This window comes from Amycolatopsis sp. NPDC049688, from assembly GCF_040674975.1.
In the GTDB taxonomy this organism is placed as follows: domain Bacteria; phylum Actinomycetota; class Actinomycetes; order Mycobacteriales; family Pseudonocardiaceae; genus Amycolatopsis.
In genome coordinates this window covers 338,446-395,190 of the sequence record NZ_JBFANY010000006.1, presented here as the reverse complement: position 1 = coordinate 395,190, position 56,745 = coordinate 338,446, and the positions used below count along the sequence as shown (strand labels likewise).

Annotated in this window: 53 protein-coding genes and 1 riboswitch (2 of these 54 cut by a window edge); of the genes, 38 read left to right on the top strand and 15 right to left on the bottom strand. The window is 71.9% G+C overall.

The features are described from left to right. The 4 genes from AB0J55_RS23020 to AB0J55_RS23005 all read right to left on the bottom strand — a co-directional run. Positions 1–362, bottom strand: the 5' end (the start) of a protein-coding gene (locus AB0J55_RS23020; RefSeq protein WP_364251785.1) for an MCE family protein. 913 nt of this gene lie to the left of the window's left edge; 362 of the gene's 1,275 nt are visible here — the first part of the coding sequence; the start codon lies at positions 360–362; its stop codon lies off the left edge, out of view. Further along, positions 359–1,210: an ABC transporter permease gene (locus AB0J55_RS23015; protein ID WP_354808381.1), complete on the bottom strand. Its 852-nt coding sequence runs from the start codon at positions 1,208–1,210 to the stop codon at positions 359–361. The genes AB0J55_RS23020 and AB0J55_RS23015 overlap by 4 nt, the downstream gene beginning before the upstream one ends. A 1-nt stretch (position 1,211) precedes the next feature. Next, positions 1,212–2,006: an ABC transporter permease gene (locus tag AB0J55_RS23010; protein WP_364251782.1), complete on the bottom strand. Its 795-nt coding sequence runs from the start codon at positions 2,004–2,006 to the stop codon at positions 1,212–1,214. 452 nt (positions 2,007–2,458) lie between these two features. Then, positions 2,459–3,451 carry an LLM class flavin-dependent oxidoreductase gene (locus AB0J55_RS23005; RefSeq protein WP_200876256.1) on the bottom strand — a complete coding sequence of 331 codons (993 nt, stop codon included), beginning with the start codon at positions 3,449–3,451 and terminating at the stop codon, positions 2,459–2,461. Positions 3,452–3,614: 163 nt separating this feature from the next. On the opposite strand from AB0J55_RS23005, the gene AB0J55_RS23000 reads away from it, so the two are divergent. Next, on the top strand, positions 3,615–7,394 hold the full coding sequence (locus AB0J55_RS23000) for a hypothetical protein (RefSeq protein ID WP_364251963.1): 3,780 nt from the start codon (positions 3,615–3,617) through the stop codon (positions 7,392–7,394). A gap of 192 nt (positions 7,395–7,586) precedes the next feature. Here AB0J55_RS23000 and AB0J55_RS22995 read toward each other — a convergent pair whose 3' ends face one another. Further along, positions 7,587–9,701 carry an ATP-binding domain-containing protein gene (locus AB0J55_RS22995; RefSeq protein ID WP_364251779.1) on the bottom strand — a complete coding sequence of 705 codons (2,115 nt, stop codon included), beginning with the start codon at positions 9,699–9,701 and terminating at the stop codon, positions 7,587–7,589. 124 nt (positions 9,702–9,825) lie between these two features. Here AB0J55_RS22995 and rsmD point away from each other — a divergent pair, with 124 nt between their 5' ends. The 14 genes from rsmD (at position 9,826) to AB0J55_RS22925 (ending at position 20,459) form a co-directional block, all read left to right on the top strand. Beyond that, positions 9,826–10,386, top strand: a complete 561-nt coding sequence (gene rsmD, locus AB0J55_RS22990) for a 16S rRNA (guanine(966)-N(2))-methyltransferase RsmD (protein WP_364251776.1) — start codon at positions 9,826–9,828, stop codon at positions 10,384–10,386. A 43-nt stretch (positions 10,387–10,429) separates the two neighbouring features. Further along, positions 10,430–10,915, top strand: coding sequence for a pantetheine-phosphate adenylyltransferase (gene coaD, locus AB0J55_RS22985; RefSeq protein WP_364251773.1), 486 nt, complete (start codon positions 10,430–10,432; stop codon positions 10,913–10,915). Positions 10,916–11,055: 140 nt separating this feature from the next. Next, positions 11,056–11,739 carry a ribonuclease domain-containing protein gene (locus AB0J55_RS22980; protein WP_364251770.1) on the top strand — a complete coding sequence of 228 codons (684 nt, stop codon included), beginning with the start codon at positions 11,056–11,058 and terminating at the stop codon, positions 11,737–11,739. A gap of 64 nt (positions 11,740–11,803) precedes the next feature. Further along, positions 11,804–12,307 (top strand): SigE family RNA polymerase sigma factor, encoded by a 504-nt coding sequence (locus AB0J55_RS22975; RefSeq protein ID WP_364251768.1) that lies wholly within the window; start codon positions 11,804–11,806, stop codon positions 12,305–12,307. Further along, complete coding sequence (locus AB0J55_RS22970; protein ID WP_364251765.1) at positions 12,304–12,954, top strand: hypothetical protein; 651 nt, start codon at positions 12,304–12,306, stop codon at positions 12,952–12,954. The genes AB0J55_RS22975 and AB0J55_RS22970 overlap by 4 nt, the downstream gene beginning before the upstream one ends. A gap of 112 nt (positions 12,955–13,066) precedes the next feature. Further along, positions 13,067–13,795: a DivIVA domain-containing protein gene (locus AB0J55_RS22965; protein ID WP_191313740.1), complete on the top strand. Its 729-nt coding sequence runs from the start codon at positions 13,067–13,069 to the stop codon at positions 13,793–13,795. A gap of 298 nt (positions 13,796–14,093) precedes the next feature. Then, positions 14,094–14,696 carry a YceD family protein gene (locus tag AB0J55_RS22960; RefSeq protein ID WP_364251762.1) on the top strand — a complete coding sequence of 201 codons (603 nt, stop codon included), beginning with the start codon at positions 14,094–14,096 and terminating at the stop codon, positions 14,694–14,696. A gap of 72 nt (positions 14,697–14,768) precedes the next feature. Next, a complete protein-coding gene (rpmF, locus tag AB0J55_RS22955; RefSeq protein WP_003090635.1) occupies positions 14,769–14,951 on the top strand; it encodes a 50S ribosomal protein L32 in 183 nt (60 codons plus the stop codon). A 13-nt stretch (positions 14,952–14,964) separates the two neighbouring features. Next, a complete protein-coding gene (gene rnc, locus AB0J55_RS22950) occupies positions 14,965–15,714 on the top strand; it encodes a ribonuclease III (protein WP_364251758.1) in 750 nt (249 codons plus the stop codon). Positions 15,715–15,802: 88 nt separating this feature from the next. Then, positions 15,803–17,158 carry a polysaccharide lyase 6 family protein gene (locus AB0J55_RS22945; RefSeq protein ID WP_364251755.1) on the top strand — a complete coding sequence of 452 codons (1,356 nt, stop codon included), beginning with the start codon at positions 15,803–15,805 and terminating at the stop codon, positions 17,156–17,158. Between the two features lie 30 nt (positions 17,159–17,188). Continuing rightward, positions 17,189–18,058: a bifunctional DNA-formamidopyrimidine glycosylase/DNA-(apurinic or apyrimidinic site) lyase gene (gene mutM, locus AB0J55_RS22940; protein ID WP_364251752.1), complete on the top strand. Its 870-nt coding sequence runs from the start codon at positions 17,189–17,191 to the stop codon at positions 18,056–18,058. A gap of 58 nt (positions 18,059–18,116) precedes the next feature. Next, positions 18,117–18,551 carry an XRE family transcriptional regulator gene (locus AB0J55_RS22935; protein ID WP_364251750.1) on the top strand — a complete coding sequence of 145 codons (435 nt, stop codon included), beginning with the start codon at positions 18,117–18,119 and terminating at the stop codon, positions 18,549–18,551. A gap of 163 nt (positions 18,552–18,714) precedes the next feature. Then, entirely contained in the window at positions 18,715–19,272 is a 558-nt protein-coding gene (locus AB0J55_RS22930) for a hypothetical protein (protein WP_364251747.1), read from the top strand. After that, the gene (locus AB0J55_RS22925) at positions 19,269–20,459 is read left to right on the top strand and encodes an MAB_1171c family putative transporter (protein ID WP_364251744.1); all 1,191 of its coding nucleotides are present in this window, start codon (positions 19,269–19,271) and stop codon (positions 20,457–20,459) included. Before AB0J55_RS22930 ends, AB0J55_RS22925 begins: the two co-directional genes overlap by 4 nt. 45 nt (positions 20,460–20,504) lie before the next feature. On the opposite strand, the gene AB0J55_RS22920 is transcribed toward AB0J55_RS22925, so the two are convergent. Then, positions 20,505–21,404 carry an SMP-30/gluconolactonase/LRE family protein gene (locus tag AB0J55_RS22920; RefSeq protein ID WP_364251741.1) on the bottom strand — a complete coding sequence of 300 codons (900 nt, stop codon included), beginning with the start codon at positions 21,402–21,404 and terminating at the stop codon, positions 20,505–20,507. Positions 21,405–21,700: 296 nt separating this feature from the next. Between AB0J55_RS22920 and AB0J55_RS22915 the strand changes: the two genes are divergently transcribed. From AB0J55_RS22915 to AB0J55_RS22905, 3 genes are all read left to right on the top strand, one after another. Beyond that, on the top strand, positions 21,701–22,024 hold the full coding sequence (locus AB0J55_RS22915; protein ID WP_003090651.1) for a PadR family transcriptional regulator: 324 nt from the start codon (positions 21,701–21,703) through the stop codon (positions 22,022–22,024). Continuing rightward, complete coding sequence (locus AB0J55_RS22910) at positions 22,021–23,226, top strand: hypothetical protein (RefSeq protein WP_364251738.1); 1,206 nt, start codon at positions 22,021–22,023, stop codon at positions 23,224–23,226. The genes AB0J55_RS22915 and AB0J55_RS22910 overlap by 4 nt, the downstream gene beginning before the upstream one ends. 167 nt (positions 23,227–23,393) lie before the next feature. Next, positions 23,394–24,281, top strand: coding sequence for an alpha/beta hydrolase (locus tag AB0J55_RS22905; RefSeq protein ID WP_364251960.1), 888 nt, complete (start codon positions 23,394–23,396; stop codon positions 24,279–24,281). A gap of 560 nt (positions 24,282–24,841) precedes the next feature. Here AB0J55_RS22905 and AB0J55_RS22900 read toward each other — a convergent pair. Next, positions 24,842–25,363 carry a general stress protein gene (locus tag AB0J55_RS22900; RefSeq protein WP_364251735.1) on the bottom strand — a complete coding sequence of 174 codons (522 nt, stop codon included), beginning with the start codon at positions 25,361–25,363 and terminating at the stop codon, positions 24,842–24,844. A 229-nt stretch (positions 25,364–25,592) separates the two neighbouring features. Here AB0J55_RS22900 and AB0J55_RS22895 point away from each other — a divergent pair, with 229 nt between their 5' ends. Genes AB0J55_RS22895 through AB0J55_RS22875 form a run of 5 tightly spaced genes read left to right on the top strand, consistent with a single transcriptional unit; the run spans position 25,593 to position 30,718 of the window. After that, a complete protein-coding gene (locus AB0J55_RS22895) occupies positions 25,593–26,939 on the top strand; it encodes a glutamine synthetase family protein (RefSeq protein WP_364251957.1) in 1,347 nt (448 codons plus the stop codon). Next, a complete protein-coding gene (locus tag AB0J55_RS22890) occupies positions 26,920–27,627 on the top strand; it encodes a gamma-glutamyl-gamma-aminobutyrate hydrolase family protein (RefSeq protein ID WP_364251733.1) in 708 nt (235 codons plus the stop codon). Before AB0J55_RS22895 ends, AB0J55_RS22890 begins: the two co-directional genes overlap by 20 nt. Next, positions 27,624–28,988 carry an aldehyde dehydrogenase family protein gene (locus AB0J55_RS22885; protein ID WP_364251730.1) on the top strand — a complete coding sequence of 455 codons (1,365 nt, stop codon included), beginning with the start codon at positions 27,624–27,626 and terminating at the stop codon, positions 28,986–28,988. The genes AB0J55_RS22890 and AB0J55_RS22885 overlap by 4 nt, the downstream gene beginning before the upstream one ends. Then, positions 28,988–29,755, top strand: a complete 768-nt coding sequence (locus tag AB0J55_RS22880) for a 3-oxoacyl-ACP reductase (RefSeq protein WP_364251727.1) — start codon at positions 28,988–28,990, stop codon at positions 29,753–29,755. The genes AB0J55_RS22885 and AB0J55_RS22880 overlap by 1 nt, the downstream gene beginning before the upstream one ends. Positions 29,756–29,767: 12 nt before the next feature. Then, positions 29,768–30,718: a cyclase family protein gene (locus AB0J55_RS22875; RefSeq protein ID WP_364251724.1), complete on the top strand. Its 951-nt coding sequence runs from the start codon at positions 29,768–29,770 to the stop codon at positions 30,716–30,718. Here AB0J55_RS22875 and AB0J55_RS22870 read toward each other — a convergent pair. Next, positions 30,715–30,912 (bottom strand): hypothetical protein, encoded by a 198-nt coding sequence (locus AB0J55_RS22870; RefSeq protein ID WP_364251721.1) that lies wholly within the window; start codon positions 30,910–30,912, stop codon positions 30,715–30,717. The genes AB0J55_RS22875 and AB0J55_RS22870 overlap by 4 nt on opposite strands. Before the next feature lie 72 nt (positions 30,913–30,984). Between AB0J55_RS22870 and AB0J55_RS22865 the strand changes: the two genes are divergently transcribed. The 7 genes from AB0J55_RS22865 (at position 30,985) to AB0J55_RS22835 (ending at position 40,553) form a co-directional block, all read left to right on the top strand. Then, complete coding sequence (locus AB0J55_RS22865; RefSeq protein ID WP_364251718.1) at positions 30,985–32,277, top strand: helix-turn-helix transcriptional regulator; 1,293 nt, start codon at positions 30,985–30,987, stop codon at positions 32,275–32,277. Positions 32,278–32,446: 169 nt separating this feature from the next. After that, positions 32,447–32,545: riboswitch (glycine riboswitch) on the top strand. A gap of 38 nt (positions 32,546–32,583) precedes the next feature. Then, positions 32,584–35,415 (top strand): aminomethyl-transferring glycine dehydrogenase, encoded by a 2,832-nt coding sequence (gene gcvP, locus AB0J55_RS22860; RefSeq protein ID WP_364251954.1) that lies wholly within the window; start codon positions 32,584–32,586, stop codon positions 35,413–35,415. Between the two features lie 2 nt (positions 35,416–35,417). Continuing rightward, complete coding sequence (gene gcvT, locus AB0J55_RS22855; RefSeq protein ID WP_364251715.1) at positions 35,418–36,509, top strand: glycine cleavage system aminomethyltransferase GcvT; 1,092 nt, start codon at positions 35,418–35,420, stop codon at positions 36,507–36,509. Positions 36,510–36,521: 12 nt separating this feature from the next. Continuing rightward, entirely contained in the window at positions 36,522–36,899 is a 378-nt protein-coding gene (gene gcvH / locus AB0J55_RS22850; protein ID WP_364251712.1) for a glycine cleavage system protein GcvH, read from the top strand. Beyond that, complete coding sequence (gene glyA / locus AB0J55_RS22845) at positions 36,899–38,173, top strand: serine hydroxymethyltransferase (RefSeq protein WP_364251709.1); 1,275 nt, start codon at positions 36,899–36,901, stop codon at positions 38,171–38,173. The genes gcvH and glyA overlap by 1 nt, the downstream gene beginning before the upstream one ends. Next, a complete protein-coding gene (gene lipA / locus AB0J55_RS22840; RefSeq protein ID WP_364251706.1) occupies positions 38,170–39,171 on the top strand; it encodes a lipoyl synthase in 1,002 nt (333 codons plus the stop codon). Before glyA ends, lipA begins: the two co-directional genes overlap by 4 nt. Positions 39,172–39,185: 14 nt before the next feature. After that, positions 39,186–40,553 carry an L-serine ammonia-lyase gene (locus tag AB0J55_RS22835; RefSeq protein WP_364251703.1) on the top strand — a complete coding sequence of 456 codons (1,368 nt, stop codon included), beginning with the start codon at positions 39,186–39,188 and terminating at the stop codon, positions 40,551–40,553. An 85-nt stretch (positions 40,554–40,638) separates the two neighbouring features. On the opposite strand, the gene AB0J55_RS22830 is transcribed toward AB0J55_RS22835, so the two are convergent. Then, entirely contained in the window at positions 40,639–40,869 is a 231-nt protein-coding gene (locus AB0J55_RS22830) for a hypothetical protein (RefSeq protein ID WP_364251700.1), read from the bottom strand. Between the two features lie 170 nt (positions 40,870–41,039). Between AB0J55_RS22830 and AB0J55_RS22825 the strand changes: the two genes are divergently transcribed. Further along, positions 41,040–41,759, top strand: coding sequence for a GntR family transcriptional regulator (locus AB0J55_RS22825; RefSeq protein ID WP_364251698.1), 720 nt, complete (start codon positions 41,040–41,042; stop codon positions 41,757–41,759). Positions 41,760–41,861: 102 nt separating this feature from the next. Continuing rightward, entirely contained in the window at positions 41,862–43,703 is a 1,842-nt protein-coding gene (locus AB0J55_RS22820; RefSeq protein WP_364251695.1) for a transglycosylase domain-containing protein, read from the top strand. A gap of 1 nt (position 43,704) precedes the next feature. On the opposite strand, the gene AB0J55_RS22815 is transcribed toward AB0J55_RS22820, so the two are convergent. Next, a complete protein-coding gene (locus AB0J55_RS22815; protein ID WP_364251692.1) occupies positions 43,705–44,361 on the bottom strand; it encodes an O-methyltransferase in 657 nt (218 codons plus the stop codon). A gap of 75 nt (positions 44,362–44,436) precedes the next feature. Here AB0J55_RS22815 and AB0J55_RS22810 point away from each other — a divergent pair, with 75 nt between their 5' ends. Next, positions 44,437–45,759, top strand: a complete 1,323-nt coding sequence (locus AB0J55_RS22810) for a PLP-dependent aminotransferase family protein (RefSeq protein WP_364251689.1) — start codon at positions 44,437–44,439, stop codon at positions 45,757–45,759. Positions 45,760–45,853: 94 nt separating this feature from the next. After that, positions 45,854–46,987, top strand: a complete 1,134-nt coding sequence (locus AB0J55_RS22805) for an NAD(P)/FAD-dependent oxidoreductase (protein WP_364251686.1) — start codon at positions 45,854–45,856, stop codon at positions 46,985–46,987. 1 nt (position 46,988) lies between these two features. Here AB0J55_RS22805 and AB0J55_RS22800 read toward each other — a convergent pair whose 3' ends face one another. The 3 genes from AB0J55_RS22800 to AB0J55_RS22790 all read right to left on the bottom strand — a co-directional run bounded on the left by AB0J55_RS22800 (position 46,989) and on the right by AB0J55_RS22790 (position 51,323). Further along, positions 46,989–48,767 (bottom strand): hypothetical protein, encoded by a 1,779-nt coding sequence (locus tag AB0J55_RS22800; RefSeq protein WP_364251683.1) that lies wholly within the window; start codon positions 48,765–48,767, stop codon positions 46,989–46,991. 317 nt (positions 48,768–49,084) lie between these two features. Next, positions 49,085–51,064 carry an SDR family oxidoreductase gene (locus tag AB0J55_RS22795; protein WP_364251680.1) on the bottom strand — a complete coding sequence of 660 codons (1,980 nt, stop codon included), beginning with the start codon at positions 51,062–51,064 and terminating at the stop codon, positions 49,085–49,087. Positions 51,065–51,122: 58 nt separating this feature from the next. After that, positions 51,123–51,323, bottom strand: coding sequence for a hypothetical protein (locus AB0J55_RS22790; protein ID WP_013223722.1), 201 nt, complete (start codon positions 51,321–51,323; stop codon positions 51,123–51,125). A gap of 206 nt (positions 51,324–51,529) precedes the next feature. Here AB0J55_RS22790 and AB0J55_RS22785 point away from each other — a divergent pair, with 206 nt between their 5' ends. Then, complete coding sequence (locus AB0J55_RS22785) at positions 51,530–52,753, top strand: FAD-dependent oxidoreductase (protein WP_364251676.1); 1,224 nt, start codon at positions 51,530–51,532, stop codon at positions 52,751–52,753. Here the strand turns inward: AB0J55_RS22785 and AB0J55_RS22780 are convergent. Beyond that, positions 52,746–53,465, bottom strand: coding sequence for a MerR family transcriptional regulator (locus AB0J55_RS22780; protein ID WP_364251673.1), 720 nt, complete (start codon positions 53,463–53,465; stop codon positions 52,746–52,748). The genes AB0J55_RS22785 and AB0J55_RS22780 overlap by 8 nt on opposite strands. A 54-nt stretch (positions 53,466–53,519) precedes the next feature. On the opposite strand from AB0J55_RS22780, the gene AB0J55_RS22775 reads away from it, so the two are divergent. Then, positions 53,520–53,780 (top strand): hypothetical protein, encoded by a 261-nt coding sequence (locus tag AB0J55_RS22775; protein ID WP_364251670.1) that lies wholly within the window; start codon positions 53,520–53,522, stop codon positions 53,778–53,780. A gap of 15 nt (positions 53,781–53,795) precedes the next feature. On the opposite strand, the gene AB0J55_RS22770 is transcribed toward AB0J55_RS22775, so the two are convergent. After that, positions 53,796–55,013, bottom strand: a complete 1,218-nt coding sequence (locus AB0J55_RS22770; RefSeq protein WP_364251667.1) for a multidrug effflux MFS transporter — start codon at positions 55,011–55,013, stop codon at positions 53,796–53,798. Positions 55,014–55,215: 202 nt separating this feature from the next. Between AB0J55_RS22770 and AB0J55_RS22765 the strand changes: the two genes are divergently transcribed. Together AB0J55_RS22765 and AB0J55_RS22760 are read left to right on the top strand one after the other, a co-directional pair. Beyond that, positions 55,216–56,067, top strand: coding sequence for a fumarylacetoacetate hydrolase family protein (locus AB0J55_RS22765; RefSeq protein ID WP_364251664.1), 852 nt, complete (start codon positions 55,216–55,218; stop codon positions 56,065–56,067). Between the two features lie 2 nt (positions 56,068–56,069). Beyond that, on the top strand, positions 56,070–56,745 hold the 5' portion of the coding sequence (locus AB0J55_RS22760) for an enolase C-terminal domain-like protein (RefSeq protein WP_364251662.1). Its footprint extends 629 nt past the window's final position; the window shows 676 of its 1,305 coding nt (coding positions 1–676); its start codon is at positions 56,070–56,072; its stop codon lies beyond the right edge, outside the window.

Sequence of the window (56,745 nt, the reverse complement as noted above, 5' to 3'; positions counted from 1 at the left end):
ACGCCGTCCGGGATGGACAGCTGGACGTACCGCTCGCCGAACAGCGTCTTCGGCACGAGCAACGCGGAGACGTTGCGCGGCAGCATGTCCACCTTGCCCGGCTGCAGCGCAAGCGCTATCTCGGCGCCCTGCGGGGTTGCGCGGACTTCGCGGATTTCCCCGACGAGCACCCCGCGGGCCTTGACCTGGCCGCCCGGGGACAGCTGGTTGCCGATGCGGCTCGCCTTCAGGGTCACCGGGACCGTGCTGACGAAGTCCTTGTCGTACACCTTGATCGAGAGGGTCACCAGCACGCCCATCACCACGAGGAACAGCACTCCCGCGGTGCGGACCCCGGCCTTGCGGCGGGTATCGCGTCTCATCCGGCCACCTGCACGGTCGTCGTCGCGCCCCAGATCGCGAGGGACAGGAAGAAGTCGAGCACGCTGATCGCGACGATCGCGGTGCGCACCGCGCGGCCCACCGCGACGCCGACGCCGGCCGGGCCGCCGCTGGCGCGGAAGCCGTAGTAGCAGTGGGCCAGGACCACCACGACGCTGAACACCAGGACCTTCCCGAACGACCACAGCACGTCGCCGGGCGGGAGGAACAGCAGGAAGTAGTGGTCGTAGGTGCCTGCGGACTGGCCGAAGAACAACACGGTGACCTCACGCGAGGCGAGGTAGCTCGACAGCAGCCCGATCGCGTAGAGCGGGATGACGGCGAGGAAACCGGCGATCACCCGGGTCGTCACCAGGTACGGGACGCTCGGGATGCCCATGACCTCGAGGGCGTCGATCTCCTCGGAGATCCGCATCGCGCCGAGCTGGGCGGTGAAGCCGCAGCCGACCGTGGCGGACAGGGCGAGGCCACTCACCAGCGGCGCGATCTCGCGCGTGTTGAAGTAGGCGGAGACGAACCCGGCGAACGCCGACGTCCCGACCTGGTTCAGCGCCGAGTAGCCCTGCAGGCCGACGACCGTGCCGGTGGCCACGGTCATCCCGATCATCACGCCGATGGTGCCGCCGATGACGGCCAGCGCGCCGCTGCCGAAGCTGACTTCGGCCAGCAGGCGGACGACTTCGCGCAGGTAGCGGTGCAGCGCGCGCGGGGTCCACGCGATGGCGCGGAGGAAGAAGAGGATCTGGTCGCCGAGGGTGTCGAGGAAGCCGAACCGGCGGTCGACGGCCTCGCGTACCCGGGCTGTTCTCGGGAGGTCCGTGGTCGTCACTTCAGCTCCCCTTGGGCGGCACGAGTTGCAGGTAGACGGTGGTGAGCACGAGGTTCAGCACGAACAGCAGCAGGAACGTGATGACCACGGACTGGTTGACCGCGTCGCCGACGCCCTTGGGGCCGCCCTTGGGGTTCAGCCCGCGGTAGGAGGCGACGACCCCGGCGACGAAGCCGAAGATGACGGCCTTGATCTCGCTGATCCACAGGTCGGGCAGCTGGGCGAGGGCGGAGAAGCTCGCCAGGTAGGCGCCCGGGGTGCCGTGCTGCATGATCACGTTGAAGAAGTAGCCGCCGAGCACACCGACGACGCTGACCATGCCGTTGAGGAAGACCGACACCCCCATCGCGGCGAGCACCCGCGGCACGATGAGCCGCTGGACCGGCGAGACGCCGAGCACCTCCATCGCGTCGATCTCTTCGCGGATCGTGCGGGAGCCGAGGTCGGCGCACATCGCGCTGCCGCCGGCGCCGGCGATGAGCAGGGCCGTGACGATCGGGCTGGCCTGCTGGATGATCGCGAGCACGCTCGCCGCACCGGTGAACGACTGCGCGCCGATCTGCGTGGTCAGCGACCCGATGTGCAGCGCGATCACCGCGCCGAACGGGATCGACACCAGGGCGGTCGGCAGGATCGAGACGCTCGCGATGAACCAGAACTGCTGGATCAGCTCCCGCACCTGGAACGGGCGGCGGAAGGTCAGCCGGACGACGTCGAGGCCGAGCCCGTAGAGCCGTCCGGTCTGCCGCAGTGCGGCCGCCCCCGGGAACGACGCCGTCGTCGTCCGTTCGGCCATTCGTGTGCCTCCAGCGGTTTCGGCGGCACGCCGAATACACCCGAGATGACCAAGGGGAAATGGACCGAACGGGCTAACAATTGCCGGCCATTCACGGTCTCGGGGGCACCGTGCCGTTTCCTACTGGTCGGTACGCTAACGACGGCCTTGCTGGGAGACAAGAACTTGAGCAGGATCACGCGGTCACGGGCTGGTAACCGCGCATTTCTTGTCCGGTACTGACAAACGGACCCGATCTTGTTGTCAGCGGAGGAGAAGAAACGCGTGCTTGCGGGGCCGACACGCGTGATCAGGGAGCCGACACGCGTGATTGAGGAGACGACACGCCGCCGGAGGCCGGGCGTCGCCGTGTCGACCCTCCGATCACGCGTGTCGACCCTCCGATCACGCGTGTCGACCCTCCGATCACGCGTGTCGACCCTCCGATCACGCGTGTCGACCCTTCCCGCACGTCAGGACTTGAGGGCGGCGAGGAGCTCGTAGGAGCGGACGCGGTCGGCGTGGCCGTGGACCATCGTGGTGACCATCAGCTCGTCCGCTCCGGTGTCGGCCAGGAGCTGCTCCAGTCCCTTTTGGACGGTCTCCGGCGAGCCGACGATGCTGGAGCCGAAGCGCTCGGCCAGGAACGCGCGGTCCATTTCGGTGTACGGGTACTCCGCGGCCTCTTCCGGGGTCGGCAGCGCGATCGGGCGGCCGCGGCGGAGGCTGAGGAACGTCAGCCCGGACGGGCCGGCCAGGAAGCGGGCGCGCTCGTCGGTCTCGGCGGCGACCACGGACACGCCGAGCATGACGTACGGCTCGTCGAGCACGCCGGGCCGGAAGTTCTCGCGGTACAGCTGCACGGCCGGGATGGTGTTCTCGGCGGCGAAGTGGTGGGCGAAGGAGAACGGCAGCCCGAGCCGCCCGGCGAGCTGGGCGCTGAAGCCGCTCGAACCGAGCAGCCACACCGGCGGCTGGTTGCCCTCGGCCACCACGGCGTTGACGCCGCGGGCCTCCGAATGGGTGAAGTAGCCGATCAGCTCCTGCAGGTGCTCCGGGAAGTTCTCCGCGGACAGCCCGCCCGGGCCGCGCAGCGCCAGCGCGGTCCGCTGGTCGGTGCCGGGCGCGCGGCCGATGCCGAGGTCGATCCGGCCCGGGTGGAACGCCTCCAGGGTGCCGAACTGCTCGGCGACGACCAGCGGCGCGTGGTTGGGCAGCATGATGCCGCCCGAGCCGACGCGGATCCGCTCGGTGGCGTCGGCGACGTGCCCGATCAGCACGACCGTGGCCGAGCTGGCGATGCCGGGCATGTTGTGGTGCTCGGCCAGCCAGTAGCGGTGGTAGCCCAGCCGTTCCGCGGCGCGGGCGAGGTCCAGGGTGTTGCGCAGCGTCTCGCCGACGGTGTTCCCCTCCGAGACGGGGGACAGGTCGAGCACGGACAGCGGCACGTCAGGCAGTGAGCTCACAACCGGGTCCAACGCCCCGGTGCCCCGGTTGCTTCCCGCCCGGCGGTGACGATCTTCACGCCGGTCCCGCCGAACGGCCACGGAAGGGCCCGGCACCGGGATACGGTGGGCCAACCGGAAAGAGGGAAAAACAGGAGGACGGGTGCCGCGTCCGGAACGACCGTTGGACCCCGGGGACGATCTGCTGACCGAATTCGCCGCCGATCTCCGGCGGTTGCGCGAGAGCGCCGGGAATCCGACCTACCGCGAGCTCGGGCGGCGCGCGCACTACTCGGCCGGGACGCTGTCGGAGGCCGCCGGCGGGCGGAAACTCCCCAGCCTGGCGGTCACCCTGGCCTACGTCCGGGCCTGCGGCGGGGTGCCGGCGGAATGGGAGGAACGCTGGCACGCCGTCGCCGACGAGTCCCGCCGGGACGGTGCCGGTTCACCGCCCGGGCCGGAACCCGGGGAAAATCCGCCGTACGTCGGGCTGGCCGCTTTCACGCCGGACGACGCGGACCGATTCTTCGGCCGCGAACGGCTGGTCGAAAAGCTCGTCGAACGGCTCGCGAGACAACGATTTCTCGCCGTTCTCGGCGCGTCCGGCTCGGGGAAGTCGTCGCTGCTGCGGGCCGGGCTGCTGCCCTCGGTGAAGGGGCCCGCCGTGCTGTTCACCCCCGGCGCCCGGCCGCTGCAGGAGTGCGCGGTCAAGTTCGCCGCCGCGCTCGGCGTCCCGCCCGGCGCCCTGCTCGACGACTTCGCCGCCCACCCGCGCAACCTCGGGCTCGCCGCCCGCCAGCTGGCCGACGGCGGCGACCACGATCTCGTCCTGGTCGTCGACCAGTTCGAAGAGGTCTTCACGCTCTGCCAGGACGACCAGGAGCGGGCGCGGTTCCTCGGCGCGCTGCTCACCGCGACCACCGAGCCCGGCAGCCGCACGCACGTGGTCCTCGGCATCCGCACCGACTTCTACACCCACTGCGCGCGGCACGCCGGCCTCGCCGAGGCCATGCAGGACGCCCAGGTCCTGGTCGGCCCGATGACGACCGAGGAGCTCCGGCAGGCCATCTCGAGGCCCGCGGTCGACGCCGGGTACCGCGTCGAGACCGCCCTGGTCTCGCGGCTGGTCGCGGACGCCACCGGCCAGCCCGGCGTGCTGCCGCTGCTTTCGCACGCCCTGCTGGAGACGTGGCGCCGCCGCCGCGGCACCACGTTGACGCTCGCCGCCTACGAGTCGGCCGGCGGGGTCGAGCGGGCCATCGCGCAGACGTCCGAAGCCACCTACGCGAAGCTGTCGCCACGTCAGCAGCAGCTCGCGCGGCAGATCTTCCTCCGCATGACCGCGCTCGGCGAAGGCACCGAAGACACCAAGCGCCGCATCGGCCGCGCCGAGCTGGACACCGACGACGAAGACACCGCCGTCGTCCTCGGCGAGCTGGCCGCGGCCCGGCTGGTCACCCTCGACGACACCGGCATCGAGATCGCCCACGAGGCCCTGATCCGCGGCTGGCCGCGGCTGCGCGAGTGGCTCACCGAGGACCGCGACGGCCTGCGCGTGCACCGGCAGCTCACCGAGGCGACCGACGCCTGGGAGGCCGTCGGCGAGGACCCGGGCTGGCTCCACCGCGGCACCCGGCTGGCCGTCGCCCGGGAGTGGGCCGCGCGCCAGGACTCGGCGCTGTCCCGGCGGGAACGGCGGTTCCTCGACGCGAGCCTCGCCGTCGAGCACGCCGAACAGGAGCGCGACCGGCGTCGCACGCGGCGGCTGCGTCAGCTGGTCGCGTTGCTGGCGGTGCTGCTGGTCTTCGCCGTGGCCGCCACCGTCTACGCCGTGCGCGCGGAGACCACCGCCACCGAGCAGCGCAACGACGCCCTCGCCCAGAAGGTCGCGGGCCAGGCGCTGGCCATGCGCGCCACCAACCCCGCGCTCGCCGCGCAGCTCGCGCTGGCCGCGTACCGCCTGGATCCCGGGGCCGACGAGCGCAGCGGCCTGCTCGGCATGTTCGGGTCGCCGTACTCGACGCGGCTGACCGGGCACACCGGGCGGGTCAACACCGTGGCCCTCCGCCCGGACGGGCGGGTCCTCGCCACGGCCAGCTGGGACGGCACCGCGCGGCTCTGGGACGTCCACGACCCGCACCACCCGGTGCCGCTCGGCGTGCTCACCGGGCGCACCGGGCACTCGGGCAACGTCAACAACGTCGCCTTCGCCGCCGACGGGCGGACCGTCGCGACCGCGGGCTTCGACGGCACGGTCCGCGTCTGGGACGTCTCCGACCCGGCCCGGCCGGGGCCCGGCGTGGTCGTCGAACAGCACGCGGGCAAGGCGTACGCGGTCGCGTTCAGCCCGGCCGGGCCGCTGCTGGCGACCGCCGACGTCGCGGGCACGATCCGGCTGTACGACACGACCGACCCGCTCCGCCCCCGGCCGTCGGGGGAGCTGACCGGGCACACCTCCTACGTCAACAACCTGGCCTTCAGCGAAGACGGCCGGCTGCTGGCCTCCGCGTCGGCCGACAAGACGGCCCGCGTCTGGGACGTCGCCGCCCGGCGTCAGCTCGGCGTCGCGGCCGGGCACACCGACGTCGTGCACGCGGTCGCGTTCGCCCCCGGCGGGCACACGCTCGCCACGGCGAGCCAGGACCAGACCGCGCGGCTGTGGGACGTCACCGACCCGGCGAACCCGGGGCAGCTGGCGTCGCTCACCACGCACAAGGCGATCGTGCGCTCGGTCGCCTTCACCGCCGACGGGCGCACGCTCGCCACCACCGGCTTCGACCGCACGGCCCGGCTGTGGGACGTCGCCGACCCGCGGCAGCCGCGCGAGCTGCCGTCCCTGCCCGGGCACATCGGCGCAGTCGTCTCCGCGGTGTTCACCCGCGACGGCCGCACGCTGGTCACGGCCAGCGACGACCAGACCGCCCGGCTGTGGGACCTGCCCGGCCCCGGCATCCCGGCGCACACCGCCCAGACCTGCCACGTCGCCTTCGGCCCCGGCGGCCGCGTGCTGGCGACCGGCGGCTACGACAAGACGGTGCGGCTGCACGACCTCGCCGATCCGCGCGCGCCCCGGACACTCGCGACGATCGACGGCTTCGGCGATGCGGTCTGCGGGGTCGCCGTCAGCCCGGACGGCCGCACCCTGGCCACCGGCAGCTGGGACCACACGATGGCGCTGCGGGACATCACCGACCCGGCCCGCCCCGGGCCGCCGGTGGCGTTCAACCAGTACACCGACGACATCGACGCGGTCGCGTTCAGCCCGGACGGCCGGTTCCTCGCCACCGCCGGTCAGGGCCACACGGCCCGGCTCTGGGACCTCGCCGACCGCACGCGCCCGGTGGAGATCGCGAAGCTCGAGGGCCACGACGACGACGTCCACACGCTGGCCTTCAGCCCGGACGGCCGGACGCTCGCCACGGCGGGCTGGGACCACACCGCCCGGCTCTGGGACGTCTCGGCGCCGCGGGCCCCGCGGCTGCTCGCGAAGCTGGCGGGGCACACCGACACGGTGTTCTCGGTGGCCTTCGGCCCGGACGGCCGGCACGTCGCCACCGCGAGCGCGGACCGCACGGTGCGGCTGTGGGACGTCTCGGACCCGGCGCACGTGCCGCCGCCCGCGGTCCTGAACGGCCACACGGACATCGTGATGTCGGTGTCGTTCAGCGGCGACGGCCGGACGCTGGCCTCCGGCAGCTACGACCGGACGATCCGGCTGTGGGAGGTGGCGGGCGCGGCGCCGTACGCGGTCCTGCCCGAGCAACGCGACCGCGTCTACGCCGTGCAGTACGCGCCCGATGGCCACACACTGGCCGGAGCGGTCGCGGACGGCACGGTGCGGTTGTGGGAGGCCGATCCCGGCCGGGCGGCCGAACGGATCTGCCGCGCGGTGTCACCGCGGATCACCGAAGCGGAGTGGACGGCCAGCCTGCCGGGCCTGGACTACGCGCCACCCTGCCCCTGACCGGCGAACCCGGGTTGTTCGGCGTTGTTGTTCGGTGCCCGGTCGCGGACACCGAACAACCCGGATCGGCTAGACATGCCCTCGGACGCCGGACGTCCCCACTACGTTCACTCACCGGGGGTCTGAAGGGCTCCTTCGAGGGCACGGGAACCCGCCACCCGCCCCGCGAAGGGGCCCTTCAGCGTTTCCGCGTCAGGCGGCCGGGATCCAGTCCGGGTTCGAGGCCAGCACGATCAGCTGCTGCGTCGCCCGGGTCAGCGCCACGTACAGCACGCGCCGCCCGGTCGTCGACTCGGTGATCAGCTCCACCGGCTCCACGAGCACGACCGCGTCGTACTCCAGGCCCTTCGAATCGAGGCTGCCCACGACCTTCAGCCGCTCGTCCGCCTGCCCGGCCAGCCAGCCCGCGACCTCCGGCACCCGGTCCATCGCCGTGATGACGCCGACCGTGCCCTCGACCGCTTCCAGCAGTTCCTTCACCGCCGCCTGCGTCGCCGACGCCAGGCTCGCCGCCTCCACCGGGCGGACCTCCGGCTCGACCCCGGTGCGGCGGACCGCCACCGGCAGCTCGCCGGACTCCGCGTGGTTCGCCACGACCTTCGCCGCGAGGTCGAAGATCTCCGCCGAGTTGCGGTAGTTCGTGCGCAGCGTGAACCGGCGCCGGGCCGTCTTGACGCCGAACGCCTGGTCGCGCGCCGAAGCCGCCTCCGCCGGGTCCGGCCAGGAGCTCTGCACCGGGTCGCCGACCACCGTCCAGCTCGCGTACTTGCCGCGCCGGCCCACCATCCGCCACTGCATCGGCGAGAGGTCCTGTGACTCGTCGACGACCACGTGCGAGTACTCGTCGTAGTGCTCCGGCCGCGTCGGCGCCCCGCCCGAGCGCTCCGGCTCCACCTCGATCACCTGGCGCCGCTTGCGCTTCGGCGGCGGCCCGATCAGCACGCGCAGCTCGTCCAGCAGCGCCACGTCCGCGATCGACCAGCCCCGCGACCGGTCCGCGAAGTCCGCGGCCAGCATCGAGATCTCCTGGCGGTTCAGGATGCCCTTCGCCGCCGAAGCCAGCCGCTTCTCCTCGCCCAGCCACTTGAGGATCTGCGCCGGGTAGAGCACCGGCCACCACACGACGAGGAAGCGGTGGAAGTCGATCCGCTCGCCCAGGTCGGTGATCAGCTCGGCCCGGTCGATCTGCCTGCCGTCGTCCTTCGCGTGCTCCTCGGCCTTCGCGGCGAGGGCGTCCAGCAGCAGCTCCGCCGCCCGGATCCGGGACCGGTTCGGCGGCGCGCCCTGGGTGTGGGCCTTGCGGCGGATCTTCTCCAGCTCCCGCGCGTTCAGCTTCAGCACTTCGCCGCGGTAGACGATCCGCATCTCCTCGGGCGCCTCCGGCGGCGTGTCGCGCAGGGCCCGCAGCAGCACCTTCCGGATCCGCAGCGACCCCTTGACGGCGGCGAGCGGCGCCGCGTCCTGCCGCGTCGCCTCCAGGCCGTCGAGGACTTCGCCGAGCGCCCGCAGCTCGACGTTCGTCTCGCCCATCGAGGGCAGCACGCGCGAGATGTAGCTGGTGAACACCCCCGATGGCCCGATGACCAGTACGCCGGCCCCGCCGAGCTGACGCCGGTAGCGGTAGAGCAGGTAGGCGGCGCGGTGCAGCGCGACCGCGGTCTTGCCGGTACCCGGGCCGCCGGTGATCTCGGTGACCCCGCGCCACGGCGCCCGGATGACCTCGTCCTGTTCCTTCTGGATGGTCGCGACGATGTCGCGCATCTTCTCGCCGCGGGAGCGCCCCAGCGCGGCCATCAGCGCGCCTTCGCCGACGATCTGCATGTCCTCGGGCACGGCGTCGGCGATCAGGACGTCGTCGTCGACGTCCAGGACGTTCTGGCCCGAGCAGCGGATCACGCGCCGCCGCACGACGTCCATCGGTTCCTCGGCGGTGGCCTGGTAGAACGCCGCCGCGGCCGGCGCGCGCCAGTCCGTGACGAGGTTGTCGAACTCGGCGTCGCGGATGCCGAGCCTGCCGACGTAGGTGCGCTCACCGTCGCGGTCGTCGAGCCGGCCGAAGACGAGGCCCTCGTACTCGGCGTCGAGCGTCTGCAGCGTCTGGTTGGCGTGGTAGACCATCATGTCGCGCTCGAACAGCATCGACGCCTGCTCGAAGATCGCCTCGCGCTGCGCTCCCTGGCCGATCTCGTAGCCCTTCGTGCGCATGGCCTCGGCCTGGGCCCGCAGTTCGTCCAGACGGGTGTACACGCGATCGACGTGGGCTTGCTCGATGGCGATCTCGGCCCGTCTGACCCGAGGTTCGGACACGCATGGCTCCTTGACAGCTTTGGGATCGCCTCCGAGGGCGAAGAACGACTCTACGCGGTGGCATCGGCGGGGACACCCGTGTCCCGGTCATCCGCGCCGGGTGTCGTCCCCGCACAATCGGGGGGTGACCAGGATCGTGGCCGGGACGGCGGGCGGGCGGCGGCTGAAGGTGCCGCCGAAGGGCACCCGGCCGACGTCGGAACGCGTGCGGGAAGCCCTGTTCAACGCCCTGGAGACGGCGGGCGAGCTCGACGGCGCCCGCGTCCTCGACCTCTACGCGGGCTCCGGCGCGCTCGGCCTCGAAGCCCTTTCCCGCGGTGCAGCGGACGCGTTGTTCGTGGAGGCCGACCGGCGGGCGGTGGACGTCCTGCGCGGCAACGTCACGGCGCTGGGCCTGGGCGGCACGGTCCGGGCCGGACAGGTCGAGGCGGTGGTCGCGGCGCCCGCGCCCGGCCCGTTCGACCTCGTGCTGGCCGACCCGCCGTACGCCGTCGGCGCGGCGGCGCTCGGGTCCGTCCTGGCGGCGCTGGCGGCGGGCGGCTGGCTGGGGTCGTCGGCCCTGGTCGTGATCGAGCGCGCCGCCCGCGACGGCGAACCGGACTGGCCGGCGGGCTTCGAACCGGCCCGCGCGAAGAAGTACGGCGACACCGCTGTCTTCTGGGCGGAGTACACGGCTGTGGCGTGAGCCACGCGGCGGGAACCGGGTCCGGCACGGTAGCGTCCGCGCCATGCGGCGTGCGGTCTGTCCCGGTTCCTACGATCCGGCCACCAACGGGCACCTCGACATCATCGAGCGGGCCAGCCGGCTGTTCGACGAGGTCGTCGTCGCGGTGGGGGTGAACAAGAACAAGAAGGGCCTCTTCGAGGTGCCCGAGCGGCTCGACATGCTCCGCGAGATCACCGCGAAGCTGCCGAACGTGGTGGTCGACTCGTGGGAGGGCCTGCTGGTCGACTACTGCCGCGACAACGACATCGCGGCGGTCGCCAAGGGCCTGCGCTCGGTCAGCGACTTCGACTACGAGCTGCAGATGGCGCAGATGAACCGCGAGCTCACCGGCGTCGAGACGCTGCTGATGGCGAACAACCCGGCGTACGGGTTCGTGTCCAGCTCGCTGGTCAAGGAGGTCGCCGCGCTCGGCGGTGACATCGAGCGGTTCGTGCCGCCGATCGTCTACGAACGCCTCTCGGAGAAGTTCCCGAAGCTCGGGGGCTGACCCTCCACCGAGTCCACATCGGACGCCGGTGTCCGGTTCCCGTCGTTCGGCCCCCTCCGTTCGTCGGGACTTCGGCCCGGCGGTGGCGGAGTTCACGCCGACGTCTCCTGACGATCATCCGATCGAGTTACGGTCCGAAAATGACCAACTACCGATCGCGCCTGGCTGCCGTCCTGCTCGCGCTGCTGGCGACGCTGTTCGCCGGGGTCGCCGCGCCGTCTCCGGCCGTCGCCGCGCAGAACGCGTGCGGGAACCTGTCCGGCTTCTCGCACACGACGCTGTCGGCGCTCCCGGCCGAAGCGACCACGACGTACAACCTGATCCAGACCGGCGGCCCGTTCCCGTACCCCAAGAACGACGGCGTCATCTTCGACAACCGCGAAGGCGTCCTCCCGGCCTGCGCGTCGGGCTACTACCACGAGTACACGGTGCCGACGCCGGGCTCGAGCACCCGCGGCACGCGCCGGATCGTGACGGGCAGCGCCGGCGAGTACTTCTACACCGGCGACCACTACGCGACGTTCAAGGTCATCGACATCGCCGGCGGCACGACGCACGCCTGCGGCGACCTGTCGGGCCTGGCGAAGATCGGCTACTCGCAGCTGTCGTCGGCGGCGAAGACCGTCGTGAACAACGTCCGCGGCGGCACGGCCACCGGCACGACGTACGAGAACCGCGAAGGCGTGCTGCCGGCCTGCGCGTCCGGCTACTACAAGCTGTTCACCGTCGGGACGAACGACCGCGTGATCTCCGGCAAGGCGGGCGAGCTGGCCTACACGCCCGACCACTACGCCACCTTCAAGCGGATCGACCTGAATTCCTGATCCGTGCAACGCGCCGCGCCCCCTCGTCCGTGAGGTACACCGGAAGACGGACGGGGAGGGCGCGATGCGGGCTGCGGACGACGCGGAATTCCGGGAGTTCGCCCGGGCACGCGCCTTGACGCTGCGACGCACGGCGTACCTCCTGTGCGGCGACTGGCACCTCGCGGAGGACCTGGTCCAGGTCACCCTGATCAAGCTGTACCGGGTCTGGCCGAAGATCACCCGGAGGGGGCCTGTCGACAACTACGCCCGGCAGGTCCTGCTGCGCTGCTGGCTCGACGAGTCCCGGCGGCCGTGGCGGCGCCGCGAACGCCGTGACGGCGTCGTGCCGGACCGGCCGTCGCCCGCACCCGCGACCGGGATTTCCGGTCCGCTGCTGCGCGCGCTCGCCGAAGTCCCGCCGAAGCAGCGTGCCGCCGTCGTCCTGCGCTACTGCGCCGACCTGCCGGCGGCGGAGGTCGCCGAGGTGCTGCGCTGCTCGGAGGGGACCGTCCGGAGTCAGGCCGCCCGCGGGCTCGAGACCCTCCGGGGCGTGCTCGAGCAGAGCACGGAGAGGAGCGCGTGGTGACCGGCCTCGAAACCCGCCTGCGCGACGTCGACCTCGCGGAACCACCGCTGGGCTTCGACCCGGACGAGGTCGCCGACCGCGCGGCGCGGCGCGGCCGGCGGCGGTCCGCCTCGGTGGTCTTCGCGGCCGTCGCGGCGCTGGCCGCGCTGCTCGTCGTCCCGGCGCGCGAACCGGTGGCGCTCGTGCCGTCACTGGCCGAGCAGGCCCGGATCCGCGTGGCGCTCACCGAAGCCGTGACGCGGGCCCTGCCCGGCGTCCGCGACCTGACCCTTTCGGCCGCCGGGACCGGGCCGGCGCGGATGAGCGTGACGGCCGAGTTCGCCGACGCGGACGGGCGGCCCGGCGACTTCCGGCTGACCGTGCGCGGAGCGGGCGCCGCCCGGGAGGTCGTCCCGGCCGACGGGCTGTGCACCTGGACCGACCAGGTCCCGCACTGCGTCCGGCTCCCGCAGCCCGGCGGCGGCGTCCTGGTGCTTTCGGAACTCGTCTACAAGGACGTGAACGGCAACCTCGTGCCCGAGGGCGTCAACGGGTTCCTGTACCGCCCCGACGGCTCGACGGTGATCCTGACCGGCGGCCTGCGCCACCCGCTGACCGAGGAGCAGGTCACGAAGGTGATCACCGATCCGGCGCTGGCGCTGCCGTAGGACTTCCGGCGCCGGGCGTGGTCCAGGGGGACACGCCCGGCGCCGGTCGCGTTCACCGCTTCGGCGCCCGATGCGGGCAGACTGGGCACAGCGACAGGGGATTGGAGTTGCCGTGTACCGGGTTTTCGAGGCGCTCGACGAGCTCGTGACGATCGTCGAGGAGGCGCGCGGCGTCCCGATGACGGCCAGCTGCGTGGTGCCCCGGGGGGACGTGCTCGAACTCCTCGACGACGTCCGCGACGCACTGCCCGCGGAGATCGACGACGCGCAGGACGTCCTGGACAAGCGCGACGACCTGATCCACGCCGCCCGCAAGGAGGCGGGCGAGACGGTGGCGGGCGCGAACGCCGAGGCCGAGCGCACCATCGCCGAGGCGACCGACGAGGCGGAGCGCATCCTCGCCGACGCCCGCGCCCGCGCGGAGCAGATGCTCGCCGACGCACACGACCAGGCCGACCGCACGGTGGCGGCGGGCCAGGCCGAGTACCAGAACCTGACCGACCGGTCGCGCGCGGAATCCGAGCGCATGATCCAGGCCGGCCGCGACGCGTACGACCGCGCCATCGAGGACGGCCGCGCCGAGCAGGCCCGGCTGGTGGCCCAGACGGAGGTCGTCCAGGCGGCCCACGCGGAGTCGGCCCGGATCGTGGACGAGGCCCACGCGGAGGCGGATCGCCAGCGCGCGGACTGCGACGCGTACGTGGACGGCAAGCTGGCGGAGTTCTCGGAGCTGCTGGCGACGACCCTGCGGACGGTGGACAGCGGGCGCAACCACCTGCGGTCCCCGGCGAACCTGCCCAGCTCGAGCGGGCGGCCGACGCTGTACGACTACCAGGTGTGACGAGCTTCTCAGCGGCGGAGGCGGGCCCGGGCTCGTTCTGAATCCCGGCCGCGGCCGGCAAGCGGGCCGCCGGGTTGCCCACACCCCACCCGGAATGTGGACAGAAAGCTCCCGGCTGCAGCTGTCCCGGCTTTTCGTCGTGCGTCCTCGATAGACTGGAGCCGGGACCGGCCCCCAGGGAAGGGCGGGGGCGCGCGAGTGGCGGCCCGCTCGCCACACCGCCCGCGCCGCACTCCCGGCCCGCGACCGCCGGGTGCCAGCTCAAAACCGGTGGCGACCTGTGCGTACCCTGGACGGGATGTCCGAGAACAAGACCCCCCAGCTCGACGACCGCAGCCCGTGGGTGATCGACACCCGCGAGCTCGGCCGTCACGCCGGCCTCAGCCGCGCCGTCCAGCGCAGCGTGCCGGTGGAGACGCCGCTCGGCGTCCCCGATGTCATCACCATCGAAGCCGGCTCCGAGCTGGAACTCGACCTGCTCCTCGAGTCCGTCGTCGAAGGCGTGCTCGTCAGCGGCACCGCGAAAGCCACCGCGAAGGGCACCTGCGCCCGCTGTCTCGACCCCCTCACCGAGGAGGTCGAGGTCGAGGTCCAGGAGCTGTTCGCCTACCCCGGCTCGGCCACCGAGGAGACCACCGAGGAGGACGAGATCCCCCGGCTGGTCGACGACCGGATCGACCTCGAACCCATCGTGCGCGACGCCGTCGTGCTGGCTCTGCCGCTGGCTCCGCTGTGCACCGAGGACTGCGCCGGCCTCTGCACGGAGTGCGGTGTCAAGTGGGCCGATCTCGAGCCCGGACACGGGCATGAGAAGATAGACCCTCGGTGGGCCGCACTCGTCGAGCGATTCGACGAGAACGCGGGTGAAAAGCCTGCGCCGGGCCCCGCTGAGCAAGCCTGACGAGCGCCAGCTCGTTCCGGAGGAAAGTTCGCTCGCACGACCGCGAGCAGACCGTCATAAGGAGATCTACTCGTGGCCGTCCCGAAGCGGAAGATGTCGCGATCCAACACGCGCTCCCGCCGCAGCCAGTGGAAGGCGGCTCCGGTGCAGCTGGTGCCCTGCTCCAACCGCGCCTGCAAGCAGCCGAAGCTCCAGCACGTCGCGTGCCCGTCGTGCGGCCAGCACAACGGCCGCCAGGTCGTCGAGCCCGCCTGATCGGGTAGCCGACATGGGGGGCAAGACGCCCGGGGGACCAGCAGCCGATCCGGCGCCGTTGCTCGAAGCGCTCGGGGTCACCTTGGGCCCCGAGCTGCTCCGGCTTTCGCTGACCCACCGTTCGTACGCGTACGAAAACGGGGGTCTGCCGCCGAACGAGCGGCTGGAGTTCCTCGGTGACGCGGTGCTCAGCCTCGTCGTCACCGATCACCTCTACACCACACACCCCGACCTGCCCGAAGGCCAGCTCGCGAAGCTCCGCGCCAGCGTCGTCAACATGCACGCGCTGGCGCGGGTCGCCCGCGGGCTCGGCGAGGGCGGGCTCGGGGCGCACCTGCTGCTCGGCAAGGGCGAAGAGCTCACCGGCGGCCGGGACAAGGCGAGCATCCTCGCCGACGGCCTGGAAGCCGTCATCGGGGCCGCCTACATCGAGCACGGCATCGAGATCGCCCGCAAGCTCGTGCACCACCTCTTCGACGGCCTGCTCGCCGAAGCCCCGCTGCGCGGGGCCGGGCTCGACTGGAAGACGAGCCTGCAGGAGCTGACCGCGTCGGCCGGTCTCGGCGTGCCCGAGTACAAGGTCGAGGACACCGGGCCGGACCACCGCAAGGAGTTCACGGCCACGGTGCTGGTCGCCGGCCGTGCCCTCGGGCGCGGTGCCGGGTCGACGAAGAAGGAAGCCGAGCAGAAGGCCGCCGAGACGGCCTGGCGTTCGCTGTCCGCCGAACTCGAGGCGCAGAAGCAGGCCGAACCGGAGTCCTGATCACCGGGAACCTCCGTTGACGATTTCCCGAACCGCTCAGTAACGTGTGGCGATCCGCCGCGCTCGTAACGACTGAGAGGTTGGCGGAATGCGTCTGCTCTTCGTACCCCTGCTCGCCGCGGCGCTCGTCGTCGTACCCGGCCCGGCGGCGTCGGCCGCGCCGATCCGCGTCACGTCGCTGACGGCGCTGCAGTCCGCGATGGACAAGGCGAACCCCGGGGACACGATCGTCCTGGCCGACGGTTCGTACTCCGCGGGCTCGACGCTGTCGATCAAGCGGTCCGGATCGAGCTCGGCGCCCGTGACGATCGCCGCCGAGCACACCGGCAAGGCGACGATCACCGGCTCGAAGACGTTCTCCTTCGCCGGCGGCGTCCACCACGTCGTGCTGCAGGGCTTCAAGTTCCGGGGAAACGCTTCCCTGAGCGTCCCGGCCGGGGCGTCGCACAACCGCCTGTCCCGCAACGACTTCCAGCTCACCGGCGACGGCAACTGGGTCTCCGTCAACGGCGATGACACCGAAGTCGACCACAACGTCTTCCAGAACCGCACCAGCCAGGGCGTGTTCCTGCAGATCCTCGGCCCGTCGGACGCCATGGCGCAGAACGTCCACGTGCACCACAACTACTTCTTCAACCACCAGTTCTCCGGCGACAACGGCGGCGAGTCGATCCGGCTCGGGCTGAGCAACCACCAGTCCTACCCGGCGCACGCGATCCTCGAGTACAACCTTTTCGAGAAGGCCGACGGCGACATCGAGGCGATCTCGGTCAAGTCGTCGGACAACGTCATCCGCTACAACACCATCCGCGACAGCAAGGGCTACATCGTGCTGCGCCACGGCAACCGCAGCACCGTCGAGGGGAACCTGCTGTTCGGCTCCGGCATCCGGTTCCACGGCAACGACCACAGGATCGTCGACAACTACGTGGCCAACTCCGGCGGGCGGGCGATCGTCTTCGGCTCCGGCGACGAAGCCGACAGCGGGCCGACGAGCAAGCTGCACGACCGCCCGGACCGCGACACCGTCGCCTACAACACGGTGATCGGGTCGAGCAGCGTCATCGACGGCGACGGCGGGAACTTCAAGCCGAAGGACTGCGTGGTCGCGGACAACATCGTCAAGGGAACCTCGGGCACGCTCGTGACCCTGCCGAGCGGGCCGACCGTCAAGTACGAGGGCAACATCACCTTCGGCGGGACGGCGGGGATCCCGTCGCGCAACGTCGATCCCAAGCTGGTCAAGGACGCCGCCGGGCTCTATCGGCTGGCTTCGGGCAGCCCGGCGATCGACGCCGGGGCCGGTTCGTACCCGTACGCCGTGAAGGACTTCGACCTGCAGGCCCGGACGGGCACCTTCGACGTCGGCGCCGACGAGTACTTCGCCTCGGGGACGACCCGGGTCCCGCTGGTGAAGGCCGACGTCGGACCGGCCGCTCCGTAAATTGTCGTACCCCGAGGGCACAATGAACGCATGCCCGAATTACCCGAGGTCGAAGTCGTCCGCCTGGGGCTGCAGGCGCACGTCGCGGGGCGGACCATCCGCGAGGCGGAGGTCCTGCACCCGCGCGCCATCCGCCGGCACGCCCTGGGCGCGGAGGACTTCACGCAGCGGCTCGCCGGCACCCGCGTCGAGGCGGCGCGGCGCCGGGGCAAGTACCTGTGGCTGGAGCTGTCCGACAAGGAGGCGCTGCTGGCCCACCTCGGCATGAGCGGGCAGATGCTGGTCCAGCCGGAGGGCGCGCCGGACGAGAAGCACCTGCGGGTGCGGCTGCGGTTCGACGACGACGGGCCGGAGCTGCGGTTCGTCGACCAGCGGACGTTCGGCGGCCTGGCGCTCGACGACCTCGGCGACATCGGCGGCGACGTGCTGCTGCCGGACACGATCGCGCACATCGCGCGCGACCCGATGGACCCGGAGTTCGACCTCGACAGTGCGGTGCGCGCGCTGCGGTCGCGGCGCACCGAGGTCAAGCGGGCGCTGCTCGACCAGACGCTCGTGTCGGGCATCGGCAACATCTACGCCGACGAAGCCCTGTGGCGCGCCCGCCTGCACTGGTCGCGGCCGACGACGAAGCTGACCATGGCGAAGGGGCGGGAGCTGCTGTCGGCGGCGGCGGACGTGATGAACGCGGCGCTGGGCGCGGGCGGCACGTCGTTCGACGCGCTGTACGTCAACGTCAACGGGCAGTCGGGGTACTTCGACCGGTCGCTGGACGCGTACGGCCAGGAGGGCATGCCGTGCCACCGGTGCGGCGCGGCGATCCGGCGGGAGCCGTTCATGAACCGTTCGTCGTTCTCGTGCCCGCGCTGCCAACCGCGGCCGAGGGCGAACTCGGGTTGATAAAAGGGGGTTGCCTTTCAGCTAGGATGAATATGCCTGGTAGCTGAGGGAGTGCATCGTGGTCAAGGAGCCCGGAAAGTCGACGCTGGCCGACAAGATCGACCGGCTGTTCCACGTGGTGCGCCGGCCCGACCGGGAGCCCTACAGCAACGAAGAGGTCGCCAAGGCCTGTCGCGAGGCCACGGGCGAGAGCTTTTCGACGACGTACTTGTGGCAACTGCGCACGGGCCGCCGCGACAACCCGACCAAGCGCCACCTCGAAGCACTGGCGCAGTTCTTCGGGGTACCGCCGGCCTACTTCTTCGACGACGAGCAGAGCACGAAGATCGCGGAGGAGCTGGCCCTGCTGGGTGCGTTGCGCGACGCGGGAGTCCGGGATCTGGCCCTGCGCGCGGTGACGTTGTCCTCGGACGGCCTGGACACGATCAGCGACATGATCGACGCGATCGCCCGGCGGGAGGCCGGCCGCGGCACCCCGAAGAAAGAGGGCTGACGCCGGCGTTGCGGGCGGCCGGTGCGTGCTCGGATCCAGCCGTGGGGAACCATGTCCGGCGTTCGTGCGTCGGATTTTTCCCCGGCCGCGCAACCACGGGACCCCTGCCGCGTTGATCCGGCTGGAACCGTTCGGCCCGGGTGTGGTGAGGGAGGCCTGAACAGTGGCGCGACCATCGTGGCGGCGGCGACCGGCCCGCTCGCTCTGGCAGCGGGCACGGGAAGTCGCCGATGCCGTCAGCCTGCCCGAGCCGTTCGACGCCGGGGACTTCGTCGCGGCGCTGGCCGCCGAGCGGGGGCGCCCGATCGAGCTGATGCCCGTCAGCGCTCCCGAAGGTGCGCCGTGCGGGCTGCTGATGAGCACCGAACGCGCCGACTACATCCTCTACCCGACCGACACGACCGCGCTGCACCGGCGGCACATTCTGCTGCACGAGGTCGGGCACCTGCTGTGCGGCCACGTCGGCTCCGACGCCGGCGCCGACGGGGTGGCCATCGACGCCGCGGCGGGGCGGCAGCTGATGCCGAACCTCTCGCCCGAGCTGGTCCGGCGCGTGCTCGGGCGCACGACCTACTCCGAGGTCGAGGAGCGCGAAGCCGAACTCGTCGCGAGCCTGCTCGCGCAACGCGTCGTCCGGCCGGCCGGGCCGCGTGAGCCCGCGCCCGGTGTCCCGGACGGCGTCCGGCGCTTCGATTCGGTGTTCGGGCGCCGCACGCCGTGATCGAGTCGCTCGCCTACTACCTCTGCCTCGCGGGCTTCGCCGGGTTCGGGTACAAGCTGATCGAGGCGCGCGGCAGCCAGCCGCCGCGCACGATGTGGTTCCTCGCCGGCTTCGGCATCTGCATCGCCACCGGCATCGTCGTGCTGACGCCGGCGATGTCGGCGCTGGCCGGCCCGGGCCCGGTGGCCGAGTGGGTCCTGAGCCTGGCCGGCGACGAGCTCAAGCTGGGCGCGATCGGCTTCGCGGTCGCGTTCACGCAGTCGGTGTGGCGCGGCGAGGGTGCCCGGCTCGCGCCGCACGCGCTGTTCACCGCGGCGACGATGGTGCTGCTGGCGGTGTGTTTCGCCCTTTCCGAGCCGCGGCGCGTCGGCGACGAGACGGTGTTCTCCGCCGCCGCGCTGCCATTTGCCCTGGCCGACAAGGCGCTGTTCCTGCTCTACAGCCTGATCAGCCTGGGCCTGCTGTTCGCGGTGTTCGCCCGCAGCGCGTGGCACGCGGAGCCGGGGCCGCTGCGCGCCGGGCTGTGGCTACTGGTGGTCGGCGTGGGGTCGGCGTTCGCGTGGACGTTCTGGGACGTCGACGACGTCCGCCGGCTCGCGGAGTCGGCGCGGATCGGCGCCAGGGAGGACGTGCTGTCGTCGGTCCTCGCGGCGGTGACGGTCGTTTCCGTGGCGGCCGGGGCGACGCTGAGCGCGTGGTCGCCGGCGGTGTCGTCGGTGATCGGCCGGATCCGCGCGTACCGCGCCTACCGCCGCATCGAGCCGTTGTGGACGGCGTTGCGCACGGCGGTCCCGGGCATCGCCCTGGACCCGGGCCGCGAGCTGGCGGGCGGCGCGGAGTTCGCGCTGTACCGCCGCGTCATCGAAATCCGCGACGGCCACCTGGCCCTGCGAGCCCACTTCGACCCGGACCTCCCAGCCCGAGCGGAGGCGGCGGCCAGGCGAGCAGGAGTCCGCGAAGCAGAGGTGGCGGCCACGGTGGAGGCCCTGACCCTGGCGGCGGCGATCGAGGCGGGCCGGGCAGGCCGCCGGTTCGACCGCGAGCCCGACCCCGGAGCAGCGCCGGACACCGACACGGACGCCGACGCGGACGTCACGGCCGAGGCGGCCTGGCTGGTCCAGGTGAGCCGGGCCTGGCAGCGCCGCGACGCCTTGGTCGAGGGGGTTGGCGCGGCCCCGCCCGGCTAGCCCAGCCCCGGCCCCTTCTCGCCCGCCCCGCCGTCACTCCGCAGATCAGCGCGGGTAGCGGGCCCCGTTCACCGTCACCCGCAACGTATACAGCGAGCTCGAAGCCGTGATGAACAGCTCGTTCCCCCTCGCTCCGCCGAACGTGAAGTTCGAGCAGACCTCCGGCACCCGCAGCTTGCCGATGCGGGTGCCGTCCGGTGCGAAACAGTGCAGGCCGTCGTGGGCCGCCGCCCAGACCTGGCCTTCGCTGTCCACCCGGACCCCGTCGAAGCCGCCGCTGTCGCTCGTCGCGAAGATCTCGCCGCCCGTCAACGCGCCCCCGGCGACCGAAAACACCCGGATGTGGCTCGGGTCCTGGCGGGTGTCGGCGATGTACAGCCGCGATTCGTCGGCCGAGAACGCCAGGCCGTTCGGCCGCGAGAAGTCGTCCGCGACGATCGTCACCGTGCCGTCCGGGTCGGCCCGGTACACGTGGCAGCCGCCGATTTCGCTCTCCGCGCGGTAGCCCTCGTAGTCGCTGTCGATGCCGTAACTCGGGTCGGTGAACCAGATCGACCCGTCCGAGTGCTCGACGACGTCGTTCGGACTGTTCAGCCGCTTTCCCCGGTACTCCGACGCGAGGACCGTGACCGAGCCGTCGTGCTCGGTGCGCGTCACCCGGCGGGTGCCCTGCTCGCAGCTGACCAGCCGCCCGCGGCGGTCGACCGTGTGCCCGTTCGCGTAGTTCGACGGCTGCCGGAACACGCCGACCTGGCCCGTCGTCTCGTCCCAGCGCAGGGTGCGGTCGTTCGGGATGTCGCTGAACACCAGGTACCGGCCGGCCGGGAAGTACGCCGGGCCCTCGGTCCAGCGGCAGCCCGTGTGCAGGCGCTGCATCCACTCGTCGCCGTTGACGCGCCGGAACCGCTCGTCCAGCAGCTGGAAGTCCGTCTTGACCAGGTCCATCGCTCACCCCTAAATGAGATTCTGCCGAAAGCATGCTGCACCGCCAGGGCCGCCCACGAACGGGTGCGCAAGCCGGCGCGCGCACGGCGACGACCGAAGACCTCCAGGCGTCGTTGCGCCGGCTGTTCGCGATCGACGGCGTCAACCGGCACGCAGACCATCGTCGTCCTCGAATCCTTCTTCGAGCGCCCGGTCGACACCGGGGCCTGACGGAAGGCGGCGCGCGAGGGGCCCTCCGCCGTGCGCACTACTGTGCAATGCGTGGTACCTTCCCGTGCGTAAGACTGGAGGGTGCAGTGGAGATCAGTCAGCTGCTCAAAGGGGTGCTCGACCTCGCCGTTCTCGCGGTGCTCCGCGAGGAGGACGGCTACGGGTACGACGTGCTGCGAAGACTCCGGGCCGCCGGCCTGGACGAGGTGGGGGACGCATCGGTGTACGGGACGCTGCGCAGGCTCTACAAGGCCGGCCTGCTGACCTCGTACGTGGTGCCCAGCGAAGAGGGGCCCCACCGCAAGTACTACAGCCTGAACGAGCCGGGCCGGGCCCGGCTGGCGGAGTCGGGCAAGACCTGGCAGAGCTTCGCATCGACGATGAACGCGCTTTTGGGAGAGGCAGCATGAGCGACAAGCCGACCGCCGTGCGGGTGTATCTGGCGCGGGTCAGGACCGCGCTCGCCGACCTGCCCGCGAGCGAGATCGAAGAGATCCTCGAGGACGTCCGCCCGCACCTGGCGGAGCTCGAAGCCGAGCTGGGGGAGGGCGCCCGCGTCGAGGCGCTGATCGAACGGCTCGGCTCGCCCGAAAGCTACGCCGCCGAGCTGCGCGCGTCCGGCGGGTACCCGGCGCCGGGCGAGGGGGCGACGCAGGTGATGACGACGGCCGCCGCGCCCAGCCTGGTGAAGCCGCGGATCGCGCTGTGGGGGCTGATGCTCTGTTCGGTGGGGCTCGGGCTGTTCGCGTTCGGCGCCGCCGTCACGGTCAGGCCGGACCCGCTCATCGGGTTGTTCCTGCTCGCGCCGGTGTTCCTCGTCAGCCTGGCGCTGTTGCTGCGCGGCGGGGTCGAGCCGGTGCTGGCGCTGCCGGAAGTGGCCTGGCTGCGCACCACGATGGCCAAGGGGCGCGAGCAGGACGAGTCCGGCAAGCTGCTGCGGTACTTCGCGTCGCTGAAGCCGGCGTGGTGGGTGCTGTGCGCCTTGGCCCTGATCGCGTTCGGGCTGCTGTTCATGCTGCGGCACCGCGGCGCGGTGATCATGCTGCCGTTCCTGCTCGTCGTCGGCGTCGCGGCCGTGTGGGCGGGTCCGCGCGTGCGCACCGACCGGCGGCTGCTGTGGGTGTCCGTGCCGATTTCGGCGTTCGTCATCGGGGCCACGCTCGGCGGGTTCGGGGCCGTGGTGGACCTCTTCGCCCGCGGGGCCTCCTACTCGGGCCCGTCGTCGTACTACCCGTCGTCGGCCGACCACTACGGCAACGACCAGCTCATCTACGGTGGCCGCGAGGTCGACAACCTCTACGCGTTCGACGCCGAGGGCAAGGCGCTGACCGAGGTCTACCTCTACGACGAGGACGGCAGGCCGATCACGGTGACCCGCTACGGCTGCGAGCGCGCGAGCGGTACCCGGCAGAAGATCGGCCAGGACAACCGGTTCCCGCGGCCGAAGATCGACCAGGGCGTCACCGACGACCAGGGCAACTTCAACGGCTACAACGGCTACCGCGGCGCCTGCCGCGAGATCGCGGAGGTGCCGTTCAACGCCGCGATCCCGAAGGTGACGGCCCCGCCGGCCACCACGGCACCGACGCCGGCACCGACGCCGACGAGGTAAGGGGACCGGGCGCCAGGAGCGGAGGCGGGGGGCCGCTCCTGGCGTTCACCTGATCCGAACGCGCGCGAAACGTCCCGCCAACGCGGGCGTGCTGAGCTGGGCGGGTGCTTCCGGAAGCCTTCGCCCCGCGGACCCGGGTGGTCCACGGGTACGAGCGCGCGTACCGGATGGCCGGGCGCGGCCCCGCGCTGCTCTTCCTGCACGGCATCGGCGACGATTCGTCGACGTGGCTGGACCTGCTGACGTCGCTGGCGGACGACTTCACGGTCATCGCGCCCGACCTGCTCGGCCACGGCTTTTCGGCGAAACCGCGCGCGGACTATTCGGTCGCCGCCTACGCGTGCGGCATGCGCGACCTGCTGACCACCCTCGACGTCGACCGGGTGACGGTCGTCGGCCACTCCCTCGGCGGCGGCGTCGCGATGCAGTTCGCCTACCAGTTCCCGGAACGCTGCGAACGCCTGGTCCTGGTGGGCTCGGGCGGGGTCGGCGCGAGCGTCCACCCACTGCTGCGCCTGGCCGCGGCGCCGGGCGCGGGGCTGCTGCTGCCGCTGCTGGGCGTCCCGCCGGCGTTGCCGGTGCTGCGCAGGGTGGCCGGGGCGCTGCGGATTTCCGACGACCTCGACTACGTGGTCACCCGCTACCTCCGCCTGGCCGAGCCGGGCACGCGGTCGGCGTTCCTGCGGACTCTGCGCTCGGTCGTCGACTGGCGCGGGCAGGTCGTCAACATGCTGGACCGGTGCTACCTCACTCGGGGGATCCCGACGCTGCTGGTGTGGGGCACGGAGGACCGGGTGGTGCCGAGCGGCCACGCGCTGCGCGCGCACCGGGCGATGCCGGGCAGCCGGCTGGTGCTTTTCGAAGGGGCAGGCCACTTCCCGCACCGGTCGGCGCCGAAGCAGTTCCTGGAGATCCTGCGCGAGTTCCTGGCGGAGACACCGCCGGCCGAGTACGACCGGGCGCGGTGGGGTGAGCTGCTGCGGGCGGGCCGCCCGGAGGAGCCCTCCGCGGTCGCCGATGTGCCCGACGCGCCGACGGTGTCGTCGGGCACCTGAGCAGCCCCCGTTTTCCACGCTACCGGCGGCCACCGACGGTTCCGGGCCGCCGGTGGGATCGGTGTGGATGATCGGGGTGTCGGCTCGGCGTTGTGGACAACCCGGGTCCCACCGGCCGCGGATCTCCGGAACTGTCGGACCTTCCCGGTAGCGTGGAATCGGGGGCTGCTCAGGGGCCGGGGGACTGCTGCGGAGCGGGGCCGCTCGGACTCAGCGGTTGTTCGTTGCGGGGGTCGCTCCGACACCGCGGGTGCCGGGGTCAACTGGGCACAGGGCCTCTCGGGCATGACGGCTGCCTGGGGCGCGGGTCTGCTTGGGTGCGGGGCGCGCGGGCATTGCGGCCGCTCGGACCCGCAAGCTGCTCGAGCACGGGGCTCGGCACAGGGGCCGTCCAGACATGTCGGCCGCCCGAACACGGCCGCCGGACACGGCAAAGGCCGCCTCCCAGGGGAGGCGGCCGCGGATCTCCGGAACTGTCGGACCTTCCCGGTAGCGTGGAATCGGGGGCTGCTCAGGCACGACGAAGGCCGCCTCCGGGGGAGGCGGCCTTCGAACTCGAATCAGTGGCCGAACGCGCTGCGCGCCGCGAGGTCGGCCAGCAGGGCGCGGCCCTTCTCGGCGTTGCGGGGCTGGGCCAGGACGTCGTAGCGGCGGGCCACCAGCTGGCTCTGCGAGACGAACCCGCGCTTGTTCCGGTTCACCGCGTAGCCCAGTGCGCCGAACAGCAGGTTGAACCCGAGCCCGGCGACCAGGCCGATGACGATGGGCACCAGGCCGGCGCCCGGGTTGAGCAGGCTGAGCATCAGGCCGAGGAACAGGCCGAACAGCGCACCGGACGTCGCCGCGCTGCTCAGCACGCGGCCCCACGACATCTTGCCCGCGACCCGCTCGACGAGCATCGGCTCCACGCCCACGATCGTGACGTCGGTGACGGGGAAGTCGGTGCCCGCGAGGTGGTCGACCGCGCGCTGGGCCTGCTCGTAGGACTCGTACGAACCGATCGGCCAGCCGGTGGGCATGGTCGGCAGCTGGGGCCGGGCCTGCTGTCCGATCGTGCTCTGCTGCGTGAATGCTGTGGTCATCGATCTCACCTCTCTTGCCCTGTCCAACGTGCGAGGGCCCCGGTTTCCTCCCGGCCGGGTGAATTCACAGACTCTTCTCAGCCGGGCAAGCCGGACAATCCGGCCGCCGCGGCAATGGTTCAAAATGATACCTTTGTTCCGGTTGACCCCGCCGAGCTCACCGGGTAGGAAGGATCGGCAAAGGATTCATACCAAACCTTTGGGGCGACGGATGGCACGCAGGCGAGGCATGCTCACGCTCGACGAACTCCGGGCGCGCGTGGACGCGGGCACGATCGACACGGTGCTCGTCGCGCTCACCGACATGCAGGGCAGGCTGCAGGGCAAGCGCTGCTCGGCCGAGTACTTCCTGGACGAGGTCGTCGGCCACGCCACCGAGGCCTGCAACTACCTCCTCGCCGTCGACGTCGACATGAACACCGTCGGCGGCTACGCGCTTTCCTCCTGGGACAGCGGCTACGGCGACTTCGTGCTGCGCCCCGACCTCGAGACGCTGCGCGAGATCCCCTGGCACGAAGGCACCGCGCTGGTCCTCGCCGACGTCGAGCGCGTCGAAGGCGGCCCCGTCCCGATGTCGCCGCGCCAGATCCTGCGCCGTCAGCTCGACCGGCTCGCCGAACGCGGGCTCGCCGCCTTCGTCGGCACCGAGCTCGAGTTCATCGTCTTCGACGACACCTACGAGAGCGCCTGGGACAAGCGCTACCACGGTCTCAAGCCCGCCAACCAGTACAACGTCGACTACTCGATGCTCGGCACCGCGCGGCTGGAGCCGCTGCTGCGCCGCATCCGCAACGACATGGCCGGCGCCGGGCTCTACCCGGAGTCCGCCAAGGGCGAGTGCAACCCCGGCCAGCAGGAGATCGCCTTCCGCTACACCGACGCGCTCACCACCTGCGACAACCACAGCGTCTACAAGAACGGCGCCAAGGAGATCGCCGCGCAGGAGGGCAAAAGCCTCACCTTCATGGCGAAGTACAACGAGCGCGAGGGCAACTCCTGCCACATCCACATCAGCCTGCGCTCGACCGAGGGCCGGGCCGTCCTGGCCGGGGACGGCGAGCACGGCTTCTCGACGCTGATGGAGCAGTTCCTCGCCGGCCAGCTCGCCGGGCTGCACGAGCTGACCTACTTCCTCGCGCCGAACATCAACTCCTACAAGCGGTTCGTGCCCGGCAGCTTCGCGCCGACGGCGATCGCGTGGGGCACCGACAACCGCACCTGCGCGCTGCGCGTGGTCGGGCACGGCGAGTCGCTGCGCGTCGAGAACCGGGTGCCGGGCGGGGACGTCAACCCGTACCTCGCCGTCGCCGCGCTCATCGCCGCCGGCCTGCACGGCATCGAGAACGAGCTGGAACTGGAAGAGCCGTTCACCGGCAACGCCTACAACTCCGGCCGCGGCACCGTGCCGACGACGCTGCCCGAAGCCGCCGCGGCGCTGGCGGAGAGCGGCCTCGCGCGCGCGGCCTTCGGCGACGACGTCGTCGACCACTACCTGAACGCGGCGAAGATCGAGATCGACGCCTACAACGCCGCCGTCACCGACTGGGAGCTCGTCCGTGGCTTCGAACGACTCTAGGCCCGTCATCGGGCTGACGTCCTACCTCGAACCCGCGAAGTTCGGCGTCTGGGACACCGAAGCCGTACTGCTGCACCGGGTCTACGTCGACTGCGTCATCACGGCCGGTGGCATCCCGGTGCTGCTGCCGCCGGTGTCCGACGCGCACGAACGGCTGGTGTCCACTGTGGACGGGCTGGTGCTCACCGGCGGCGCCGACGTCGAACCCGCCCGCTACGGCCACGAGCCACACCCGGCCACCTACACCCGGCCGGCGCGCGACGCCTTCGAGTTCGGCCTGTTCGCAGCGGCCCGGCGCGCACGCAAGCCGGTGCTCGGCGTGTGCCGCGGCCTGCAGGTGATGAGCGTCGCCCTCGGCGGCACCCTGACCCAGCACCTGCCCGAAAGCGGCACCACCGACCACCAACCCGCGCCGGCGACGTTCGGCCGGGGCACCGTCACGCTCGCCGAAGGCAGCCGGGCGGCGGCGATCCTCGGGCCCGAAACCAAGACGCTCTGCTACCACCACCAGGCGATCGACCGGCTCGGCACCGGCCTGGAAGCGGTCGGCTGGGCGGCCGACGGCACCGTCGAGGCCGCTGAACTCCCTGGTGAGTTCATCCTCGGCGTCCAGTGGCACCCCGAGCAGGACAGTGACGACGTCCGGCTGTTCCAGGCTCTCGTCGAAGCGAGCAAGGAGAGGCGATGACCACCTTTGACGTCCTGAACCCGGCCACCGAGGAGGTGGTGCGGAGCATCCCCCTGACCAGCGCCGAGGAAACCGACGCGGCGATCGTCCGCGCCCACGCGGCCTTCCCGGCCTGGCGCGACGTCACCCCCGGCGACCGCGCGCGCCTGCTGCGCCGGTTCGCCGATGCCGTCGAGGCCGACATCGAAAACCTCGCGCGGCTGGAGGTCGAGAACTCCGGGCACACCATCGGCAACGCCCGCTGGGAAGCGGGCAACGTCCGCGACGTCCTCAACTACTACTCCGCCGCCCCGGAACGCCTGATCGGCCAGCAGATCCCGGTGCCGGGCGGCGTCAACGTCACCTTCCAGGAACCCTTGGGCGTGGTCGGCGTGATCGTGCCGTGGAACTTCCCGATGCCGATCGCCGGCTGGGGGTTCGCGCCCGCGCTCGCCGCCGGGAACACCGTCGTCCTCAAGCCCGCCGAGCTGACGCCGCTGACCGCCGTCCGGCTGGGCGAGCTGGCGCGCGAGGCGGGCATCCCGGAGGACGTCTTCCAGGTGCTGCCGGGCAAGGGGTCCGTGGTCGGGCAGCGGTTCGTCGACCACCCGGCCGTGCGAAAGGTCGTCTTCACCGGCTCCACCGAGGTCGGCAAGCAGATCATGGCGGGCTGCGCGGCGCAGGTGAAGCGCGTGACGCTGGAGCTCGGCGGCAAGAACGCGAACATCGTCTTCGCCGACTCCGACCTGGAGAAGGCCGCGGCCACCGCGCCCTACGGCGTCTTCGACAACGCGGGCCAGGACTGCTGCGCCCGGTCCCTGATCCTGGTGCAGGCGAGCGCGTACGACCGGTTCATGGAGCTGCTGGAACCCGCCGTGCACGGCGTCGTCGTCGGCGACCCCGGCGACGAGAAGACCGAGATGGGCCCGCTGATCTCGGCCGCGCACCGGGAGAAGGTCGCCTCCTACGTCCCGGACGACGCGCCCGTGGCGTTCCGCGGCTCCGCGCCCGAAGGCCGCGGCTTCTGGTTCCCGCCGACCGTCCTCACCCCGCCGGACCTGCGGCACCCGGCCGCGGCGGAAGAGGTCTTCGGCCCGGTCGTCGCCGTCGTGCCGTTCGCGGAGGAGGCCGACGCGATCCGGATGGCCAACGCGACCGAGTACGGCCTGTCCGGGTCGATCTGGACCCGCGACGCCGGCCGCGCGTTCCGGGTTGCGCGCGGCGTCGAATCCGGCAACCTCTCGGTGAACTCGCACTCGTCGGTGCGCTACTGGACGCCGTTCGGCGGCTTCAAGCAGTCCGGCCTCGGCCGCGAGCTCGGCCCGGACGCCGCCGCGGCGTTCACCGAAACCAAGAACGTCTTTCTGAGCACGGAGGAGTAATGGTCCAGCGTTTCGAAGGCCGCGTCGCGGTCATCACCGGCGGCGCCAGCGGCATCGGGCTCGCCTCGGCCCGGCGCCTGGCGAGCGAAGGTGCGAAGGTCGTCATCGCGGACCTCTCGCCGGTCGAGGGCAAGGCGGCCGCCGACGACATCGGCGGCGCGTTCATCCAGACCGACGTCACCGACGCCGAGCAGGTCGAGAACCTGTTCCACAGCACGGTCGAGCAGTTCGGCTCGGTCGACGTCGCCTTCAACAACGCCGGGATCTCGCCGCCGGAGGACGACTCGATCCTGACCACCGGCATCGAGGCGTGGGAGCGGGTCCAGCGGGTCAACCTGACGTCGGTGTACCTGTGCTGCAAGGCCGTCCTGCCGCACATGCAGCGGCAGGGCAAGGGGTCGATCGTCAACACGGCTTCGTTCGTGGCGGTGATGGGCGCGGCGACGTCGCAGATCTCCTACACCGCGTCCAAGGGCGGCGTGCTCGCGATGAGCCGCGAGCTCGGCATCCAGTTCGCGCGGGAGAACATCCGCGTCAACGCGCTGTGCCCGGGCCCGGTGAACACGCCGCTGCTGAAGGAGCTGTTCGCGAAGGACCCGGAACGCGCGGCGCGCCGCCTGATCCACGTCCCGGTCGGCCGGTTCGCCGAGCCGGAGGAGATCGCGGCCGCGGTGGCGTTCCTGGCCAGCGACGACGCCAGCTTCATCACGGCGTCGCAGTTCCTGGTCGACGGCGGGATCTCCGGCGCGTACGTCACGCCGACCTGACAAGCTGGCGCGGTGACGGGACTGATGCCCGGCCAGGACGAGGTGCTCGGCTACTTCGAGACGCTGTCGAACTGGGGCCGGTGGGGCGACGACGACGAGCGCGGCACGCTGAACCACATCACCGACGACGTCCGGCTGGCGGCGGCGCGAGCCGTGCGCCACGGCCGGAGCGTGTCGTGCGCGTGGGAGGTGGCCGTCCCGGAAGAGATGGAGCGCTCGACGACGGCGTGCCCGTGCTTCGCCGACCTGCCGGGTGCCGGGACCATGCCGATTCCCGGGTTCCGCAACGACCGGCACTGGGGCTACTCGAACGAGCGGCTCGGCATCCTGTTCCACGGCAACACGATCACCCACCTCGACTCGCCGTGCCACATCTTCTGGGACGGCAGGATGTACAACGGGCGGCCGCACTCGCTGGTCGACGCCGAGACGGGAGCGGCGTGGGGAGCCGTCACGGCGGCGGCGGACGGAATCGTCACGCGGGGAGTCCTGCTGGACATCGCGAAGGTCCGCGGCGTGCCGTCGCTGGAACCGGGCGACGGGGTGTTCCCCGGCGATCTCGAGGAGGCCGAGCGCCGCCAGGGTGTCCGGGTGCGCTCCGGCGACGCGGTACTCCTGCGCACCGGCTACGGCCGCGTCCGGCACGAGTCCGGTCCGTCCGGCGAGTTCACGCAGGCCGGCTGGCACGCGTCCTGCCTGCCGTGGCTGCACGAACGGGGAGTCGCGCTGATCGGCGCCGACACGCCCACTGACGTCCAGCCGTCGGGGTACGACGACCTGGCGATGCCGGTGCACACCGTGGGCCTGGTGGCGATGGGCCTGTGGCTGCTCGACAACTGCGACCTCGAGGCGTGCGCGACGACGGCCGCCGAGTTCGGCCAGTGGGACTTCCAGCTCGCGATCGCTCCGGTCCGCTTCGCCGGGACGTCCGGAAGCCCGGTCAACCCGATCGCCACGTTCTAACGCCTGGTCTTCTTCTTGACGTCGTAGACCTCCCGCAGGTAGCGCCAGGCGGCGTTGAGCTTCTTGCGCTCCTCGGAGATCTCCTTCTCCCGGCGGCGCAGGATCCGGGTGGCGACCTCGGAGGCGAGGAACGCGCCGGCGGCGAAGGTCAGCACGCCGACGATCAGGGTCAGGGCGATCACGGTGGTGGTCATGGTGACCAGCGTCGGGCGCCCGTGGGCGATTCGTCCCTGCGCAAAGCTAGCGGGTTTCGTTAGCTTTGTGAGGTGACGCACTGGCGCGCCGACGACTGGGCGGAAGCGGTCCGGGCCGGGATCCGCTCCCGCGGTCTGTCCCTGGACGAGGCCGCGCGGCGCATCGGCGTCCCGACGTCGACGCTGCGCAGCTGGATCGAGCACCGGCACGCGCCGAAAGTCACCGTCTTCGACCACTGGGCCCAGCTCGCCGAGGTCACCGGGGTGAGCGAGGCCGAGCTGCTGCGCGTCGCCGGCGTTCTGCCCGAGTCGCTGGCCTCGCCGGTGCACGTGGCCCAGGCGGCGAAGGCGCTGCGGGAGGGCATCGACCGGGCCGGGCAGTTCCTCCGGCAGGCCACCGCGCTCGTCTACTCCTCGCCCGGCACGCAGGTGGCGAACGCGATCGCGGCGTCGCCGGTCGACTGGGAGATGCGGATCCGGTCGGCCACCCGCGGCGACGAGGTCCGCGTCACCTACCACCACTACGTCGGGATCGTGCCGCCGCGGGACTTCCCGTACGACGACGCCGAGGTGCGGCGGATCATCGAGCACGACGTCCTCGGCGAGCTGTGGCGGCCGCTCGGGCTGTACTGGCGGGTCGCGGAGGTGCACGACTGGCACGAGCCGCCGCGGCTGGTGATCCAGGTGCCCGAGCAGGAGGCGACGCGGCCGCCCGTGCCGTCGCCGGTCGTCGCCGCGCCGCCGGTGGTCGTGCTGTCGCCGATCTGGGGCTACGGCGAGCTGCTGGCGTCGCTGGTCGCCGACGGGCTCGGGTTCGGCAACGTCGACTTCCGCTACTCCGGGCTCCCGGACGCCATGGCCGACCGGGTCCGGGTCACCGCCCGTGAGCTGGCCGAACCCGCGCCGCGGCTGGTGCACTCGGTGCCGCCGATCATGCTGCTGCACGGCCTGGCCGTGCCGGACCTGACCGGACGGCTCCCGGTCGTCGTCCGCTACGGCCCGAAGATGCGCGCCCGGGCGGCCCGCATCTACCGGTCGGCGCTGCTCGAGGCGGGCTTCGACGACCCGCTGGAGGGTGCGCGGGCGATCGAGAAGGCGATCGCGGTCCCGCCGGGGTGCACGTATTTCGAGGTGACGCTGGCCGACGAGGACGTCTTCGACGGCGACCGGCCGTCGCTGGACCGCCTCAACGACGCGGTGGCCTGGCACGCCGAGCAGATCGTCGAGCAGGTGCTGCTGGGCGCCGGGCACCCGCCGGTGCCGGTGGGCGGCCCGTTGAAGCGCCTGGTCCTGCCGTCGGGCCGGGTCCGGCGGCCGCCCGCGCTGGCGGGCAGCGTCGTGCGTCGAACCGCGATCGAGGACTGATGTGGTGTTGCCCGGGTGAAGTAGACGCCCGCGGGACGGGCCGGGTACCGTAACCGCCACAACTGCAGATCGGGCCGTAGAGCCGAGGCGGGAGAGCCCTCACGAACGTGGTGGGGCACCGAAGGAGCAAACTCCCCGGAATCTCTCAGGTACCTGCTACCGCTTCGCGCGAGGCCACTCTGGAAAGCAGGCGCACCCGCGCCTCACCCAAGGTGAAAGCCGTGTCGCCCACGGTGAAACTCTCAGGTGCCATGACAGAGGGGGAGTTCCAGCGCACCGCTGTGTGCCCGGCCTTAGGAGCTCCCGATCACTTCCACGCAGTTCGACGCCCGCCACATCGGCCCGTCCGAGGCCGAACGCGCCAAGATGCTCGCCGAGTGCGGCTACGGCAGCCTCGACGCCCTCGTCGGCGCAGCCGTCCCGAGCGCCATCCGCGCCACCCGTGACCTGCGGCTCCCGCCCGCCGCGTCCGAAGAGGACGCCACCGCGGAGCTGCGCGCCCTCGCCGCGCGCAACCGGCCGATGACGCAGATGATCGGCCTCGGCTACTCCGACACCGTCACCCCCGGCGTGATCCGCCGCAACGTGCTGGAGAACCCGGCCTGGTACACCGCGTACACGCCCTACCAGCCCGAGATCTCCCAGGGGCGCCTCGAAGCGCTGCTCAACTTTCAGACCATGGTCGCCGACCTGACCGGCCTGGCCACCGCGAACGCCTCGCTGCTGGACGAGTCGACCGCCGTCGCCGAAGCCGTCACGCTGATGCGCCGCGCGTCCAAGTCGAAGTCGAACAAGGTCGTCCTGGACGCCGAGTGCCTGCCGCAGACCATCGCCGTCGTGCGCACCCGCGTCGAGGCCCTCGGCATCGAGGTCGAGGTCCGTGACCTGCTCACCGGCCTGCCCGAGGACTTCTTCGGCGTCGTCGTCCAGTACCCGGGTGCGTCGGGTGTGCTGCGCGGCCGCGGCTTCTACCACGCGATTTCCGAGTCGGCGAAGGCCGCGGGCGCGCTGTTCACCGTCGCCGCCGACCTCCTCGCGCTGACCCTGATCACCGCGCCCGGCGAGTTCGGGGCCGACGTCGCCGCGGGTTCGACGCAGCGCTTCGGCGTCCCGCTCGGCTACGGCGGCCCGCACGCCGGGTACATGTCGGTGCGCGCCGGGCTCGAGCGGTCGCTGCCCGGGCGTCTCGTGGGTGTCTCGGTCGACGCCGACGGCAACTCGGCCTACCGCCTCGCGCTGCAGACGCGGGAGCAGCACATCCGCCGTGAGAAGGCCACGTCGAACATCTGCACCGCGCAGGTCCTCCCGGCCGTGCTGGCCGCGATGTACGCGGTCTACCACGGCCCGGACGGCCTGAAGAAGATCGCCCGGCGCGTCCACGGCCTCGCCGCGGGCTTCGCCAGCGCCCTGCGCCGGACCGGCGTCGAGGTCGTGCACGAATCCTTCTTCGACACGGTCGTCGCGCGCGTCCCGGGCCAGGCCGCCGAGGTCCACGCCGCCGCCCGCGAAGCCGGCATCAACCTCGGCCACGTCGACGCCGACCACGTCCGCGTCGCCTTCGACGAGGTCAGCACGCCCGCGATCGCGGCGAAGGTCCTGCGTGCGTTCGGCGTCGAGGGCGAGGTCAGCGACGGCGTCGCGCTCCCGAACGGCCTGGCCCGCGAGAGCGGCTTCATGGGCCACGAGGTCTTCGGCACCCACCGCTCCGAGACGGCGATGCTGCGCTACCTGCGCAAGCTGTCCGACCAGGACTACGCGCTCGACCGCGGCATGATCCCGCTCGGCTCCTGCACCATGAAGCTCAACGCCACCACGGAGATGGAGCCGATCAGCTGGCGCGAGTTCGCCGGCATCCACCCGTTCGCGCCGGCCGAGGACGCGGCCGGGTACCACACGCTGGTCGGGCAGCTGGCCGAGTGGCTGGCCGAGGTCACCGGCTACGACAAGGTGTCGCTGCAGCCGAACGCGGGCAGCCAGGGCGAGCTCGCCGGCCTCCTCGCGATCCGCGCCTACCACCGCGCCAACGGCGACGAAGCTCGTGACGTCTGCCTGATCCCGTCGTCGGCGCACGGCACCAACGCCGCGTCCGCGGTGCTGGCCGGGATGCGCGTGGTCGTCGTCAAGTGCACCGACGAGGGCAACGTCGACCTGGCCGACCTGCGGGCCAAGGTGGACGCCCACCAGGACACCCTGGCCGCGATCATGGTGACCTACCCGTCGACCCACGGCGTGTACGAGCACGACATCGACGAGCTGGCCAAGATCGTCCACGACGGCGGCGGCCAGGTCTACGTCGACGGCGCGAACCTCAACGCCCTGCTCGGGCTGGCCAAGCCGGGCGAGTTCGGTGGCGACGTCTCGCACCTGAACCTGCACAAGACGTTCTGCATCCCGCACGGCGGTGGCGGCCCCGGTGTCGGCCCGGTCGCGGTGCGCGCGCACCTTGCGCCGTACCTGCCGAACCACCCGCTGCTCGACGCCGCCGGCCCGGAGACCGGTGTCGGCCCGATCAGCGGCGCGCCCTACGGCTCGGCGTCGATCCTGCCGATCTCCTGGGCCTACGTCCGGATGATGGGCGCGCCCGGCCTGACCGCGGCCACGAAGGTGGCCGTGCTCGCGGCGAACTACGTCGCTTCGCGGCTGGCGCCGCACTACCCGGTCCTCTACACCGGGCAGGACGGCCTGGTCGCCCACGAGTGCATCCTCGACCTGCGGCAGCTCACCAAGGAGACCGGCGTGACGGTCGACGACGTCGCCAAGCGGCTCATCGACTACGGCTTCCACGCTCCGACCATGTCGTTCCCCGTCGCGGGCACGCTGATGGTCGAGCCGACCGAGTCCGAGGACCTGGGCGAGATCGACCGGTTCTGCGACGCGATGATCGCCATCCGCGCCGAGATCGACGAGGTCGCCAACGGCCGCTGGAGCGCGGAGGAGTCGCCGCTGCGGGGCGCACCGCACACCGCGGAGACGCTGGTCGGGGAGTGGGACAAGCCCTACAGCCGCGAGCTGGCGGTGTTCCCGGCGGGTGTTTCGCGGAAGAACAAGTACTGGCCCCCGGTGCGTCGCATCGACGGCGCCCGCGGCGACCGTAACCTCGTGTGCTCCTGCCCGCCCCTCAACGCTTACGAAGGCTGACAGTGTCCAAAGAGACCTCCCTGCACGGAGTCCACAAGGGACTCGGTGCGCTGTTCACCGACTTCGCCGGCTGGTCCATGCCGGTCCGCTACGCCAGCGAACTGGCCGAGCACAAGGCCGTCCGCGAGGCGGCCGGGCTGTTCGACCTGTCGCACATGGCCGAAATCCACGTCACCGGCAAGCAGGCGGCCGACGTCCTGGACTACGCGCTGGTCGGCAACCTGACCGGGGTCAAGCCCGGCCGGGCGCGGTACACGATGATCTGCAACGCTGCCGGCGGGGTCCTGGACGACCTCGTCGTCTACCGGCTGGCGGACGAGCACTACCTGGTCGTGGCGAACGCGGGCAACGCGCAGGTCGTCGCGGATGCCCTGGCCGAGCGGGTCGCGGGCTTCGACGCGAAAGTGGACGACCGGTCCGAGACCACCGCGCTGATCGCCGTCCAAGGCCCGAAGGCCGCCGAAATCCTGGCCGCGGTCACCGACGCCGACCTGGACGCGCTCAAGTACTACGCCAGCGTCCCGGCGTCGGTGAAGGGCCACGACGTCCTGCTCGCCCGCACCGGCTACACCGGCGAGGACGGCTTCGAGCTGTTCGTCGACGCCGACGAGGCACCGGCGCTGTGGCGTCTGCTGCTGGAAGCCGGCGAGCCGCACGGCCTGGTCCCCGCGGGCCTGGCCTGCCGCGACACGCTGCGCCTGGAAGCCGGGATGCCGTTGTACGGCAACGAACTCACCCTCGACCAGAGCCCGTTCGAAGCCGGGCTCGGCCGCGTCGTGAAGTTCGAGAAGCCGGGTGACTTCGTCGGCCGCTCGGCTCTGGAAGAGCGGTCCGAGCAGGACGTCCCGCGCGTGCGGGTGGGCCTTCGCGGTGCCGGTCGCCGCGCCCCGCGGCACGGCTACAAGCTGCTGTCCGACGGGACCGAGGTCGGCGAGGTCACCAGCGGCGCGTTGTCGCCCACGCTGGGTTACCCGATCGCCATGGCGTACGTCGATCGGGCGTACGCCGAGCCCGGCACCGAGCTCTCCGTCGACATCCGGGGCAGGATCGAGCCCGTCGAGGTCGTCGCCCTGCCCTTCTACTCCCGCGCGTAAGGACTTTTCCCTGTGAGCATCCCCGAGAACCTGCAGTACACCAAGGAACACGAGTGGCTGAAGGTCGAGGACGGCATCGCCACCGTCGGCATCACCGCCTTCGCCGCCGAGTCGCTCGGTGACATCGTGTTCGTCCAGCTGCCCGACACGGGTTCGGCCATCACCGCGGGCGAGGTGTTCGGCGAGGTCGAGTCGACCAAGTCGGTCAGCGAGCTGTACGCGCCGGTCTCCGGCGAAGTCGTCGAGGTGAACGGCACCACATCGGACACCCCCGAGGTCATCAACTCCGACCCGTACACCGAAGGATGGCTCCTGAAGGTGCGTCTGACCGGGGACGTTCCGGAACTGCTCGACGCCGCCGCGTACGCCGCGCACACCCAGGAGAACTGATGACGACTTTCGACGCCCCCCTCGCCGACGTCGACCCCGAGGTCGCCGCGGCCGTCGCGGCCGAGCTCGACCGCCAGCAGTCGACCCTGGAAATGATCGCCTCCGAGAACTTCGCCCCCGTGGGCGTGCTCGAAGCGCAGGGTTCGGTGCTGACCAACAAGTACGCCGAGGGCTACCCCGGCCGCCGCTACTACGGCGGCTGCGAGCACGTCGACGTCGTCGAGCAGCTCGCCATCGACCGCGCGAAGGCGCTCTTCGGCGCCGAGCACGCCAACGTCCAGCCGCACTCGGGCGCGCAGGCCAACGCGGCCGCGATGTTCGCCGTGCTCAAGCCGGGCGACACGATCCTCGGCCTCGACCTCGCGCACGGCGGCCACCTGACGCACGGGATGAAGATCAACTTCTCGGGCAAGCTGTACAACGTCGTCGCCTACCACGTCGACAAGGAAACCGGGATCGTCGACGTCGCCGAGATCGAGCGGCTGGCCGTCGAGCACCAGCCGAAGCTGATCATCGCCGGCTGGTCGGCCTACCCGCGTCAGCTCGACTTCGCCGAGTTCCGCCGGATCGCGGACCAGGTCGGCGCGCGGTTGATGGTGGACATGGCGCACTTCGCCGGGCTGGTCGCGGCCGGGCTGCACCCGTCGCCGGTGCCGCACGCCGACATCGTCACCACGACCACGCACAAGACCCTCGGCGGCCCGCGCGGCGGGCTCATCCTGTGCCGCGAGGAGCTGGCGAAGAAGATCAACTCGGCGGTGTTCCCCGGCCAGCAGGGCGGGCCCCTCGAACACGTCATCGCGGCCAAGGCGGTCGCGCTGAAGATCGCCGCGAGCGACGAGTTCCGCGAGCGGCAGGAGCGCACCCTGGAGGGCTCGCGCATCCTGGCCGCACGGCTGTCGCAGGAAGACTGCGCTTCGGCTGGTGTCCGCGTGCTGACCGGGGGCACCGACGTCCACCTGGTGCTCGTCGACCTGGTCCAGTCCACTCTGGACGGTCAGCAGGCCGAGGACCGGCTGCACGAGGTCGGCATCACGGTCAACCGCAACGCCGTCCCGTTCGACCCGCGCCCGCCGATGATCACCTCGGGCCTGCGGATCGGCACGCCGGCGCTGGCCACCCGCGGGTTCCGGGCGGAGGACTTCACCGAGGTCGCCGACATCATCGCCGAGGCGCTGAAGCCGGACTTCGACGACGCCGTGCGTTCGAAGCTGCGCGACCGCGTCGAGACGCTGGCCAAGAAGCACCCGCTGTACGCGGACCTTTCCCGATGAGTGCTGCGCCTGAAGGCCGGAAGCTGTTGCGTTTGGAAGTTCGCAACAGTGAGACGCCGATCGAGAAGAAGCCGTCGTGGATCAAGACGCGGGTGCGGATGGGTCCGGAGTTCACGGAGCTCAAGGGTCTGGTTCGTCGTGAGGGTTTGCACACGGTGTGTGAAGAGGCGGGTTGTCCCAATATCTATGAGTGTTGGGAGGACCGTGAGGCGACGTTCCTGATTGGTGGGGATCAGTGCACGCGTCGGTGTGATTTCTGTCAGATCGATACCGGGAAGCCGGCGGCTTTGGACAGGTCTGAGCCGCGGAAGGTTGCGGAGTCGGTGCAGGCCATGGGCTTGCGGTATTCGACGGTGACCGGTGTGGCGCGGGATGATCTTGAGGACGGCGGTGCCTGGCTTTACGCCGAGACGGTCCGCCAGATTCATGCTTTGAACCCGGGCACCGGTGTGGAGCTGTTGATTCCGGATTTCAATGCGGATGCGGGGCAGTTGGCGGAGGTGTTCGGGTCGCGGCCGGAGGTGTTGGCGCACAATGTGGAGACGGTGCCGCGGATTTTCAAGCGGATCCGTCCCGGGTTCCGGTATGCGCGGTCGTTGGAGGTCATCACGGCGGCGCGTGAGGCCGGGTTGGTGACGAAGTCGAACCTGATCCTGGGGATGGGTGAGACCCCGGATGAGGTGGCTCCGGCGATGCAGGATCTGGTGGATGCCGGGTGCGAGATTTTGACGATCACGCAGTATCTGCGTCCGTCGCCGCGGCATCACCCGGTGGATCGGTGGGTGAAGCCGGAGGAGTTCGTGGAGCACTCGAAGGCCGCGGAGGCGATGGGCTTCGCGGGTGTCATGGCTGGGCCGTTGGTGCGGTCGTCCTACCGCGCGGGACGGCTCTACGCCCAGACCAAGCGTTACCGTGGAGAAGAGCTGCCGGAGAACCTGGCCCACCTCGCCGACCAGGGCCCGGCTTCGCAAGAGGCCAGCTCGCTGCTGGCCCGATAGGAAGGGGCGGATCAATGGCGATCAGCGTCTTCGACCTGTTTTCCATCGGCATCGGCCCGTCGAGCTCCCACACCGTCGGGCCGATGCGGGCGGCACTGACCTTTGTGGACGGACTCGGCGCCGACCTCGCCGCGGTGTCCCGCGTCCAGGCGGAGCTGTTCGGCTCGCTCGGCGCGACCGGATTCGGCCACGGCAGCGACAAAGCCGTCCTGCTCGGGCTGTCCGGTGAACGTCCCGAAGAGATCGACACCGACACCGTGCCGGGCCGGATTTCGTCGATCCGCGAATCGGGCCGGCTGCTTTTGGCCGGCACGCACGAGATCGCGTTCGACGAGGACAACGACCTCACCATGCACCGGCGCAAGTCGTTGCCCGCGCACCCGAACGGCATGGTGTTCCGCGCGTTCGACGCATCGGGCGCGCTGCTGCGCGAACGCACGTACTACTCGGTCGGCGGCGGCTTCGTCCGCGACGAGTCGTACGAAACGGACACGGTGTTCGTCGAGGACTCGACCCCGGTGCCGTACCCGTTCCGCACCGGCGCCGACCTCCTGGCGCACTGCGCTGCGACGGGGTTGCCCATCAGCGAGATCATGCTGGCGAACGAACTGTCGTGGCGTTCCCGCGACGAGGTGCGTTCGGGGCTGCTGGACATCTGGGCGGTCATGGCGGAGTGCGTCCGCAACGGCTGCACCCACGAGGGCGTGCTGCCGGGCGGCCTGAAGGTCCCGCGGCGCGCACGGGCGTTGCACGAGAAGCTGCTGGCCGAGGACGGCGCGGACGACCCGCTGTACGCGATGGACTGGGTGAGCTTGTACGCCCTGGCGGTCAACGAGGAGAACGCGGCGGGCGGCCGGGTGGTGACGGCCCCGACCAACGGCGCGGCCGGGATCATCCCGGCGGTGCTGCACTACTACCAGCGCTTCATCCGGCATTCGTCGGACGACGGAATCGTGACGTTCCTGCTCACGGCGGGCGCGATCGGCTCGATCCTCAAGCAGACGGGCTCGATCTCGGGCGCGGAGGTCGGCTGCCAAGGCGAAGTGGGCTCGGCCTCGGCGATGGCTGCGGCCGGGTTGACGGAGGTGCTCGGCGGAACCCCGGCCCAGGTGGAGAACGCGGCGGAGATCGGCGTGGAGCACCACCTCGGCCTGACGTGCGACCCGGTGGGCGGGCTGGTCCAGATCCCGTGCATCGAGCGCAACGCGGTGGGAGCCTCGAAGGCCATCCACGCGGCACGGATGGCGATGCGCGGCGACGGAAGCCACGTGGTGACCCTGGACAAGGCGATCAAGACGATGCGCGAGACGGGCGCGGACATGAGCGTGAAGTACAAGGAGACAGCCCGCGGCGGCCTGGCGGTGAACGTCATCGAGTGCTGACCGGTCGCCGCCGGCCGGCGCGGCGTGGGTCGACCGGCGGCGGCGATTGCGGCGGCCGGCGGGCGGGAAGCCGATCGGCGGCGTCTCAGCTCTCCCGGTCCTCCGGTTCCGTCGCCAGCCGCAGGCCCACCTCGACCAGCGTCCACCCGAGCTGCTGTCTCCTCGTCCCCGTCCGGCGTCTCGGCGTCGCCCGCCCGGGTGGGCGCCTGCGTACGCCGTGGCGTAGCTCGCCTTCTCGTTCGTGGACCAGGTCCTCGGCCATCAGAAAGTGCACCGGATCGCCCCCTGCGTCGATGTTCGGTGTCGGTGACTCCATCGTTGCCGACCGTGCCCGTCACGTTCCACCGGTTTTCCGGACTGCGAACACAGTGTGACGACCGGGCCGGCCGCTGGCCACTCCGAAGATGCGGAAAGTACCCTGGTGACCACTGACCGTCGCGGTGTCCGGTCGCGGGGTGAACCCGCGCCGCGGCCTAGACTCGCGGGATGGAGTCGACCTCGGTGGTGAATGCCGGCGAAGCGCTGTTCCGGCCGGTCCGCGCCGGCAACGCCTTCGAGGAAACCGTCGAGCGGCTGCTGCAGGCCATCCGGCTGGGCGTCGTCGGCGCGGGGGACCGGCTGCCCTCCGAACGGGAGCTCGCCGAACGGCTCGGCGTCAGCCGCGTCACGCTGCGCGAGGCCATCCGGGCGCTCTCCGACGCCGGTTACGTCGAGTCACGGCGGGGGCGGTACGGCGGCACGTTCGTGAACGAAAGCCTGCCCGGCCCGCCCGAACCCGACGGCAAGGTCGACGCCGCCGCCCTGGAAGACGCGCTGACCCTGCGGTACGTCCTCGAAACCGGCGCCGCGGAGATGGCCGCCGCCCGGTCGCTGAGCCCCGCCGACCGGCAGCACCTGACCGGCACGCTCGCCGAGGCCGCGGGTGCCGGCGTCGACGACTACCGCCGCAAGGACTCCCGGCTGCACCTGGCCATCGCCGAGGTGACCGCGTCCGGCTCGCTGACCACGGCGATGGCCGACGCCCGCACCCGCGTCAACCAACTGCTCGACCGGATCCCGCTGCTCCCGCCCAACCTCGAGCACTCCAACGCCCAGCACGAAGCCATCGTCGACGCCATCCTCGCGGGGGACGCCCCCGCTGCGCGGCAGGCGATGGCCGAGCACATCGAGGGCACCGCGTCGCTGCTGCGCGCCTTCCTGTCCTGAGCTTTTCGACAGAATCGATCTCGCCGCCAACCCTGACAGGATCCTGACAACTTCCGTTGCTTCCTCACCGAACCTCCTCACCCGTCCGGTCGTCATCCTTTCGTGACCTTGGCGACGGAGGATGCAGACGCGAAACCCCGGAAGTGGCGCCGTGCCCGGCGGATCGCCGGCTGGACGCTCGGCCTCCTCGTCGGCGGCCCGCTGATCGCCTTCTGGGTCTCCTACCTCGTGCTCGACGTCCGCAGCCCCCAGGAGGTCCTGGCCGGGCTCGGCAAGACCGTCGTCCTGCACTACTCGGACGGGTCCGAGCTGCTCAAGGTGGTGCCCGCCGACGGCGACCGGCTGTTCGTGCCCTACGCCCAGGTGCCCGCGAAGCTGCGTGACGCGATCATCGCGACCGAAGACCCCACCTTCTGGGACAACCAGGGCTTCGACCCGACCGGGATCGTCCGCGCGTTCTTCACCGGCGTCGGCGGCGGGTCCGGGATCACCCAGCAGTACATCAAGAAGTCCACCGGCGACGAAGACGCCACCCTCGGGCGCAAGTTCGCCGAGCTGGTGCTGGCCACGAAGATCACCCAGGAACAGAGCAAGGAACAGATCTTCGAGAGCTACGTCAACATCATCTCCTTCGGCCGCGGCACGTTCGGGCCCGCCGCGGCGATGAACGCCTACTTCGGCAAGAAACTCGACGACTCCATCACCTGGAGCGAGGCCGCCTTCCTCGCCGGGATGATCCAGTCGCCGTCGGTGCACGACCCGGCCGCCTCCGGCGACCTCCACGCCTCCCGGCGCTGGGAGTACGTGCGCGACAAGCTCGTGAGCCGCGGGTACGTCAAGAGCGGCGAACCGATGGCCTACCCCGGCGCCGAGGTCCAGCCGCCGTCGGAGACCCGCGCGGGCCGCCTCACCTACGACGAGTTCCACGTCAAGCAGCAGGTTCTGGCCGAGCTGGAGCAGGACGGTTTCCCGCTCGGCCGGCTCCAGCAGGGGAACATGACGGTCGAGACGACGCTGGACCGCGGCATGCAGGACGCCGCGAGGAAGGCGCTGCGGGACAGGCTCTCCGGCGAACCGAAGGAGTTCCGGGGCGCCGTCGTCGCCCTCGACCCGAAAACCGGGGCCGTGCGCGCCTACCAGGGCGGCGACCAGGGCGTCCGCGACTACGCGAGCACCCCGCACGCGCTCGGCTCGGCGTTCCACCCGTTCACGTTCACCGCGGCGCTGCTGCACGGCTTCGGCCCGGACCAGCCGATCCCGGCGTTCTCGAAGGTCGACTTCCTCGGCGAGACCTTTCAGTACCCGGAGGTTTGCGGCAAGAAGTGCACCCCGCGAAGGGCGGTGGAAACGCACGCCGACGGCACCCTCGTCGCGCTGGCGAAGAAGGTCGGGCCGGAGGCGGTGAGCGAAGCCGCCCGGCAGGCCGGCATCCCGGACGCCGTGGACGGTGCCCCGACCCTGCGCGAGAAGGACGGCTTCCTCATCGGCCCGGGCATCGCGATCGGCCGGTACCCGCTGCGGCCGCTCGACGTCGCCGGCGCCTACGGGACCTTCGCCGCCGACGGCCGGCGCGCCACCCCGCACCTGGTGGCGAAGGTGCGCGACGAAAACGGCGCCGTCGTCTGGGAGCACCCGGAGACTTCGAGCCCGGCGTTCGGCGACGACGACGCAAGCCGCCGCATCGCGGGCGAGGTCACCGCGACCCTGCGCACCCGCGCCGGCTCGGCGGCCCTGCACACCGGCGAGGCCGAGCACGGCAACAGCCCGGACTACCAGGACGCCTGGGCTGTCGGCTACACCCCGCAGCTGGTGACGGCGGTCTGGATCGGCTCCGACGACGAGCGCCGCCTCAAGGACGCGGCCGGCCGGAAGCTGACCGGCGACGTCGTCCCGGCCGACGTCTGGCGCGCGTTCACCGCGGCGGCCGCGCGGCCGCCGCGCTGACTCACCGCACCAGGGCCAGCACGAACCCGTCGTGGCCCTTGCCACCGACGGTCTGGACCGCGGTCGCGTCGACCCGGTCCTCGGCGGCCAGCAGGTCGAACAGCTCCCGCGCGCCGCGGACGTTCGGGTCGGTGTCGCCCGGGTCGGCCACCCGGCCCTGCCGGACGACGTTGTCGACGACGATCGTGGTCCCCGGCCGCGAGAGCTCCAGCGTGGCCCGCAGGTAGTTCGCGAGGTTGACCTTGTCGGCGTCGATGAACACGAAGTCGAACGGCCCGGACAGCGTCGGCAGCGTGTCGAGCGCGGCGCCGACCCGGATGTCGACGACGTCCTCGCCGAACCCGGCCCGCGCCAGGTTGGCCTTCGCGACTTCAGCGTGCTTCGGCTCGTACTCGCAGGTCACGAGCTTGCCGCCGGCCGGCAGCGCGCGGGCGAGCCAGATCGTGCTGTACCCGCCGAGCGTGCCGATCTCCAGGATCGTGCGCGCCCCGGCCATCCTGGCCAGCAGGTGCAGCAGCTTGCCCTGGTTGGGGGCGACGGCGATGTGCGGCAGCCCGGCGGCGTCGGCGTCGGCCGACGCCGTGTCGAGCACCGGGTCGGGGGCGAGCAGCGCCCCGGTGAGGTAGTCGTCGACATCGGTCCAGAGTGGGTCGGTCATGGCACCTCCAGCGTCAATCTAGCCCTGATGGGATCATCTTCGCCGAGAGCGTTCCCGGCGGAAGTGAAGGCACACATGGACGACTACCGCGTCGTCGCGGACGCCATCGCCGCCGACATCGAGGCCGGCCGGCTGCGCCCCGGCGACCGGCTGCCGCCCCAGCGCCGGTTCGCGCGGCAGCGCGGGATCGCCGGCTCGACCGCCGCCCGCGTCTACGGCGAGCTCGTCCGGCGCGGGCTGGCCGTCGGCGAGGTCGGCCGCGGCACGTTCGTCCGCGCGGCGAAGCCGGCGCCCGAACCCGCGCTCGCCGAACCCGGCGGTGCCCGCGTCGACCTCGAGCTCAACTTCGCCGTCCTGCCCGACCAGTCGGCCCTGCTGGCGAAAGCACTGGAACCGTTGCTGCGCGAGGACGTCCTGACCGCGGCCCTGCACCCGATCGGCGCCACGGGCACCCGGACGGCCCGCGAGGCGGCCGCCGCCCTGCTCACCCGCGGCGACTGGCGCCCGGACCCGGCGACGGTGCTGTTCACCGGCAACGGCAGGCAGGCCCTCGCCGCGGCGATCGCGGCGTTCGTGCCGGTGGGGGAGCGGCTCGCGGTGGAGTCCCTGACCTACCCGGTGGTGAAAGCGCTCGCCGCGCGGCTCGGCGTGGAGCTGGTGCCGATCGACACCGACGAGGACGGGCTCGTCCCGGCGGCCCTGGCCGCGGCCGGCCCGGTGCGCGCGCTCTACGTCCAGCCGACCCTGCACAACCCGCTCGGCACGACGATGCCCGTGCGGCGCCGGGAAGAGCTGGCCGCCGTCGTCGCCCGCCTCGACCTGCCGGTGATCGAAGACGGCATCTACACGTTCCTGCGCGACGACGTCCCGCCGTTCGCCGCCTTCGCGCCGGAGCGGACGGTCTTCGTCGACAGCCTGTCCAAGCGGGTGGCCCCCGGCTTGACCGCGGGCTTCCTCGTGCCGCCGCCGCCGTGGACCGCCCGGCTCGCGTCGTCGGTGCGGTCGGGCGGCTGGGCGGCGTCCCGCTTCGCCGTCGAAGCGGCGACGCGGTGGATCGTGACGGGCACCCTCGCCGAGGTCGAGGCGGCCAAGCGCCGGGACGCCGCCGCGCGGGCGTCGGTGGTCGCGGAGAAACTGCCGGGCCTGCGCGGCGACCCGGCGTCCTACCACCGCTGGTGGGAGCTGCCGCAGCGGTGGCGGGCGGAGCTGTTCGTCGCGGCCGCGGCGCGCCGCGGGATCGCGCTGTCCCCGGCGGCGGCCTTCGCGGTGCTGCCGGGCCACGCGCCGAACGCGGTGCGCCTCGCCGTGTCGGCCCCGCCGGTGGAGACCCTCGCTTCGGCGCTCGACGTCCTGGCCGGGCTGGCGAGCGGAAGCCCGGACGACCTGGTGACCGACTGACAGCACCTGCCAGGGGCGTGCCAGCTGCGTGTGCGGTCCGCGTCAGCCGCCGTCGCCAGTCTTCGGGTGTCGCACCGAAATCCGAAGGAGCACCATGCACGTCACGATCATCGGCGCCGGCCTCGGCGGCCTGACCCTCGCCCGCGTCCTGCACGTCCACGGCATCCCGGCCGAGGTCCACGAAGCCGAGTCGTCCCCGGCGGCGCGGATGCAGGGCGGGATGCTCGACATCCACGACTACAACGGACAGCTCGCCGTCGAGGCGGCCGGGCTGGTGGACGAGTTCCGCGGCCTGGTCCTGGAGGGCCGCCAGGCGATGCGGATCCTCGACCGCAACGGCACCCTCCTGTTCGAGAAGACCGACGACGGCACCGGTGGCCGCCCGGAGGTGCTGCGGGCCGATCTGCGGCAGCTGCTGCTCGACGCGCTCCCGGCCGGAACCGTCCACTGGGGACACAAGGCGACCGGGGCACGCACGCTGGACGACGGGCGCCACGAGGTCACCTTCGCCGACGGAACCACCGTCGTCACGGACCTGCTGGTCGGCGCCGACGGGGCCTGGTCGAAGGTCCGGCCGCTGCTCACGAACGCCGTGCCCGAGTACGTCGGCGAAGCGTTCGTCGAGACCTACCTCCACGACGCCGACACCCGCCACCCCGCCACGGCGAGAGCGGTCGGCGGCGGCTCGATGGTCGCCAACGGGGGAACGCCGGGCGAGGCGATCAACGCGCACCGCGAAAGCGGCGACACCCTGCACGCCTACGTGGTGCTCGCCCGCCCGCTCGACTGGTTCGCCGCTGTCGACTTCACCGACCCCGCCGCGGCCGCGGCGCGGATCGCGGCGGAGTTCGACGGCTGGGCCCCGGAGCTCACCGCGCTGATCACCGACGCCGACACCGCACCGGTCCTGCGGCCGCACCACACGCTCCCGATCGGCCTGCGCTGGGACCGCGTGCCGGGCGTGACCCTCGTCGGCGACGCCGCCCACCTCACCGCGCCGAACGGCGAAGGCGCGAACCTGGCCATGCTCGACGGCGCCGAACTCGGCCAAGCGCTCGCCGCGCACCCCGGCGACGTCGAGGCCGCGCTCACCGAGTACGAGGAAGCCATGTTCACCCGCAGCGCGAACCCGGTCGACGAAGCCGTCCTCCTGGAGAGCCTGTTCGGCGACGGCGAGGTCCCGCGGGAGCTGTTCGACCTGATGCAGGGCCGCGAGCAGGCGTCCTGAGTCAGGGCGCGTACTTGCCCACGAAGCTGCCGCAGGTCACGACGCGGCCCGTGAGCCGGGCCTGGATCGCCGTCTCCAGGCCGAGGTAGGTGAACACCGGCGTGTCGGCCGGCACCTGGCCCGGCACCGGGCCGCCCGTGGCCAGCAGGCGGCTGGGCACCGTCTGGAACAGCACGAGGTAGCCGCCTTCGCGGTTGAGCTCGTCGCTCGCCGCCAGCATCCGCTGGGGCGCGTCGCCGACGATCTCCAGCGGCAGCGGCCACTCCAGCGGGAACGGGTTGCGCAGGCCGAAGGCCGGGTAGGCGAACGCGTTGTCCGGCAGGATCGCCGTCCGCCGGGCCGGGAAGCGGTCCACGCAGTCGCGGATCTGCTGCACGTACCGGAACGTCGAGGGGTTCGTGCGGATGCCGGCCATGGCCGGGCTGACGGCGCCGAGGTCCTCGGTCAGCCGGTCGTGCCCGAGATCGAGGTAGGCGGCCTGGTCGTGCCGCGCGACGACGACCCAGCCGCACACCGCCACCGCGGTCAGCCCGGCGGTCGCGGTCACCCAGCGCCGGGCGAGCCGGGGCCGCGGCGGCACGACGTGGCTCAGCAGCAGCAACGACGTCAGGGCCAGGGTGCCGGTGAGCAGCGTCGGGGTGTCGTTGCCCCAGGACAGGCTGGTCATGAACCCGGTGGCGAGCACGAGCAGCCCCGCCCAGGGCACCTTCCGGCGGACGGCCGCGTTCACCGGCACGCTGACCGCGACGATCCACCACAGGACGTCGGCCCAGCGCGAGGACCCGGTGAACCGGCCGTCGACGACGGTCCAGACCACCGCGGCGGCCCCGGCGAGCACCAGCACCCAGGACGCCACCCGCCCGGCCGCGCCGAGCCGGTCGCCCGGCAGCCGGACGGCCAGCAGCACGACGGCGATCGCGGCGAAGAAGCTCAGCTCCCGCACGGGTGCCCTGGTCAGCACCTCCGGGTCGTCGAGCCACAGCCCGAGCAGCCGCTCGCCGTACGCGGGCACGCCGCCGGTGAGCTGCTGGACCATCTCCGTGAAGCCACCGCCGAGGCTCACCCAGGCCACGTACGCCAGCCCGGGCGCGCCGAGCGCGAGGAGGTCGAAGACCAGCCGGACCACGCGGCGCGTGCCCGTGCGGGTGGCCGGGTGCAGCACCAGCCACAGCACGCCGATCACCGCGGCCAGCGCGAAGCTCTGCTTGACGAACACCGCGCAGCCGAGCAGCACCAGCCCGCCGCGGCGGGCGAGAGCGCGGCCGCTGTTCAGGCCCGCGTCGAGCGCCCACGCGCCGCACGCGGTGAGCGCGATGCCGTCCACGGTGTGCCAGGCCATCAGCGGGAAGGCGTTGAGGTTGATCAGCGACGCGGCCGCGACCATCGCCGTCATCCCCGGGCCCCAGCCGAGCACCCGGCGCCGGGTGACCAGCGCGGCGAACGCGATCGTCGCCACGATGATCTCGATCATGGACAGGAAGCTCGACCCGAAGAACAGCGGCATCGGCAGGGCGTAGTCGGCGACGTGCAGCACCGCGGACCCGAGCGGGCGGGCGGAGATGATGTCGGCGTGCGGGACTTCGCCGTGCAGCACGCGCCACGCCTGGGCGAGGATGAAGCCCTGGTCGGAGGGGTGGAAGCCGAAGCGGCCGACGCGGAATTCGGTGGCCAGCGCGAGCAGCAGCACCCAGCCGGCGTGCACGCTCCAGCGCAGCAGCGGCCGGGTGGTCTCCGGGGGCGACGGCGGCGCGGCGGTCTGCGCAGGACTCGCCACGTCCACGCCCCGCCCGCCTTCCGCTCCCGACCGCACCCGGGAAGCGATGGTAGCGGCCGGTCCGGCCGGCCCCGCCCGCCGGATGTCCGTGAAGGCCGCGCCCGGGGACTCCCCGGACGTGGCCTTCACGGACCGGCGATCACCCGAGGGTGCGCCGCGCGGTGCCGATCGCGGCCGTCTGGTCGCTCTCGGCGGGTCGTTCCCCAGTGCTGTTTACCGGCATTCCGTACTCCCCAGTCGAAGCCCGCCCGGATGGGCGGGACTCGCGCGAGGGTAGAAGTACCGTCGCGCGCGTGCCACCGTTTCGGCGGAATTCGCGGAAATCAGGCACGACGGCGCCAGATCAGGCGGGTCACCGCCGCCGCCACCGACGCCGGCGCGGACCGGCGGGGCAGGCCACGCGCCTCGGGCGCGGACTCCGGCATCGCCCGGTAGGCCAGGTGCGCGGCGAACCGCGCCAGCCGCGGCGCGGCGAGCGTCGCCAGCTCGGCCGCGCGGCCTTCGGGGAGGCTGAGGATCTCCGGCCGCTCTTCGCACGCCTTCACCACCAGTGCCGCCGCGCGTTCCGGGCTGCTGGACGGGATGCCGCGGTAGCCGGTCGGCGCGATCATCGGCGTCCGCACCAGCGGCATCCGCACCGACGTGAAGGTGACGCCGTCCGAGAGGGTCTCGCGCCCGGCCGTCAGCCCGAACTCCTCCAGCGCCGCCTTCGAGGCCAGGTATGCCGAGAAGCGCGGGGTGTCGGTCTGCAGGCCCTGGGTCGTGACGTTGACGACGTGCCCGAACCGGCGCGCGGCCATCGACGGCAGGAACCCGAGGATCAGCCGCACCGGGCCGAAGTAGTTGATCGCCATCGTGCGTTCGAAGTCGTGGAACCGCTGGGTGGACAGCGAAACCGAGCGCCGGATCGACCGGCCGGCGTTGTTCACCAGCACGTCGACCGCGCCGTGGTCGCCGAGCACCTCCTTGACCAGCGCGTCGACGGCGTCGCCGTCGGTGAGGTCGCACGGGTACGCCGCCGCGGTGCCGCCGGCGGCGAGGATCTCCTCCCGCACCTCTTCGAGCTCGGCAGCGCGGCGCGCCACCAGGATCACCTTCGCGCCCTTGGCCGCCACGGCCAGCGCCGACGCCCGGCCGATCCCGGACGACGCGCCGGTGATCAGCACCGTGCGCCCGGCCAGGCCGTGCCCGCGGCGCGCGCGGTCGGGGTCGAGGTGGGCCTGCCAGTACCGGTACAGCGGGCCCGCGTAGTCGCGCAGCTCGGGCAGTTCGACGCCGCTGCCGAGCAGCGCCGTCCGGGTGCGCGCGGTGTCGAAGACGACGTCCATGGTCAGGTGCGGCAGCACGGCCAGTGGCACGCCCAGCTCCTCGAGGACGGCTGCGCGGGCGCCCCGGCCGCCGGGCACGCGGTCGATCCCGGCCGCGGCCGCGTGCGCCAGGCGGCTGCCCGCCCGCCTGACGGCGCCGGACGGCTTCTCCGGCAGTACGGCCCGGATCACCGGCCCGCCCGCGGCGCGCGCGAAGGCGTTGTAGACGGAGTTCAGCGGCTGCGGGCGCGCGGCGGCGAGGTGGTACGTCGTCCCCGGCGGCGCGTCCCGGTGCATCAGGAACTCCATCGCGTCGACGACGTAGTCGACCGGCACCAGGTTCGTCGCGCCCAGGCCCGGCGCGGCCAGCGGGAGGCGCCGGGGCAGCGCCGCCAGCCGCGAGATGGCCGGGAGGAAGTAGTACGGCCCGTCGATCTTGTCCATCTCGCCGGTGCGTGAGTCGCCCACGACGGCCGACGGCCGGTAGACGCGGTAGGGCAGTGGCTGTTCGCGGACGAGCTTCTCGGCCTGGAACTTCGTCGCGTGGTACGGCGAGGCGAAGCGCTGGCCGAGGTCGAAGTCGGCCTCGGTGAACCGCCCGGCGTGGTCGCCGGCGACGGCGATCGACGACACGTGGTGCACCAGCCCCGCCCGCGCTTCGGCGGCGAAGGCGAGCAGGTGCCGGGTGCCTTCGACGTTGGCACGCCGGTTGGCTTCCTCGTCTGCGGTCAGGTCGTAGATCGCGCCCAGGTGGACGACGTGGTCGAGGTGGGGGAGCCCGGCGGGGTCGATGCCGAGCCGGGGTTCGGCGAGGTCGCCGGGTACCGGGTGCAGCCGGTCCGCGTTCGGCCACTCCCGCGCGAGGGTGGCCAGGCGCTCCCGGGATGTCTCCCGCACGAGCGCGTACACCGCGGACGTATTCGGCCGCTTCAGCAGCCGTGCGACCAGGCGTTTCCCGATGAAGCCCGTCGCGCCCGTCACGAAGTAGGTCGTCATGGCCGGTCCCTTCTCGTGGGACCGACTCTAACCTACTGAAAAGTAGGAACGGTAGTTGTCAGCTTTCTTCTTCGTCGGCCGTCGCCACGACGGCGTCCCGCAGGGCGGCCCGCAGCCGTCCGACGTCCAGCGGCCCGAGCACCGCCGCTTCGCCCGGCGGCGCGACCAGCACCACCTTGTCGTTGCTGACGAACACCGTCACGTCCCTGCGCCTGCCGGCCAGATCCCGGCAGCCGATCGACCACTCGCCCCGACTCATGGCCGCCGCCCTCGCTTCCTCGTCGTGGTCGTGCTCCGTGCGAGGGTGGGAGCGCACCCCGGCGGCCCTATGACGCGGGTTCACCCGATCTGCCTACTCGCGGGTTTTGTCTTGCGTTTTCCGGATTCCCGGCGTAATCCACGGGTCGTGTCGCGGCCGGTTCCGCGGTAGCGTCCGGTCCAGCAGCCGTCTGGTGGGAGGTAGGGATGTCGGAACCGCGCAGGATCGTCATCGTCGGTGCGGGCCTCGGCGGGGCGTCCGCGGCGGCCGCGGTGCGCGAACGCGGTTACGACGGCGAAATCCTGTTGCTGGGGTCGGATCCGCGCCGCCCGTACGAGCTGCCGGCCCTGTCCAAGGGCGTACTGCTGGGCAACGCCGACGAACCCGACTGGGTGCACGAAGAGAAGTTCTACGCCGAGAAGGACATCCATTTCTCCGCCGGCGTCACGGCCACCCGGATCGAACTCGGCACCCGCCTGGTGCTCGACGACGCGGGCGGCGAACACGGCTACGACCGGCTGGTCCTGGCGACGGGCTCCCGGCCGCGTCAGCTGCCCGTCCCGGGCGGCGACCTGCCCGGGCTGTACACGCTGCGCACCCTCGACGACGCGCTCGAGCTGCGGTCGGCGTTCGCCGCGGCCGAGCGGGTGGTGATCGTGGGCGCGGGCTGGATCGGCTCCGAAGCGGCCGCGGCGGCCCGCACGCACAACGCGGAGGTGACGGTCGTCGACCCGGTGCCGGTGCCGCTGGCGAACGTGGTCGGCGAGACGGTCGGCGGCGTGTTCCGCGACCTGCACGTCTCGAACGGCGTGCACTACCGCCTGGGCGAGCAGGTCGCGGAGATCACGGGCGACCCGGCCGGCGTCCGCGGCGTCCGCTTGAGCGGCGGCGAGGAACTGACGGCGGACGTGGTCCTGATCGCGGTCGGCGCGGTGCCGAGGGTGGAACTGGCCCACGCGGCGGGCCTGGAGCTCGCCGACGACGGCGGCGTGGCCGTGGACGCGGGCCTGCGCACGGCGGCCCCGGACGTGTACGCGGTGGGCGACATCGCGGCCCACTTCCACCCGCGGTTCGGGCGCCGGATCCGGGTCGAGCACTGGGCGAACGCGAAGGACCAGGGCGCGCACGTGGCGCAGAACCTGCTGGGCGGGAACGAGCCGTTCCTGGCCTCGCCGTACTTCTTCACCGACCAGTACGACCTGGGTTGCGAGTACCGCGGCCTGGCGGACCCGGCCACGGACGAACTGGTGGTCCGCGGCGACCTGGCTGCCCGCGAGTTCACGGCGTTCTGGCTGCGCGACGGCGAAGTGGCGGCGGCGATGAACGTGAACATGTGGGACGACGGCGACGCGTTGGGAGCCTTGGTGGACGGCCACGCGAAGGTGACGGCGGAGCAGCTGAAGACGGCGGATCTGGCGTCGCTCACCTGAGGCGGTCGCGGAGCAGGGTGTCGAGCCGTCGCCAGGCCGGGGAAGACGCGTTGACTGCGCCCTGCACCAACTCTGGGATCGCCGAACCTTGTTCATACGCAGGCAATCCCGGGCCGTAGCGGGCGCGGGCGGCCGCGGCGAGCTTCGCGGCCAGGGCGTCGATCCGCGGATCGTGCGGTTCGACGTCGTGCACCCGGTCGTACTCGACGACCAGAGCCAGCAACTCCGGATCGGCCAGCATCGCCGACTGGTCGCGGAAGTTCGCGCGGGCCGTCTCGGGGTGGGTCGCGAACACCAGCGTCCACAGGTCGCTCTGCAGCGTCACCCATCGCTCGCTGAACCCGAGGCCCGGCAGCCGGCCGAGGTACGCCACCACCTCGTCCGGCAGGGGCGAGAGATCGCCCGCGGCCAGCCGCCGCAGCCGTGACCGGGTGGCCTGCAGGCCGTCGATCCGGGCGGTGAGGTCGGCGTCGATCTGCCGCAGCGCCGACGGGAGCCCGTCGCCCGAACGCAACTCGCGGATGCGGGCCAGCGGGACGCCGGCCTCGGCGAGCGTGCGGATCTTGATCAGCTCGACCGCGTCGGCGGCGCGGTACCGGCGGTACCCGGAACTGTCGCGGTCCGGCTCGGGGAGCAGGCCCTTCGCGTGGTAGACGCGGATCGTCCGGATCGTCACCCCGACGTACCCGGCGAGCTGTCCGATGGTGAGCACCCGGCCATCCTCGCACTTGACCTTGCCCCAGGGTCAACGTTGCATCCTGGGCCCATGACCGACCACGAGACCCTGCGCGCACTGGCCGACGAGGGCAACGAAACGGCACTGGACCGCCTGGCCGACCTCGCCGACGCCCGTGGCGACGTCGAGGAGCTGTGCGAGCTGCTGGACGAAGGCTGCGACCGCGCCGGGGAACTGCTCACCCGCCGCGCGGTCGCCGCGAAGGACCTCCTCGAACTGCAGCGGATCGCCGACGCCGGCCACGAACCGGCCGCCGAAGAGCTGGAACGCCTCCTTGCACCGCCCTCGTGAGTGGGAAACAGTGTTCTAACCCTGTTTCCCACTCACGACCGGGCGGGCCAGCGTCAGGTAGGCGGCCAGCGCCAGGACGGCGAACCCCGCCATGGTCGCGGCCATCGGCACCGCCGTCCCCGGCCCGCCGAGGCCGACCAGCGGCGTCGCCGCCGCGCCCACCACGAACTGCAGCACCCCCAGCAACGCCGAAGCCGCCCCGGCCGAGCGGGCGTGTGAAGCCAGCGCCAGCGAACTCGCGTTCGGCATCACCAGGCCGATGCTCGACACCAGCAGGAACAGCGACACCAGCAGCAGCGCCAGCGAAGCCCGCAAGAGCACCGAAGCCAGCACGAAAGTTCCGCCGGCCACCCCGAGCAGCAGCCCGGAAAGCAGCAGCACCCGCTCCCGGACCCGGCCGACCAGCCGGCCGTTGAGCTGCCCCGCCAGCACGATCCCGACGCCGTTCGCCCCGAACACCAGGCTGTACGCCTGCGGACTCAACCCGTACACGCCCTGCAGGGCGAACGACGAGCCCGAGATGTAGGCGAACATCGACGCGAACAGCAGCCCCGATGCCAGCGCGTACCCGGCGAACGACCGGTCCAGCGCCAGCCGCCCGTAGGTGCGCATCACCTGGCTGAGCCGCAGCGGAGACCGCGCCGAAGATGGCTCCGGCAGGAAGAACACGACCACCGCCAGCAGCAGCGCGCCGAACGCGGTCAAAACCACGAACACCCCGCGCCACGACGTCCAGGTGAGCAGCTGGCCGCCGATGAGCGGGGCCAGGATCGGGGCCAGGCCGCTGACCAGCATCAACGTCGAGAAGAACTTCGTCATCGCGGTGCCGGAGAACAGGTCGCGGACGGTGGCGCGCGCGATCACGATCCCCGCCGCCGCGCCGAGGGACTGCACGAACCGGGCGGCGACCAGCAGCCACGCGTCCGGGCTCACCGCGCACAGCACCGAACCCACGACGTACAGCGCGAGCCCGGCCAGCAGCGGCCGGCGGCGGCCGAGCGCGTCCGACAGCGGCCCGAGCACCAGCTGGCCCAGCGCCAGCCCCACGATGAACGCGCTCAGCGTCAGCTGGACCGTGCTGTCCGCGGCGTGCAGGTCGGCCGCCATCCGCGGCAGCGCGGGCAGGTACATGTCGATCGACAGCGGCCCGAACGCCGTCAGGCCGCCGAGGACGAGGACGAACTTCAGCTGCGCCCGCCTCGTCGGCGCGGTACGTTCCGCCGTGGTGGTCATGCACGTCCTTTCGCTCCCTGATGGGCAGCGGCGGGGCCGCCGGTGCTATTCCGGCTGTGATCGGTGACACCCCGTGGTCGTCGGCCCCGTGAACCGATACTGATCCGACCAATTTTGCAACCGATTCGGCGAAGGCTCTAGATCGCCGGTCACGACTGCGATATACATCGGATGTCTGGTCAGGTGGGTGAAGGGAATATCCGTGCAGCTTGTGCGCCTCGGGGAGCCGGGAAGTGAGCGTCCGTTCGTGCGTGCCGACGACGGCACGACCTACGAGCTGGGCGGGCTGACCGCCGACATCGACGGCGGCTTCCTCGCCGCAGACGGCATCGCGCGCACGGCCGCCGCGCTCGCCGCCGGGGAGCTGCCGGAAGCCGCGGAAACCGGCCTGCGCGTCGGCTCGCCGGTCGCCCGGCCCGGCAAGGTCGTCTGCATCGGCATGAACTACCGCCGCCACGCCGAGGAAACCGGCGCGACCCCGCCTGCCGAGCCGGTCGTGTTCCTGAAGGCACCGGACGTCGTGGTCGGCCCGGCCGACGACGTCCTCATCCCGCGCGGGTCGAACGCCACCGACTGGGAAGTGGAACTCGGCGTCGTCATCGGCAAGACCGCCCGCTACCTCGACAGCGTCGACGAAGCCCTGGAGTACGTCGCCGGGTACGTCGTCTCGAACGACGTCTCCGAGCGCGACCTGCAGTTCCGCACCGGCCAGTGGGACAAGGGCAAGTCCTGCGAGAACTTCAACCCGCTCGGCCCGGCACTGGTCCCGGCGAGCGAGGTGCCCGACCCCCAGGACCTCGGCCTGCGGCTGTGGATCAACGGCGAGAAGAAGCAGGACTCGTCCACCAAGGACATGATCTTCACCGTCGCCGAGATCGTCCACCACCTGTCCCAGGTGATGGTGCTGCGGCCCGGCGACCTGATCAACACCGGCACCCCGGAGGGCGTCGCGCTCGGGCACCCCGACCCGAAGCCCTACCTGCGCGACGGCGACGTCATCGAGCTCGAGATCGACGGGCTCGGCCGGCAGCGCCAGACCGCCAGGCAGGCCTGACCATGGCGAAGATCATCGGCATGGAGGTCCTCGACGTCCGCTTCCCGACGTCGAAGGAGCTCGACGGCTCGGACGCGATGAACCCCGACCCGGACTACTCCGCCGCCTACGTCGTGCTGCACGCCGACGGCGGCCCGGACGGCTACGGCCTGGCCTTCACCATCGGCCGCGGCAACGACGTCCAGGCCGCCGCGATCCGCGCGCTCGCCCCGCACGTCGTGGGCCGGGAGATCCCCGAGGACGCGGCGGCGCTCGGCGAGCTGTCGCGCACGCTCGTCGGCGACTCGCAGTTCCGCTGGCTGGGCCCGGAAAAGGGGGTCGCGCACATGGCGGTCGGCGCGGTGGTCAACGCCGCGTGGGACCTCGCCGCCCGCTGCGCGAACCTGCCGGTCTGGCAGTTCGCGGCCCGGATGACGCCCGAGGAACTCGTGTCGCTCGTCGACTTCCGGTACCTCACCGACGCGCTCACCGAAGCCGAGGCCCTCGACATCCTCCGCCGTGCGGAACCCGGCCGCGCCGAACGCACGAAGCAGCTGGAGGCCAGGGGCTACCGCGCCTACAGCACGTCGCCCGGCTGGCTCGGGTACGCCGACGCCAAGCTCGTGCGGCTCGCCGAGCAGGCGGTGGCCGACGGCTTCGAGATGATCAAGCTGAAGGTCGGCGGCAACCTCGAGGACG

What these genes read in the sequence shown, in the direction of transcription:
- AB0J55_RS23010 (WP_364251782.1), bottom strand. Translation starts at nt 2,006, where the DNA reads ATGGCCGAACGGACGACGACGGCGTCGTTCCCGGGGGCGGCCGCACTG.
- coaD (WP_364251773.1), top strand. Translation starts at nt 10,430, where the DNA reads ATGCGGCGTGCGGTCTGTCCCGGTTCCTACGATCCGGCCACCAACGGG.
- AB0J55_RS22980 (WP_364251770.1), top strand. Translation starts at nt 11,056, where the DNA reads ATGACCAACTACCGATCGCGCCTGGCTGCCGTCCTGCTCGCGCTGCTG.
- AB0J55_RS22975 (WP_364251768.1), top strand. Translation starts at nt 11,804, where the DNA reads ATGCGGGCTGCGGACGACGCGGAATTCCGGGAGTTCGCCCGGGCACGC.
- AB0J55_RS22960 (WP_364251762.1), top strand. Translation starts at nt 14,094, where the DNA reads ATGTCCGAGAACAAGACCCCCCAGCTCGACGACCGCAGCCCGTGGGTG.
- rnc (WP_364251758.1), top strand. Translation starts at nt 14,965, where the DNA reads ATGGGGGGCAAGACGCCCGGGGGACCAGCAGCCGATCCGGCGCCGTTG.
- AB0J55_RS22945 (WP_364251755.1), top strand. Translation starts at nt 15,803, where the DNA reads ATGCGTCTGCTCTTCGTACCCCTGCTCGCCGCGGCGCTCGTCGTCGTA.
- mutM (WP_364251752.1), top strand. Translation starts at nt 17,189, where the DNA reads ATGCCCGAATTACCCGAGGTCGAAGTCGTCCGCCTGGGGCTGCAGGCG.
- AB0J55_RS22920 (WP_364251741.1), bottom strand. Translation starts at nt 21,404, where the DNA reads ATGGACCTGGTCAAGACGGACTTCCAGCTGCTGGACGAGCGGTTCCGG.
- AB0J55_RS22910 (WP_364251738.1), top strand. Translation starts at nt 22,021, where the DNA reads ATGAGCGACAAGCCGACCGCCGTGCGGGTGTATCTGGCGCGGGTCAGG.
- AB0J55_RS22905 (WP_364251960.1), top strand. Translation starts at nt 23,394, where the DNA reads ATGGCCGGGCGCGGCCCCGCGCTGCTCTTCCTGCACGGCATCGGCGAC.
- AB0J55_RS22900 (WP_364251735.1), bottom strand. Translation starts at nt 25,363, where the DNA reads ATGACCACAGCATTCACGCAGCAGAGCACGATCGGACAGCAGGCCCGG.
- AB0J55_RS22895 (WP_364251957.1), top strand. Translation starts at nt 25,593, where the DNA reads ATGCTCACGCTCGACGAACTCCGGGCGCGCGTGGACGCGGGCACGATC.
- AB0J55_RS22885 (WP_364251730.1), top strand. Translation starts at nt 27,624, where the DNA reads ATGACCACCTTTGACGTCCTGAACCCGGCCACCGAGGAGGTGGTGCGG.
- AB0J55_RS22880 (WP_364251727.1), top strand. Translation starts at nt 28,988, where the DNA reads ATGGTCCAGCGTTTCGAAGGCCGCGTCGCGGTCATCACCGGCGGCGCC.
- AB0J55_RS22870 (WP_364251721.1), bottom strand. Translation starts at nt 30,912, where the DNA reads ATGACCACCACCGTGATCGCCCTGACCCTGATCGTCGGCGTGCTGACC.
- glyA (WP_364251709.1), top strand. Translation starts at nt 36,899, where the DNA reads ATGACGACTTTCGACGCCCCCCTCGCCGACGTCGACCCCGAGGTCGCC.
- lipA (WP_364251706.1), top strand. Translation starts at nt 38,170, where the DNA reads ATGAGTGCTGCGCCTGAAGGCCGGAAGCTGTTGCGTTTGGAAGTTCGC.
- AB0J55_RS22835 (WP_364251703.1), top strand. Translation starts at nt 39,186, where the DNA reads ATGGCGATCAGCGTCTTCGACCTGTTTTCCATCGGCATCGGCCCGTCG.
- AB0J55_RS22830 (WP_364251700.1), bottom strand. Translation starts at nt 40,869, where the DNA reads ATGGAGTCACCGACACCGAACATCGACGCAGGGGGCGATCCGGTGCAC.
- AB0J55_RS22825 (WP_364251698.1), top strand. Translation starts at nt 41,040, where the DNA reads ATGGAGTCGACCTCGGTGGTGAATGCCGGCGAAGCGCTGTTCCGGCCG.
- AB0J55_RS22815 (WP_364251692.1), bottom strand. Translation starts at nt 44,361, where the DNA reads ATGACCGACCCACTCTGGACCGATGTCGACGACTACCTCACCGGGGCG.
- AB0J55_RS22810 (WP_364251689.1), top strand. Translation starts at nt 44,437, where the DNA reads ATGGACGACTACCGCGTCGTCGCGGACGCCATCGCCGCCGACATCGAG.
- AB0J55_RS22805 (WP_364251686.1), top strand. Translation starts at nt 45,854, where the DNA reads ATGCACGTCACGATCATCGGCGCCGGCCTCGGCGGCCTGACCCTCGCC.
- AB0J55_RS22795 (WP_364251680.1), bottom strand. Translation starts at nt 51,064, where the DNA reads ATGACGACCTACTTCGTGACGGGCGCGACGGGCTTCATCGGGAAACGC.
- AB0J55_RS22790 (WP_013223722.1), bottom strand. Translation starts at nt 51,323, where the DNA reads ATGAGTCGGGGCGAGTGGTCGATCGGCTGCCGGGATCTGGCCGGCAGG.
- AB0J55_RS22785 (WP_364251676.1), top strand. Translation starts at nt 51,530, where the DNA reads ATGTCGGAACCGCGCAGGATCGTCATCGTCGGTGCGGGCCTCGGCGGG.
- AB0J55_RS22775 (WP_364251670.1), top strand. Translation starts at nt 53,520, where the DNA reads ATGACCGACCACGAGACCCTGCGCGCACTGGCCGACGAGGGCAACGAA.
- AB0J55_RS22770 (WP_364251667.1), bottom strand. Translation starts at nt 55,013, where the DNA reads ATGACCACCACGGCGGAACGTACCGCGCCGACGAGGCGGGCGCAGCTG.